The sequence below is a fragment of the Exiguobacterium indicum HHS 31 genome, assembly GCF_001939065.1.
GTDB lineage: Bacteria > Bacillota > Bacilli > Exiguobacteriales > Exiguobacteriaceae > Exiguobacterium_A > Exiguobacterium_A indicum.
Genome location: NZ_MPSZ01000002.1, coordinates 1 through 57671, shown reverse-complemented (window position 1 = coordinate 57671; position 57671 = coordinate 1). Strand labels below are relative to the sequence as shown.

Annotated in this window: 61 protein-coding genes, 1 pseudogene and 5 riboswitches (1 of these 67 running past the window's edge); of the genes and pseudogenes, 34 read left to right on the top strand and 28 right to left on the bottom strand. The window is 49.0% G+C overall.

Features of this window, described 5'->3' with window-relative positions:
• The 5 genes in view from N179_RS08660 to N179_RS08640 are tightly spaced (at most 37 nt apart) and all read right to left on the bottom strand, a layout consistent with a single transcriptional unit that may run on beyond the window.
• Positions 1–185, bottom strand: partial view of a dihydrolipoamide acetyltransferase family protein gene (locus N179_RS08660; protein ID WP_208610327.1) — the beginning only. It extends 1033 nt beyond the left edge of the window; 185 of the gene's 1218 nt are visible here — the first part of the coding sequence; its start codon is at positions 183–185; its stop codon lies beyond the left edge, outside the window.
• Positions 186–198: 13 nt separating this feature from the next.
• The gene (locus N179_RS08655; RefSeq protein ID WP_075642681.1) at positions 199–1197 is read right to left on the bottom strand and encodes an alpha-ketoacid dehydrogenase subunit beta; all 999 of its coding nucleotides are present in this window, start codon (positions 1195–1197) and stop codon (positions 199–201) included.
• A gap of 1 nt (position 1198) precedes the next feature.
• The gene (gene pdhA, locus N179_RS08650; protein WP_075642680.1) at positions 1199–2248 is read right to left on the bottom strand and encodes a pyruvate dehydrogenase (acetyl-transferring) E1 component subunit alpha; all 1050 of its coding nucleotides are present in this window, start codon (positions 2246–2248) and stop codon (positions 1199–1201) included.
• A gap of 13 nt (positions 2249–2261) precedes the next feature.
• Positions 2262–3404 carry a Glu/Leu/Phe/Val family dehydrogenase gene (locus tag N179_RS08645; protein WP_075642679.1) on the bottom strand — a complete coding sequence of 381 codons (1143 nt, stop codon included), beginning with the start codon at positions 3402–3404 and terminating at the stop codon, positions 2262–2264.
• A 37-nt stretch (positions 3405–3441) separates the two neighbouring features.
• Positions 3442–3843, bottom strand: a complete 402-nt coding sequence (locus N179_RS08640) for a thioesterase family protein (RefSeq protein ID WP_075642678.1) — start codon at positions 3841–3843, stop codon at positions 3442–3444.
• 331 nt (positions 3844–4174) lie between these two features.
• Here N179_RS08640 and N179_RS08635 point away from each other — a divergent pair, with 331 nt between their 5' ends.
• The 12 genes and pseudogenes from N179_RS08635 (at position 4175) to paaX (ending at position 14570) form a co-directional block, all read left to right on the top strand.
• Positions 4175–5452: a phenylacetate--CoA ligase family protein gene (locus N179_RS08635; protein ID WP_055970158.1), complete on the top strand. Its 1278-nt coding sequence runs from the start codon at positions 4175–4177 to the stop codon at positions 5450–5452.
• 18 nt (positions 5453–5470) lie between these two features.
• Positions 5471–6442, top strand: coding sequence for a 1,2-phenylacetyl-CoA epoxidase subunit PaaA (gene paaA, locus N179_RS08630; protein WP_023466990.1), 972 nt, complete (start codon positions 5471–5473; stop codon positions 6440–6442).
• Between the two features lie 14 nt (positions 6443–6456).
• Positions 6457–6801: a 1,2-phenylacetyl-CoA epoxidase subunit PaaB gene (gene paaB / locus N179_RS08625; protein ID WP_023466991.1), complete on the top strand. Its 345-nt coding sequence runs from the start codon at positions 6457–6459 to the stop codon at positions 6799–6801.
• Positions 6798–7583, top strand: coding sequence for a 1,2-phenylacetyl-CoA epoxidase subunit PaaC (gene paaC, locus N179_RS08620; protein WP_075642677.1), 786 nt, complete (start codon positions 6798–6800; stop codon positions 7581–7583). The genes paaB and paaC overlap by 4 nt, the downstream gene beginning before the upstream one ends.
• A 14-nt stretch (positions 7584–7597) precedes the next feature.
• Positions 7598–8091 (top strand): annotated as a pseudogene (gene paaD, locus N179_RS08615) (1,2-phenylacetyl-CoA epoxidase subunit PaaD).
• 15 nt (positions 8092–8106) lie between these two features.
• The gene (locus tag N179_RS08610; protein WP_023466996.1) at positions 8107–8430 is read left to right on the top strand and encodes an EthD family reductase; all 324 of its coding nucleotides are present in this window, start codon (positions 8107–8109) and stop codon (positions 8428–8430) included.
• Positions 8408–9187, top strand: coding sequence for an enoyl-CoA hydratase/isomerase family protein (locus tag N179_RS08605; RefSeq protein WP_075642676.1), 780 nt, complete (start codon positions 8408–8410; stop codon positions 9185–9187). The genes N179_RS08610 and N179_RS08605 overlap by 23 nt, the downstream gene beginning before the upstream one ends.
• Positions 9188–9192: 5 nt before the next feature.
• On the top strand, positions 9193–10701 hold the full coding sequence (locus tag N179_RS08600; RefSeq protein ID WP_023466998.1) for an aldehyde dehydrogenase family protein: 1509 nt from the start codon (positions 9193–9195) through the stop codon (positions 10699–10701).
• 75 nt (positions 10702–10776) lie between these two features.
• Positions 10777–11643 carry a 3-hydroxyacyl-CoA dehydrogenase gene (locus N179_RS08595; protein ID WP_058265571.1) on the top strand — a complete coding sequence of 289 codons (867 nt, stop codon included), beginning with the start codon at positions 10777–10779 and terminating at the stop codon, positions 11641–11643.
• Positions 11640–12848, top strand: a complete 1209-nt coding sequence (locus N179_RS08590) for an acetyl-CoA C-acyltransferase (protein ID WP_075642675.1) — start codon at positions 11640–11642, stop codon at positions 12846–12848. Before N179_RS08595 ends, N179_RS08590 begins: the two co-directional genes overlap by 4 nt.
• Positions 12845–13612 carry an enoyl-CoA hydratase-related protein gene (locus N179_RS08585; protein ID WP_075642674.1) on the top strand — a complete coding sequence of 256 codons (768 nt, stop codon included), beginning with the start codon at positions 12845–12847 and terminating at the stop codon, positions 13610–13612. The genes N179_RS08590 and N179_RS08585 overlap by 4 nt, the downstream gene beginning before the upstream one ends.
• A gap of 73 nt (positions 13613–13685) precedes the next feature.
• The gene (paaX, locus tag N179_RS08580) at positions 13686–14570 is read left to right on the top strand and encodes a phenylacetic acid degradation operon negative regulatory protein PaaX (protein WP_023467002.1); all 885 of its coding nucleotides are present in this window, start codon (positions 13686–13688) and stop codon (positions 14568–14570) included.
• Positions 14571–14626: 56 nt separating this feature from the next.
• On the opposite strand, the gene N179_RS08575 is transcribed toward paaX, so the two are convergent.
• Complete coding sequence (locus N179_RS08575) at positions 14627–15166, bottom strand: gamma carbonic anhydrase family protein (protein WP_075642673.1); 540 nt, start codon at positions 15164–15166, stop codon at positions 14627–14629.
• Between the two features lie 91 nt (positions 15167–15257).
• Between N179_RS08575 and N179_RS08570 the strand changes: the two genes are divergently transcribed.
• The 4 genes from N179_RS08570 to N179_RS08555 all read left to right on the top strand — a co-directional run bounded on the left by N179_RS08570 (position 15258) and on the right by N179_RS08555 (position 17941).
• The gene (locus N179_RS08570; protein WP_075642672.1) at positions 15258–16196 is read left to right on the top strand and encodes an NAD(P)H-dependent flavin oxidoreductase; all 939 of its coding nucleotides are present in this window, start codon (positions 15258–15260) and stop codon (positions 16194–16196) included.
• A gap of 137 nt (positions 16197–16333) precedes the next feature.
• Positions 16334–16762 carry a DMT family transporter gene (locus tag N179_RS08565; RefSeq protein ID WP_058265576.1) on the top strand — a complete coding sequence of 143 codons (429 nt, stop codon included), beginning with the start codon at positions 16334–16336 and terminating at the stop codon, positions 16760–16762.
• A gap of 15 nt (positions 16763–16777) precedes the next feature.
• Positions 16778–17446, top strand: a complete 669-nt coding sequence (locus N179_RS08560; RefSeq protein ID WP_023467006.1) for a Crp/Fnr family transcriptional regulator — start codon at positions 16778–16780, stop codon at positions 17444–17446.
• Between the two features lie 12 nt (positions 17447–17458).
• On the top strand, positions 17459–17941 hold the full coding sequence (locus tag N179_RS08555) for a DMT family transporter (protein ID WP_023467007.1): 483 nt from the start codon (positions 17459–17461) through the stop codon (positions 17939–17941).
• 53 nt (positions 17942–17994) lie between these two features.
• Here the strand turns inward: N179_RS08555 and N179_RS08550 are convergent, their stop codons facing one another.
• From N179_RS08550 to N179_RS08535, 4 genes are all read right to left on the bottom strand, one after another.
• A complete protein-coding gene (locus N179_RS08550; protein ID WP_075642671.1) occupies positions 17995–19215 on the bottom strand; it encodes an MFS transporter in 1221 nt (406 codons plus the stop codon).
• A 14-nt stretch (positions 19216–19229) separates the two neighbouring features.
• Positions 19230–19829: a winged helix-turn-helix domain-containing protein gene (locus N179_RS08545; RefSeq protein ID WP_075642670.1), complete on the bottom strand. Its 600-nt coding sequence runs from the start codon at positions 19827–19829 to the stop codon at positions 19230–19232.
• A 231-nt stretch (positions 19830–20060) separates the two neighbouring features.
• Complete coding sequence (gene msrA / locus N179_RS08540; RefSeq protein ID WP_023467010.1) at positions 20061–20591, bottom strand: peptide-methionine (S)-S-oxide reductase MsrA; 531 nt, start codon at positions 20589–20591, stop codon at positions 20061–20063.
• A 94-nt stretch (positions 20592–20685) separates the two neighbouring features.
• Positions 20686–20789: riboswitch (SAM riboswitch) on the bottom strand.
• A gap of 62 nt (positions 20790–20851) precedes the next feature.
• Positions 20852–22030: a M20 metallopeptidase family protein gene (locus N179_RS08535; protein WP_075642669.1), complete on the bottom strand. Its 1179-nt coding sequence runs from the start codon at positions 22028–22030 to the stop codon at positions 20852–20854.
• A gap of 77 nt (positions 22031–22107) precedes the next feature.
• On the opposite strand from N179_RS08535, the gene N179_RS08530 reads away from it, so the two are divergent.
• A complete protein-coding gene (locus N179_RS08530) occupies positions 22108–22401 on the top strand; it encodes a putative quinol monooxygenase (protein ID WP_055970186.1) in 294 nt (97 codons plus the stop codon).
• Between the two features lie 58 nt (positions 22402–22459).
• Here the strand turns inward: N179_RS08530 and N179_RS08525 are convergent, their stop codons facing one another.
• On the bottom strand, positions 22460–24814 hold the full coding sequence (locus N179_RS08525; protein WP_244150223.1) for an SH3 domain-containing C40 family peptidase: 2355 nt from the start codon (positions 24812–24814) through the stop codon (positions 22460–22462).
• A gap of 141 nt (positions 24815–24955) precedes the next feature.
• Positions 24956–25510, bottom strand: a complete 555-nt coding sequence (locus tag N179_RS08520; protein ID WP_023467014.1) for a GNAT family N-acetyltransferase — start codon at positions 25508–25510, stop codon at positions 24956–24958.
• A gap of 269 nt (positions 25511–25779) precedes the next feature.
• Here N179_RS08520 and N179_RS08515 point away from each other — a divergent pair, with 269 nt between their 5' ends.
• The 3 genes from N179_RS08515 (at position 25780) to N179_RS08505 (ending at position 27295) form a co-directional block, all read left to right on the top strand.
• Positions 25780–26109, top strand: coding sequence for a DMT family transporter (locus N179_RS08515; RefSeq protein ID WP_029340708.1), 330 nt, complete (start codon positions 25780–25782; stop codon positions 26107–26109).
• The gene (locus N179_RS08510; RefSeq protein ID WP_023467016.1) at positions 26106–26423 is read left to right on the top strand and encodes a DMT family transporter; all 318 of its coding nucleotides are present in this window, start codon (positions 26106–26108) and stop codon (positions 26421–26423) included. The genes N179_RS08515 and N179_RS08510 overlap by 4 nt, the downstream gene beginning before the upstream one ends.
• Positions 26424–26551: 128 nt before the next feature.
• Positions 26552–27295, top strand: coding sequence for a general stress protein (locus tag N179_RS08505; RefSeq protein WP_058714032.1), 744 nt, complete (start codon positions 26552–26554; stop codon positions 27293–27295).
• Positions 27296–27406: 111 nt separating this feature from the next.
• On the opposite strand, the gene N179_RS08500 is transcribed toward N179_RS08505, so the two are convergent.
• The gene (locus N179_RS08500) at positions 27407–28222 is read right to left on the bottom strand and encodes an aldo/keto reductase (RefSeq protein WP_023467018.1); all 816 of its coding nucleotides are present in this window, start codon (positions 28220–28222) and stop codon (positions 27407–27409) included.
• A gap of 132 nt (positions 28223–28354) precedes the next feature.
• Between N179_RS08500 and N179_RS08495 the strand changes: the two genes are divergently transcribed.
• Entirely contained in the window at positions 28355–29380 is a 1026-nt protein-coding gene (locus tag N179_RS08495; RefSeq protein WP_035399001.1) for an iron-containing alcohol dehydrogenase family protein, read from the top strand.
• A gap of 51 nt (positions 29381–29431) precedes the next feature.
• On the opposite strand, the gene N179_RS08490 is transcribed toward N179_RS08495, so the two are convergent.
• The 8 genes from N179_RS08490 to N179_RS08455 all read right to left on the bottom strand — a co-directional run bounded on the left by N179_RS08490 (position 29432) and on the right by N179_RS08455 (position 35985).
• The gene (locus N179_RS08490) at positions 29432–30394 is read right to left on the bottom strand and encodes an EAL domain-containing protein (protein WP_023467020.1); all 963 of its coding nucleotides are present in this window, start codon (positions 30392–30394) and stop codon (positions 29432–29434) included.
• Between the two features lie 178 nt (positions 30395–30572).
• Complete coding sequence (locus N179_RS08485; protein WP_023467021.1) at positions 30573–30836, bottom strand: DUF1294 domain-containing protein; 264 nt, start codon at positions 30834–30836, stop codon at positions 30573–30575.
• A gap of 18 nt (positions 30837–30854) precedes the next feature.
• A complete protein-coding gene (locus N179_RS08480) occupies positions 30855–31592 on the bottom strand; it encodes a TPM domain-containing protein (protein WP_058265583.1) in 738 nt (245 codons plus the stop codon).
• Entirely contained in the window at positions 31589–32182 is a 594-nt protein-coding gene (locus N179_RS08475; protein WP_023467023.1) for a LemA family protein, read from the bottom strand. Before N179_RS08475 ends, N179_RS08480 begins: the two co-directional genes overlap by 4 nt.
• A 107-nt stretch (positions 32183–32289) precedes the next feature.
• Positions 32290–33126: an undecaprenyl-diphosphate phosphatase gene (locus N179_RS08470; RefSeq protein WP_023467024.1), complete on the bottom strand. Its 837-nt coding sequence runs from the start codon at positions 33124–33126 to the stop codon at positions 32290–32292.
• 359 nt (positions 33127–33485) lie between these two features.
• A complete protein-coding gene (locus tag N179_RS08465; protein WP_023467025.1) occupies positions 33486–34298 on the bottom strand; it encodes a ZIP family metal transporter in 813 nt (270 codons plus the stop codon).
• A gap of 51 nt (positions 34299–34349) precedes the next feature.
• Positions 34350–34679 carry a YolD-like family protein gene (locus N179_RS08460; protein WP_023467027.1) on the bottom strand — a complete coding sequence of 110 codons (330 nt, stop codon included), beginning with the start codon at positions 34677–34679 and terminating at the stop codon, positions 34350–34352.
• Entirely contained in the window at positions 34663–35985 is a 1323-nt protein-coding gene (locus N179_RS08455; protein WP_055970209.1) for a Y-family DNA polymerase, read from the bottom strand. Before N179_RS08455 ends, N179_RS08460 begins: the two co-directional genes overlap by 17 nt.
• A 176-nt stretch (positions 35986–36161) precedes the next feature.
• Here N179_RS08455 and N179_RS08450 point away from each other — a divergent pair, with 176 nt between their 5' ends.
• On the top strand, positions 36162–36800 hold the full coding sequence (locus tag N179_RS08450; protein WP_023467029.1) for a pentapeptide repeat-containing protein: 639 nt from the start codon (positions 36162–36164) through the stop codon (positions 36798–36800).
• Between the two features lie 68 nt (positions 36801–36868).
• On the opposite strand, the gene N179_RS08445 is transcribed toward N179_RS08450, so the two are convergent.
• From N179_RS08445 to N179_RS08420, 6 genes are all read right to left on the bottom strand, one after another.
• Entirely contained in the window at positions 36869–37624 is a 756-nt protein-coding gene (locus N179_RS08445) for an MBL fold metallo-hydrolase (protein ID WP_023467030.1), read from the bottom strand.
• 60 nt (positions 37625–37684) lie between these two features.
• The gene (locus N179_RS08440; protein ID WP_023467031.1) at positions 37685–38173 is read right to left on the bottom strand and encodes an arsinothricin resistance N-acetyltransferase ArsN1 family A; all 489 of its coding nucleotides are present in this window, start codon (positions 38171–38173) and stop codon (positions 37685–37687) included.
• A gap of 124 nt (positions 38174–38297) precedes the next feature.
• On the bottom strand, positions 38298–38834 hold the full coding sequence (locus tag N179_RS08435) for a 1,2-dihydroxy-3-keto-5-methylthiopentene dioxygenase (RefSeq protein WP_023467032.1): 537 nt from the start codon (positions 38832–38834) through the stop codon (positions 38298–38300).
• Positions 38835–38850: 16 nt separating this feature from the next.
• Complete coding sequence (locus N179_RS08430) at positions 38851–39471, bottom strand: methylthioribulose 1-phosphate dehydratase (RefSeq protein ID WP_075642668.1); 621 nt, start codon at positions 39469–39471, stop codon at positions 38851–38853.
• Positions 39468–40127, bottom strand: a complete 660-nt coding sequence (locus tag N179_RS08425; RefSeq protein WP_055970212.1) for a 2-hydroxy-3-keto-5-methylthiopentenyl-1-phosphate phosphatase — start codon at positions 40125–40127, stop codon at positions 39468–39470. The genes N179_RS08430 and N179_RS08425 overlap by 4 nt, the downstream gene beginning before the upstream one ends.
• The gene (locus N179_RS08420) at positions 40124–41314 is read right to left on the bottom strand and encodes a 2,3-diketo-5-methylthiopentyl-1-phosphate enolase (RefSeq protein WP_023467037.1); all 1191 of its coding nucleotides are present in this window, start codon (positions 41312–41314) and stop codon (positions 40124–40126) included. The genes N179_RS08425 and N179_RS08420 overlap by 4 nt, the downstream gene beginning before the upstream one ends.
• 70 nt (positions 41315–41384) lie before the next feature.
• A riboswitch (SAM riboswitch) is annotated at positions 41385–41486 on the bottom strand.
• A 205-nt stretch (positions 41487–41691) separates the two neighbouring features.
• A riboswitch (SAM riboswitch) is annotated at positions 41692–41795 on the top strand.
• A gap of 78 nt (positions 41796–41873) precedes the next feature.
• Between N179_RS08420 and mtnK the strand changes: the two genes are divergently transcribed.
• From mtnK to N179_RS08360, 12 genes are all read left to right on the top strand, one after another.
• Complete coding sequence (mtnK, locus tag N179_RS08415) at positions 41874–43040, top strand: S-methyl-5-thioribose kinase (RefSeq protein WP_023467039.1); 1167 nt, start codon at positions 41874–41876, stop codon at positions 43038–43040.
• A complete protein-coding gene (gene mtnA / locus N179_RS08410) occupies positions 43037–44086 on the top strand; it encodes an S-methyl-5-thioribose-1-phosphate isomerase (RefSeq protein ID WP_023467041.1) in 1050 nt (349 codons plus the stop codon). The genes mtnK and mtnA overlap by 4 nt, the downstream gene beginning before the upstream one ends.
• Positions 44087–44097: 11 nt before the next feature.
• Positions 44098–45180 carry a sugar ABC transporter substrate-binding protein gene (locus tag N179_RS08405; protein ID WP_023467042.1) on the top strand — a complete coding sequence of 361 codons (1083 nt, stop codon included), beginning with the start codon at positions 44098–44100 and terminating at the stop codon, positions 45178–45180.
• Entirely contained in the window at positions 45177–46685 is a 1509-nt protein-coding gene (locus tag N179_RS08400; protein WP_075642667.1) for a sugar ABC transporter ATP-binding protein, read from the top strand. Before N179_RS08405 ends, N179_RS08400 begins: the two co-directional genes overlap by 4 nt.
• A complete protein-coding gene (locus N179_RS08395) occupies positions 46682–47686 on the top strand; it encodes an ABC transporter permease (protein ID WP_023467044.1) in 1005 nt (334 codons plus the stop codon). Before N179_RS08400 ends, N179_RS08395 begins: the two co-directional genes overlap by 4 nt.
• A gap of 365 nt (positions 47687–48051) precedes the next feature.
• Entirely contained in the window at positions 48052–49008 is a 957-nt protein-coding gene (locus N179_RS08390; protein WP_023467045.1) for an AAA family ATPase, read from the top strand.
• Positions 49005–50087: a DUF58 domain-containing protein gene (locus tag N179_RS08385; protein WP_055970223.1), complete on the top strand. Its 1083-nt coding sequence runs from the start codon at positions 49005–49007 to the stop codon at positions 50085–50087. Before N179_RS08390 ends, N179_RS08385 begins: the two co-directional genes overlap by 4 nt.
• The gene (locus tag N179_RS08380) at positions 50084–52156 is read left to right on the top strand and encodes a transglutaminase TgpA family protein (RefSeq protein ID WP_075642666.1); all 2073 of its coding nucleotides are present in this window, start codon (positions 50084–50086) and stop codon (positions 52154–52156) included. Before N179_RS08385 ends, N179_RS08380 begins: the two co-directional genes overlap by 4 nt.
• Positions 52157–52196: 40 nt before the next feature.
• Positions 52197–52298, top strand: a riboswitch (purine riboswitch).
• 129 nt (positions 52299–52427) lie between these two features.
• The gene (gene guaA, locus N179_RS08375) at positions 52428–53948 is read left to right on the top strand and encodes a glutamine-hydrolyzing GMP synthase (protein ID WP_051353615.1); all 1521 of its coding nucleotides are present in this window, start codon (positions 52428–52430) and stop codon (positions 53946–53948) included.
• A 296-nt stretch (positions 53949–54244) separates the two neighbouring features.
• Positions 54245–54778, top strand: coding sequence for a hypothetical protein (locus N179_RS08370; protein ID WP_075642665.1), 534 nt, complete (start codon positions 54245–54247; stop codon positions 54776–54778).
• A gap of 151 nt (positions 54779–54929) precedes the next feature.
• A riboswitch (purine riboswitch) is annotated at positions 54930–55031 on the top strand.
• 135 nt (positions 55032–55166) lie between these two features.
• The gene (locus N179_RS08365) at positions 55167–56471 is read left to right on the top strand and encodes an NCS2 family permease (RefSeq protein WP_035398981.1); all 1305 of its coding nucleotides are present in this window, start codon (positions 55167–55169) and stop codon (positions 56469–56471) included.
• A gap of 83 nt (positions 56472–56554) precedes the next feature.
• Positions 56555–57466 carry a proline dehydrogenase family protein gene (locus N179_RS08360; protein WP_075642664.1) on the top strand — a complete coding sequence of 304 codons (912 nt, stop codon included), beginning with the start codon at positions 56555–56557 and terminating at the stop codon, positions 57464–57466.
• 18 nt (positions 57467–57484) lie between these two features.
• On the opposite strand, the gene N179_RS17085 is transcribed toward N179_RS08360, so the two are convergent.
• A partial coding sequence (locus N179_RS17085; RefSeq protein ID WP_208610326.1) for a hypothetical protein occupies positions 57485–57671 on the bottom strand: 187 nt, incomplete at its 5' end.

The window sequence follows — 57671 nt, the reverse complement described above, 5'->3', positions numbered from 1 at the left end:
ACCGGGATGATGATTTCCTTGACGATTCCGGAGACGGGAGCCGGTAGTTCGGCGACCATCTTATCGGTCGCGACCTCGACGACCGGTTGATCCGTCGTGACATGGTCTCCGACTTGAACGAGGTAATGGGCGATTTCACCTTCTGTCATTCCTTCACCGACATCATGTAATTTAACTTCGATCATGGCATTCAGCTCCTTAAAACTCGACCGTACGCTGAATCGTCGCAAGGACACGTTCTGGCGTCGGAATGTAATGGTCTTCGAGGGCGAACAGCGGGACCGGAACATCAAAACCGGTCACGCGGGCAATCGGTGCCCGTAAATAAAGAAACGCCGTATCATTAATCAAAGTCACGAGATCATTACCGAGACCACCCATTGCTGCGGCTTCATGGACGATGACGGCACGACCCGTCTTTTGAACGGAAGCAGCAATCGTTTCCCGGTCAAATGGATAAAGCGTCCGTAAGTCGAGGACTTCGCAAGAAATCCCGCGTTCCTGTGCAACCGTTGCTGCCTTTTGGGCTACTTGAACCATTGCTCCCCAGGCGATCAACGTTACGTCCGTCCCTTCGCTGACGCAGCGCGCTTTTCCGATTTCAACGGTATACGATTCGCTCGGTACGACTTCTTTGAATGAGCGGTAACTGCGCATCGACTCAAGGAACAACACGGGATCTGGATCTTCAATCGCAGCAATCAATAACCCTTTTGCATCGTATGGCGTCGCCGGACAGACGACCTTGAGACCAGGCATCGATGTAAAGAGTGCTTCCGTGCTGTCGGAATGGATTTCCGGTGCCCGGATGCCGGCACCATAAGGCGCACGAATGACCATCGGTACACTGTACCGTCCCATCGTCCGCATCCGGATCCGGGAGACGTGCGTCATGATTTGTTCATAGGCAGGGTAGATGAAGCCAAGAAATTGAATCTCGACGATTGGTTTAAAGCCATTGATGGCAAGACCGATCGACGTACCGACGATGCCGGCTTCACTGAGCGGTGTATCAACGATCCGGTCTTCCCCAAACTCTTCCTGTAAGCCGTCCGTCGCTCGGAAGACACCACCGTTTTTTCCGACGTCTTCTCCAAGGACGAGTGTCGTCTCATCCTCCGACAATTTTGTCCGCAGGGCATCCGTGACAGCTTGAACGAGTGTCATCTCTGTTTGACGATTGATTGGTGTTGCCATCTCATTTCCCCCTTGCTAGCAGATACGCTTCTTTTTGTTGCTGGACATCAACCGGTAAGGTCGCGTACGTATGGTCGAACAGATCATTGACGTCTGGTGCCTTGAATTGCTCCATCGCAGTTACTGCCGCTTCGACTTCTGCCTGGTGCCGTTCCTGTAGCTGTTGCATCCAGGTTTCGTCAAAGTCGCCTTGATGTTTTAGGAATTGTTCGAGTCGATCGAGCGGATCGACCCGGTCACGCGAGCGGGCTTGATCCCGGTATTTCGTTGGATCATCTGCTGTCGTATGGGCACCAAACCGCCACGTGACAGCTTCGATCAATGTTGGTCCACCACCAGAGCGGGCACGTTCAACGGCTGCTTGCATCGTAAAATAGACGGCAAAGGCATCATTTCCATCAATCCGAACACTCGGCATCCCGTAGGCAATCGCTTTTTGCGCAATCGTCTCAGAATGCATCTGTTTTTCGATCGGAACAGAGATCGCGAACTGATTATTTTGGTTAAAGAGGATGACTGGTGCTTGGAAGACGCTTGCGAAATTCATTCCTTCATGGAAATCACCTTCAGACGTCGCCCCGTCACCAAAGTAGGCGACAGCGACATTCTTCGTACCTTTTCGTTTTTCAGCCCACGCGGCACCGACGGCATGCGGAATTTGCGTTGCAATTGGAACGGCAGGAGGGAAGATGTGTTTCTCAGACGGAACACAACCTTCGACACGACCGTTCCAGTAGAGCAGCGTCCGAACCATGTCAGCGCCAAACGTCAATGTCGCACCATGATCCCGGTACGTCGGAAATAACCAGTCTTGATCGGACAACGCGAGTGCACTACCGACTTGAGCGGCTTCTTGTCCTTCGAACGGTGCATAAGTGCCGAGGCGCCCTTGACGTTGTAGGTTAATCGCTTTCCGGTCGAACGTCCGAATTCGGTGCATCTGTTCATACAGGGTGAGGGCGAGCTCTTTTGTCAGATCGTGTTCTTTTGATGCGTCGATGAGACGACCTTCTTCATCGATGATGCGTTGAATCGGAAAATGTTGCTCCATGTCAGTCCCTCCTTCAGTGGTTACGGATATCCCATTTTGGTTTTGTCGTGTTCGTGAAAATGTTGTTATGCTTCGCTCGGATCTGCATCCGTTTTTCACACATCCGGTTCGCCGCTTCGACCGTTGTGATGTTTTCTGCTTGCGACTCCTTGAAGACTTCGAGCACTGCGTCGTAGATGTGGCGTGTCTTTAAGAGAACCCGTTCATGATTCGCTCCATAGAGTTCGTCTGCTACTTGGATCAGACCACCACCATTGACGATATAGTCTGGGGCATATAAGATGCCGCGATCCATCAAGACGTGAGCAAGTTGTTCTTCCGCGAGTTGGTTGTTCGCCGAACCACAGATGGCTTTGCACGGTAAGAGAGCAATATTTTGGGCGTGAATGACACCACCGTATGCACACGGAACAAAAATATCAGCATCCGTCAGATGGATTTCGTGAGGCGAGACGACGCGAACCGTGCCAGGAGCCATTTCAGCTTGGGTTACGATTGCTGCGAGTGCGGCTTCATTGACGTCAGAGACATAAATCGTCGCCCCTGCGAGCAACAGTTGTTCTGCGACCTTAAAGCCGACTTTTCCGAGTCCTTGGATCGCATAGGTTGCCCGACTTAAGTCGTCTGAACCGAAGAGCGTCTCGATCGTCGTTCGAAGCCCGTAAACGACACCTTCAGCCGTCGGAATCGATGAATCACCACTACCACCAAATGCTTCCGGAATGCCGACGATCCGTGATGTTTCTCGGCTAGCATGGACGAAATCATCCATCGTCGTGCCCATGTCTGTTCCTGTGTAGAACCGACCACCAAGCGAATCGACGAAGCGACCGAAAGCACGGAAAAGCTCCGGTGATTTATCCGTCGCTGGATTACCGATGATGACAGCTTTACCACCACCGAAATCAACGTCAGCGGCAGCGCATTTATACGTCATACCGCGTGACAAACGCAGCACATCGTCGAGTGCTTCATCAACAGAAGCGTAAGGCGCCATTCGACATCCGCCGAGAGCAGGACCGAGCGTCGTATCGTGAATCGCGATGATGGCTTGTAACCCCGAGACAGGATCGTTGCAAAAGACGACTTGTTCGTGACCAGCGATTTTTTCCATGATCGAGAGCGTTGGATTTGTAGATGGATTTAACATGTTCATAGTAGAGTCCTCCTCTATCAAATATAAGTAAGCGCTTTCATTTTGTTGGAGCATTCACTTGCAATTTTTCTTGAATCCGGCTTTTTTCTAAAATGAATTGTGTCACTTCTCCTGTACCGATGATCGATTGTCCATCTCGGACTTCGATGTCAGCGTCAACGCGACGTGCTGTGACGCGTGTTACTGTAGCGGTCACGATCAATCGTGCGCCTTCTGCTGCCATGCCAAGATGCTTCAACGAAACCGCGCCCCCGACACCTTCTTCGCCTGCCTCTAGGTAAGGCAGGATGAGTTGACGTGCTGCCCATTCCATATGGTAGACCATCGAAACGGTGGAGTATGCTGGATGAACCAATTGACCTTCGAACCGTGCAAACATATCTTGCGAGACGACCGCTTGAATCTCTGCTGTATCCCCGACAGCTAAACCTGGTTTCATCGTGATCCCCCTTCACTACAACGAATCCTCATTCAATCAAGTGGTCTTACCAAAAATAGTATAACACTTGTCACACGATATTTTATCAACCCGTTACAAAATGAGCAAATCATTTCAGAAATATTTTCCAAAAAAAGACTCTCGATCATGAAAAATAGCTTTATAAGCCAATTGATTTACTGATAAAGTGCGTTGAAGTGATAAAGTAAGAATCGTTTGGGAGCATTTAACAAAACAAGATTGACAACATTGTGAACGTATCGTACGTTAAACATATAACTAAAAATAAACGACCGTTTAATTATTGTATACATGTTGAGGAGGTGCAGGTATGTACGATCAACATCACGAAACGATGAATGCGCAAACGCGGGAGCAGCTACAGATGGAGCAATTACGTCAAACGATGGAACATGTCACGCGCGTCCCGTTCTATCAAGAACGTCTGCAGACATTGCAGATGACGGCACATGATTTTCAAACGATCGAAGATCTACGGAAGTTTCCATTCACATGCAAGCAAGATTTACGCGATCATTATCCGTTCGGGCTATTTGCCGTCGAACGAGAACAGGTCACCCGAATTCACGCCTCGTCTGGTACGAGTGGTAAACCGACCGTCGTCGGGTATACGCAAGAAGATTTAGACGACTGGGCAGGTGCCGTGGCACGTAGCTTAGTCTTAGCCGGTGGATCATCAGCCGACTTGTTGCACAATGCATACGGCTACGGACTGTTCACAGGTGGACTCGGTCTTCATGCAGGTGCTGAAAAACTAGGTATGACAATCTTGCCGATTTCCGGCGGCAATACGGATCGCCAAATCACATTGATCGAGGATTTCCGACCGGATGGCATCTGTGGGACACCTTCGTATATCTTGCGATTAGCAGAACGCATGATCGAACGGGGCATCGATCCACGAAAGACAAGCATGCGTTACGGCATCTTCGGAGCTGAACCCTGGTCGGAAGAGATGCGGCAGACACTCGAACAGACCTTTGATCTACAGGCATTCGATATTTATGGACTCAGTGAAATCATGGGACCAGGTGTCGCGATGGAGTGTCAGGAGCAGGCAGGTCTGCATATCATGGATGACTTATTCATTACGGAAGTCGTCGATCCCGTTACGGGGGAACCGGTACCAGATGGCATGGTCGGGGAACTCGTTTTTACAAGCTTGAAAAAGAAAGCGCTTCCAATCATTCGTTACCGGACAGGTGACTTAGCATCGATCACGCATGAGGCATGTGCTTGTGGTCGGACGACGACACGGATGTCACGTGTCAAAGGGCGAACGGACGACATGCTGATCATCCGAGGGGTCAACGTCTTCCCGTCAGAAATCGAGCGGGTCTTGCTCCAACAACCGGACGTGACGCCGCATTATCAAATCCATCTCGTGCGCAAAGCGGGACTCGATGCTGTTGAGCTACATATCGAATTCGAAAATATCTCGGAGCGACAAATGCGTTCGATATGTGACGCCATCAAGTCGGAATGCCTCATTTCCATTGATCTCGTCTGTCACCCGCACCAAGGGTTACCACGATCGGAAGGAAAAGCCGTTCGGATCGTTGATCGACGCTCGACATCACTCGTCTGATTCAAAGGAGGAACTAGCATGTATGATGCAACACAACTGTTCGAACCCGTCCAACTGACGGAAGAAGAAAAATTAGCTCGCTTCAAGGAGCGGATCGAGCAAGGTGAAAAGATCGAAGCCGATGACTGGATGCCTGATTTTTACCGGGACACGCTGATTAAATTGATTTCGATGCACGGTATCAGTGAAATCATGGGTGCGCTTCCGGAAAAAGAATGGGTTCCAAAAGCACCATCACTTCGCCGGAAGCTCGGCATCATGGCGAAGGTCCAGGATGAGATGGGGCATGGACAACTGTTACTTCGTGTCGTCGAGGATTTGATGAAGCCGTATGGCAAGACACGCGGGGATTTGATGGATGATTTGTTCACGGGACGATTGAAGTTCCACAACGTCTTCCACATGCCGACGCGGTCATGGGCTGATGCCGGGATGATCGGTTGGCTCGTCGATGGGGCGGCAATCATCACGCAGACGAACATGCTCGGTGCTTCGTACGGACCGTACGCACGTGCCTTGCAACGCATCTGTGCAGAGGAAGTCTTCCATGCGCAACACGGAGAGTCAATCATCATGGCACTCGCGGAAGGAACACCGGAACAGCGGGCGATGATTCAGGAATCACTGGATGAGTGGTGGGAATCCTTGTTGATGTTCTTTGGACCAGCCTCGAAAGAGACGACCGGGACATCAAAACAGGACGTGACGATCGCTTATAAGATTCGGACGAAAACGAATGAAGAGCTCCGACAAAACTTCTTTACGAAGTACGTACCACGGATTCGTTCACTCGGACTCGTCATTCCAGACCCGACGTTACGTTTTGATGAAGAGACCGGGCAATGGGAATATGCACAGCCAGACTGGACAAAATTCAAGACGATCATCCAAGGGGGAGGACCACGTTCGAAAGAGCGACTGGACCTGCGCCGGACATCTTACGAAAATAACGCCTGGGTACGGGATGCACTCGCTGAAACGAAGGCATGAGAGGGGAAAGCACGATGAACGAGACGTTCTATCACGAATTCGAAGTCTTTAGCAAACGGACGCCGAACGCGGCGTTCACCCATCAATTCAGCTTGCTCGCTCCGAACAAGGAGATGGCACTGTTGATGGCGCAAGAAAACTTCATGCGCCGGGAACCGGTCGTCGACATCTGGGTCGTCAAACGGGAGGATATCCGTGGTTTATCACCCGATGAGAAGCAGATGCTCCAACGCCTCGATAATAAGGACTACCGGACAACGAAAGGGTACGGCTACTTGAAGAAAAAATGGCGCCATTACGAGCAACAGATGCTCGATGAAAAAGAGATCATGTCTTGGCAAGGAGGCGATTCCAAATGACGGAACAAGAACGGACGGCACTCGCTTCCTTACTCTATCAACTCGCGGATGATGATTTCCTTTACGCGTATCGTGGTTCGGAATGGCTCGGACTCGCACCGCATATCGAAGAGGACGTCGCTTCGTCGTCGATTGCGCAAGATTCGATGGGACACGCGGCGATGTATTACCAACTTCTCGAAGAACTTGGCGAAGGAAATGCTGATGCATTAGCTCATGTCCGACTGGCGCATGAACGAAAGAATTCGATTCTCGTCGAACGTGTCAACGGACCTGGCTACTACATGGAGAAGCCTGAATATGACTGGGCATTCGCCGTCGTACGGAACTATTGCTACACGGTCGCGAAAAAGATCCGGATTGATGCTTTGAAGTCGAGCAGTTATGAGCCACTCGCTACGGCTGCCGTCAAGATCAACATGGAGTTGTACTATCATTTGCTGCACTGGCAAACATGGTTCACCCAGCTTTATCAATCGACGGAGACGGCGCGGCAGAAGATGGATGCAGCCCTAGAAAAAGTCCTCTATGACTTCGGTGACATGTTCGATTATGGCGAACACGGTCAATTGATCGAAGAGATGCGGTTGATCGAAGGGCAAGGCATTTTACTCGATCGTTGGTATCAGACGATCACACCGTTACTCGTCGAATTGAACGTGACACTTCCGGAAATGCAGATGACGCGTAACGGGCGGGACGGCGATCACATGGAAGATTTGAATGACGCGCTTGCGACACTCGGAGAAGTCTACTTGATTGATCAGACCGCGACGTGGTGAAAGGAGAGGGAAGCATGACGACGACACTCCAATATGCAATCCGGGAAGCCCTGAACGGAGTGAAGGATCCGGAAATTGATAGCGTCAGTATTTTAGATCTTGGCATGGTCGAGACGATGGACGCGGAAGCGACGGAGCATGGTTACCTGGTGCGCGTCACGCTTCTCCCGACGTTCCTCGGTTGCCCGGCGCTTGAAATCATTAAAAAAACACCGAATCTGCCTTGCAGGTGATTCCAAATGTCGAACAGGTCGACGTCCAGTTCCGGTTTGATCCACCGTGGACATCAGACCGGATCACGGAACAAGGCATGCAAGGATTGAAGAAATTCGGTATCGCTCCTCCTCGGTTTGAGCAAGGAAAGTGGGAGATTGACTGTCCGTATTGTGGATCGACGTATGTGACGATGGAAAACTTATTCGGACCGACAGCATGTCGAAGTATTCTCTACTGTAAATCGTGTAAAAATCCATTCGAGGCGATGAAACCCGTCTCTACTCTCATGTGAAGGAAGGTAATCAAGATGGCAAAATTAATCGCACTTTACAAACACCCAGAAAACAAGGAAGCATTCGATCAGCACTACTTTGAGGTCCATGGTCCATTGACAGCAAAAATTCCAGGACTACAAGAAATGAATGTCACGAAAATCGTCGGCTCACCGATGGGCGGAGACGGAAAGTACTACTTGATGTGCGAGATGGTCTATGAAAGTCAGGAAGCGATGCAAGCAGGTATGCGTTCGCTCGAAGGAAAAGCATCCGGGAAAGACTTGATGAGCTTTGCGGGGGATCTCGTCACATTGATGATTGGTGAAGATGTCCATGCCGACACAACAGTACGTTAAGACGGAAATGCTTGATCGGATCGGTCGGATTCGACTCGACCGAACGGCACGATACAATGCGCTGAACCGAACGATGGTCCGGGAAATCGTCGAGGCGATGGAGACGTTCGACCGAGACGAACGGGTGACGGTCATCGTCTTGACCGGAAACGGAAAATCGTTCTCAGCGGGCGCCGATATCGAGGAGATGCTCGAGGCGACACCGATCTCGATGGAACTCCTCGATCCGTTCGCGGACTGGGACCGGATCAGCCGAATCAAAAAGCCGATCATCGCAGGTGTCCACGGTTTTGTCCTTGGCGGCGGTTTTGAACTGGCACTCGCTTGTGATTTAATCTACGCCGATCCCGAGACACAGTTCGGATTCCCGGAAGTTGGACTCGGCGTCATGCCAGGAGCAGGCGGGACGCAGCGCTTGACGAAATGCATCGGTCGAACGCGGGCGCTCGAGTGGCTTTTCACCGGCGACCGGATGAAGGCAGAGGAAGCGGAACGACTTGGTATCATCAACCGGGTGACGGCTGATGTCGAAGCGACGGTGCTGGCAATGGCAGAGCGGTTATCAAATCAACCGAGTATGGCGTTACGACTGATCAAGGACGCGGCAAACAAAGCCGTCGATTTATCGTTACAGGATGGGATGGAGCACGAACGCCGTAACTTCTATCTCTTGTTCGCGACAGCCGATCAAACAGAAGGCATGCAAGCGTTTCTCGAAAAACGATCACCGATTTTCAATCAACAGGAACAGGAGTGAATACAATGTCGACAGTACATGAAAAAACACTTGAAATGAAACGGTCCGTCTATCACTTGCTCATCAACGGCGAACAGGTCGAGGGCGCAACAGGCGAGACGTTCAAAACATACAATCCGGCAACGGGCGAAGTAATCGCAGAAGTCGCAAAAGCGTCGAAGGAAGACGCCGATCGTGCTGTTCAAGCGGCACGTGATGCGTTTGATCACGGAAAGTGGAAGATGTGGCCGGTCGGGCGTCGGGCACAAATCTTGAATAAGATTGCGAGCATCATGCGTTCCCGCTTCAACGAAATCGTCGAACTAGAGATTCTTGATACAGGGAAATCACTGGCAGCGGCGCAAGGACAAGTCACGCAAGCGATTGAAGACTTTGAATTCTATGCGGGTGCGATCGTCGGTCACCGTGGTGTCGTCAATAACGTACCGGGGCAATTCCATAACTACACGGAAAAAGAAGCAGTCGGTGTCTGTGCACAAATCATTCCGTGGAACTATCCGTTGATGATGGCAGCTTGGAAAGTCGCACCAGCAATCGCAGTCGGTTGCTCGGTCGTCGTCAAACCAGCGACATTGACACCATTGACAGCAATCATTCTCGGAGAGATTTGTCTAGAGGCTGGCGTACCAGCAGGTGTCGTTAACGTCATCCCGGGATCCGGACGCGAGATCGGCAACCATCTCGTCGAGCATCCTCACGTCGATAAAGTCGCCTTCACGGGCTCAACGCCAGTCGGTAAAGACATCATGGGACGTGCGTCCGAGACGCTAAAACGAGTCACACTCGAACTCGGTGGGAAATCACCGAACATCGTCTTTGAAGATGCGGACGTGACAGCAGCCGTTGATGGTTCGTTGTTCGGCATCTTCTATAACAGCGGTCAATCGTGTGAAGCGCGCTCGCGCCTGTATGTCCACGAAGAGATCTACGAAGCATTCATGGAACAGTTCGTCGCGAAGACAAAACAACTCGTCCTTGGTAATCCATTCGATAAAGGAACACACGTTGGAGCGATCATCGACCAACAACAAGTCGATGTCATCGATGGATACGTCCAGTCAGCGAAAGCGGACGGGGCAACAATCGTCACAGGAGGTCATGCTTCAGCACCAGAAGGATACGAAAAAGGCTTCTGGTACGCACCGACGATTATCACAGACGTCACACATGAGATGAAAGCGGTCAATGAAGAAATCTTCGGACCGGTCGTCGTCGTCATGCCGTTCAAAGATGAAAAAGAAGCAGTTCGTCTAGCAAACGATACATCGTTTGGACTCGGATCAGCCGTTTGGACGAAAGACGGCGCGAAAGCGACACGTGTCGCGAATCAAATCAAAGCCGGCATCGTCATGGTCAACTGTCCGTTCTCTGCATTCCCGGGTACACCGTTTGGTGGCTATAAACAATCGGGCTTCGGTCGAGAACTCTGTATCGAGACGCTTGATCTGTACACGGAAACAAAAAGTATCTTGTCGTACTACGGCAGTCGTCCACTCAATCCGTTCGGACTATAAGCAAGAGGGAAGGCTGGAGTTCCGTCGGGAAGTCCAGCCTTTTTTTAACAGCACAGGGGATAAGGGGGAATTCAGATGGTAGAACAAATCGTCGTCGTCGGATCCGGTGTCATGGGACGTGGCATTGCGTACGTTGCAGCACACCGCGGATTTCAGGTGACACTCGTTGATATTAAAGAAGAATATGTCGAAAGTGCCTATCGAGAACTCGAGCGCATCGCAGAGAAAGGAATCACGCGAGGGAAGATGTCCGCGAATGAGGTCGAGGGATTGTTCGATCGACTGCATCTGTCGACCGACCTAGCTGAGGCGGCACAACAAGCGGATCTGGTCATTGAAGCAGTACCGGAACAACTTAGCATCAAACAGCAAGTCTTTGAAACGCTAGAAGCGAATGCACGTCCGGACTGTTATTTCGCGACGAACACGTCGACGATGAGTCCAACGGAAATTGCGTCCTTTACGAACCGGGCGGACCGGGTCATGGCGATGCATTTCTTCAATCCGGTCCATCTGATGCCACTGATCGAGCTCGTTCGTGGTCTTGAGACATCGGATGAGACGGTTGCAGCTCTTGAACAGGTAGCGCGTCAGATGCAGAAGGAAACGGTCGTCATCCGTGAGTTTCCTGGGTTCGTAACTTCGCGGATCAGTGCGCTCGTCGGAAACGAAGCGTTCTACATGTTACAAGAAGGACTCGGGACACCAGAAGAGATCGATAAAGCGATCAAACTCGGCTTAAACTACCCGATGGGACCATTCGAACTCGGCGACTTGGTCGGACTCGATACTCGGCTCCATAACTTAAAGTATCTGCATGAGAAGCTCGGCGAAAAATACCGTCCGGCACCACTGCTCGAACAGTATGTCAAAGCGGGCCGACTCGGACGTAAAACCGGTCGTGGCGTCTATGACTATACGAATCGCGAGGTGACATCATGAAACGGGTCGCCATCATCGATGCCGTTCGGACACCGATCGGTCGCTATAACGGCGCCTTGCGTCAGGTTCGTCCGGATGATTTAGGAGCACGCGTCATCGAAGCGTTGCTTGAGCGTAATCCACAAGTCGATCCGAAGACGATCGAGGAAGTCATTTTCGGTAATGCGAATCAGGCGGGAGAAGACAATCGCAACGTCGCCCGGATGTCGGGACTACTAGCTGGTCTACCGGTCGAAGTCGCTGGTACGACGATTAATCGCTTATGTGGGTCAGGGCTCGACGCTGTCATCGCGGCGGCACGAGGGATTGCCTTAGGTGAAGGCGATATCTATATCGCTGGTGGGACGGAAAGTATGACGCGTGCACCGTTCGTTCTCGCGAAGCCGGATCAGGCCAACCCACGTGGCAATCAGACGATGTACGATACGACGATCGGTTGGCGCTTCGTCAATGATCGTTTAGCAGATCAATACGGAACGGATTCGATGCCGGAGACAGCCGAGAACGTCGCCCGTCAGTATGGGATCTCACGCGAAGCGCAGGACGACTTTGCGTTCGAAAGCCAACAACGCGCAAAACGAGCGATCGAGACAGAGCGCTTCACGGACGAACTGGTTGCGGTCACACAAACGGACCGGAAAGGCAACGTCAGCGTCTTCGATCGTGATGAACATCCTCGTCCCGAGACGACACGTGAGAAACTGGCGACACTTCGTCCGTTATTCCCAAGTGGTACCGTGACGGCGGGGAATGCATCTGGTGTCAACGACGGTGCGTCGGCACTGTTATTGATGAGTGAAGAAAAAGCGAACGAACTCGGTTTGACGCCACTCGGGTATTACCGGGCGAGTGCGACAGCAGGCGTTGAACCTGCCATCATGGGAATCGGACCAATTGACGCGACGGAAAAAGTTCTCCGGCGGGCAGGGTTGACGGTCGAACAGCTCGATCAAATCGAGTTGAACGAAGCCTTTGCGGCTCAAAGTCTCGCCTGCATCGAAGCACTTGGTTTACCAAGCGAAAAGGTCAACGTCAACGGTGGTGCGATCGCTTTTGGTCATCCACTTGGTGCGAGTGGAGCTCGGATTTTGACGACATTATTGCATGAGATGCGCCGGACGAACCGGACGTATGGTCTCGCAACGATGTGTGTCGGAGTCGGACAAGGGATCGCACTCGTCGTCGATCGGGAGGGACTCGTATGATTCACTTAGAACGAGAAGGTTATATCGCGATCGTCCGGATTGATCGTCCGGAACGCTTGAACTGTCTCGATTATCCGACGCTTGTCGCCTTGCAAGAACAGGTCGATGCGTTATCGGTCGACCCGGAAGCGCGGGTCGTCCTGTTCACAGGCACGGGAAAAGCATTCAGTGCGGGTGCCGATTTAAAAGAACGCGTGCATCTAAACGAAGAAGAAGTCCGGCGTAATGTCCTTGCGATCCGGAATGTCTTCACGTCGATCGCGCAATTGCCACAACCAACGATCGCAGGCGTCAACGGTCACGCGCTCGGCGGTGGGTTCGAGTGGATCCTTGCTTGTGATTTCCGGTTTCTCGTCGAGGATGCGCTCGTCGGCTTGACGGAGACCAGCTTCGGGATCATTCCGGGAGCTGGTGGAACACAACGCTTGCCACGACTGATTGGGGAGACGCGGGCAAAGGAATTGATCTTCACGGCGAAAAAAATCGATGCGATGACAGCAGAACGGTACGGACTCGCGACAGCCGTTGTTGCCCGGGAAGCGTTGATGACGACGTGCCTTGAGTTTGCTAATCAGATGTTACAGAATGGTCCGATTGCCTTGCGCCAAGCGAAGCGAGCGATTGATCAAGGGCGGGATGTCTCACTCGAAGAAGGACTACAGCTCGAAACAGAAGCTTATGAAGTCGTCATTCCGACGGCTGATCGTCAGGAAGCGCTACAAGCCTTCGCTGAAAAACGACCACCACGCTTTGAAGGAAGATGAGGATGGTCGACGTTTGAAATAACCCGTATACTAACGATACACACTATGAACGACTGAAGAGAGAGTGAATACCATGAGTGCGAACACCCAATCGATGATCTTTACGATTTACGGCGATTACATTCGCCATTACGGCAATCAAATCTGGGTCGGGAGTTTAATTCGACTCGTCAAAGAGTTCGGACATAACGAGCAGGCCGTTCGGGTCGCGGTATCCCGAATGGTTAAACAAGGCTGGCTCGTCTCCGAGAAACAAGGAAATAAAAGCTTCTATTCATTGACACCACGTGGGGTGGAACGGATGGAGGAGGCCGCACGCCGGATCTACAGATCAACACCGCACGACTGGGACGGGAAGTGGCGGACGCTGATGTACACGATTCCGGAGGATAAACGCCAGATTCGCGATGAGCTCCGCAAAGAACTAACGTGGAGTGGGTTTGGCAACTTATCGAACGGCGTTTGGATCTCACCGAACCCACTTGAAAAAGAGGCGGAACGATTGATCGCGTCGTACGAGATCGAAGAGTATGTCGATTTCTTCGTCGGTGAATACCACGGTCCGAAGCAGGATCAATCCCTTGTCGAGCGTGCGTTTCCGCTGGAAGAATTGCAGGAGCGTTACGAGACGTTCATTACGGATTACAGCCGGCAATACATCGTCCATCAGAGTCAGCTCCAACTCGGAGAAATGACGGATGAACAGTGTTTCGTCGAACGGACGATGCTCGTACATGAATACCGGAAGTTTCTATTCACGGATCCTGGATTACCGCAAGAACTGTTACCAGATGCTTGGAGCGGACATCACGCGGCGCTCTTGTTCGAACAATATTACCGATTGCTCGCACAACCAGCGAGTCGGTTCTTCGAATCAATCTTTGAAGAGACGCACGATGTGTCGCAACGCAGTGCCTCGTACGACGCGGCGGAACATCCGCTGTTTGCAGAGCGGTGAGCATTTATTCGAATGAAAAGAGCGGGACGGATCAGTTGATCCGCCCCGCATTCGTGTCATTCAGATGTGTTCTGTTCAGCTGATTCTGCGAGAATGTTTCGGAAAGCATATCCTTTATCGACGTAAGAATCAATCGACTCCTGAATCATCGCGAGATCCGCTTCTGTTAGTTCACGCACGACTTTACCGGGAGAGCCGATGATCAGCGAACGGGGTGGGAAAACTTTTCCCGATGGAATTAACGTATTCGCCCCGATGATGCATTCTTCACCGATCTCTGCATGATCAAGAATGGTCGCACCCATTCCGACGATCGAACGACGTCCGATTTTGCAACCATGTAAAATCGCGTTATGTCCGACCGTTACTTCATCTTCAATGACGACGGGTGCCCCTTCATAGAGATGAATCGTCGCGTTGTCCTGGATACTGCATCGTTTCCCAATTGTAATCGGTCCTTCGTCACCGCGTAAGACAGCGTTGAACCAGACGGTAGACTCGGAACCGATCGTGACGTCTCCGATCAGATAAGCGCCAGGAGCGATGAACACATCGGAGGCGACGTTCGGATGAATCGATTGATACGGAATCTTCATAACAGAATGACCTCGTTTCTATAATAAGATGAACTACTATTCATTCCATGTCAGTATAGCATGTGAGTGAAGGCGAGAACGGAGGAAAGACATGTTTCCGATTTGTGAGCTCTTTAAAATTCGATATCCTTTGATCCAAGGAGGAATGGGTAACATTAGTCATGCGGCGCTGACGGCAGCGGTTTCGAATGCCGGGGGACTCGGAACGCTCGGGTGCGGGACATTGTCGGTCGACGAAGTGGCGTCGCGGATTCGCGAGACACGAATGCTGACGGATCAACCATTTGCCTTGAACATTGCGATTCGTGTGTCTCCCTATACAGAAGCACTGATTGATCTCGCGATCGCAGAAAAGATTCCGGTCGTCTCCTTGTCGGCAGGAAATCCAGCACCTTACATAGCGCGACTTCAAGCTGCTGGCATCAAAACGATCGCGGTTGTCGCTTCAGTCAAACAGGCGTTAAAGGCAGAACAGGCAGGCGCTGATGTACTCGTAGCGGAGGGAGTTGAAGCGGCAGGTATCAATTCACCGCTCGAGTTGACGACGCTGACCTTGATTCCGCAACTCGTCGATCGGATCAACATTCCGATCCTGGCAGCGGGTGGGATTGGTGACGGGCGTGGACTAGCAGCTGTTCTGTTGCTTGGTGCGGCTGGTGCCCAGCTTGGAACACGATTGATCGCGACGGAAGAGGCGAAGGTTCATTCGGCATACAAGGCGCACTTAATGGATGCGACCGATACCGATACACGCATCATCGGACGTTCCGTCGGATTCGTCCGACGTGTCCTTGATGGTCCTTACGTCGAACGACTCACAGCAGAGACACCTGCTGCTTTTCTCGATCAGACGAATGAGTCGTATCATATTACGGGCGCTCTTGAGGGCGATGAGGAGAAAGGGTATGTCAACGCTGGACTGGTTGCGGGATTGATTCATGATGTGCCGACTGTTGCGGAGTTGTTTACGCGCATGATGGCGGAAGCAGAGGAACAGCTGAAACAGACGACGACTCGTTTTACGACATGAGTATATAGTGAGGGACCCGTGATGCCACTTGTGGACAGCGGGTTTTTTCATGTTTTTTTGAAAATGGGACATTTGTCCTTTTCAAGTAGGGCATGAGTAAGGTCTACTCTAGTGTAGAGATTAAAGGAGGAGATGACGTGCAAGGAGTCGTGTTTGCTTTGATGAGCGGTCTGTTCATCGCCCTGCAAGGCATATTCAATGCGCGCCTTGCGACAGGCGTCGGACCGTGGTTGTCCGTATTGATCGTCCACTTTGTGGGTCTGATGGGTTGTTTAGTCATTTACAGTTTCGTACGAGATCGGAAAATCGGTGGCTTCCGTCAGTTACCATGGATTTATGCGAGTGGCGGTTTGATTGGCGTGCTAGTCGTCGTAACGGAACTGACAGCAATCCAAAAACTCGGGATGACATGGGCGATGTGTTTATTACTCGTCGCACAGATTTTATGTGCGTTTGTGATTGATTTAAAGGGATGGTTCGGTGTCTTAAAAAAACAAGGAAATCGTGGTCAGTGGGTTGGTGTGGGTCTCATGCTTGCAGGAGTTGCGATTTTCTCACTTGCCTAAAGGGAGGGAACGAACATGGAAACCGTCATTCAACAGTACGGACTGGATACGATTTTGACGGAAGAGACGCGCGCTTGGTTGCGTCAAGAAACCTTCCAAAAAGGGGAACTCCTCTGTACGACAGGGGCAGCGATCGACCGGATGTACTTCATCGTCGCAGGCAAGGTCAAGATATCTGCTGCCTCGTCAGAAGGAAAGCAACGGATTCTACGATTCAAGACACCACTGACAGTGATTGGTGACGCTGAGTTCATCAACGAACGGGAAGTATTGAATACGGTCGAAGCGGTGACCGATGTCGAGGTGTTGAGCGTACCGTATGCGATTTTACGCGAGCACAATACGACGAACGTCTTTCTGCAATTTTTATTACGCACGATCACAGCGAAGTGGTATGCCGACTCGAAATCAGCGTCGCACCATGTGTTGTATACCGTTGAAGAGCGATTTGCAGGGTATTTGTTGTCGATTGCTTCTGAAGCCAGTGACAGTTTATTTTATCAGGAGATGCGGACGTCGAACCTGCATGACGTCGCCGACTGGCTTGGAACGAGTTATCGCCATCTCAATCGGATCATCACGAAATTATGTGAAGAAGAGATTCTCGTTCGACGACGCGGGAAAATCATCATTGTCGATCTGGAGCGGATTCGCGAGAAGGCGAACGGCAACAGCTATGAGTAAGGAGGAACGAACATGGTAATAGGCATCGTGTGTGCCGTATTGGCAGGGATGTTGATCAGTTTACAGACGGTATTGAATGCTAGGATGAGTGACGCGTTTGGCGCTTGGGCGACGACGACGCTAGTCTTCTTCGTCGGTTTCGTCGGAGCAAGTGTCACGTATGTTCTGTTTCGTGGTGGAACAATCGGACAGATTCAAAACGTATCGCCACTCTATTGGTTTGGTGGACTTGTCGGTGTTGGCGTCGTTTTTTGTGTCATGCGTGGAATTCAATTGCTTGGTCCGTCCGTCGCGATCTCTGTCGTTCTGATTTCGCAGTTAAGCTTTGCTCTCGCTGTCGATACGTTCGGTTGGTTCGGTTTGCCGCAAATCGACTTATCATTCGGTCAGCTCGTCGGTCTCGCTGTCATGGTATGTGGGATCTTCGTTTTGAAGCGGTATCAAGTCGTGGCGCCGGAACAACAGGCAAAGGATCAGATAGAACGTGTTTCGTAATAACCGAATACAGAACGAGGACGGTGGTATTCCAATCCACTGTCTTTTTTTGACTAGTTTTTGACCTGGATCATGCGTTTTCTAAAGTAAAGCGAGAGAACAATAATGAGAAGACCACAGTACAACATGATTGTCGTGATCGAAACGTGAAACGACAGTAGAAACGAAAGGAGCGCGTAAGATAATGGAACGAGACCATTTGACGCGGCATTCACGACACTCATGACACGTCCCATCGTCTGTTCCGCACACTGAGACTGGATGAACGTAATGAAGTGAATATTGATGATGGAAGAAAGGACACCAAGTGATAACAGGACGATCAAGTACAACGAAATCTGTTGGACTTGACTAAGCAGGAAGAGAAGCAGACCTAATGCGCCAATCAATCGGACTGATGAAGTAAGCCCGTTTTCTTTCTTCTGCGTAAAACCACTCCAGAGCGCCCCTCCAAGCATTCCCATTTGATAAGCCCCTTGCATATAACTTAAATCCATCGCATTTCCTTGGAGCACATCATGAACGAGTAAGGGGATTCCGAGTAAGAGTGGTCCAAAGAAAAAGAAATTGACACAGATGACAAGAAAAAGTATCTGCTTGAGTTGCTGAAAGTGAAAGACGTAATGTAGCCCTTCTTTTAGTTCAAAGAGAGCTGAATGCTGACGTGCTCGCTTGATCTTAGATTCACGAATACCATACGTGAAGAGAAGCGTCAGACAGAGTGTTCCGAAAATTACGAGAAAAACGTGCGAGTAAGAAGAATGGCTGAGGATGACTCCACCAAGAATCGGACCTGAAAAGAGGGCGATTTGATTAGATGTTTGAATCAGTGAATTGGCTTTAGTGAGTTGTTCTTTCGGAACGAGTGTAGGCAGTAAGGAAGCATTCGCCGGCGAAAAGAATGCATCCACACTACCGAATAGCAAGGCGAATACTAAAATCGTCAGCAATGTAAGCTGATCGGTATGAAGTAATGCGAGAAGACAGAGAATGAAACTGATCCGTAAAGCGCTCGAGATGCGCATGATCGTCGAACGTTTATAGCGATCGGATAGGACGCCACCGAATAACATGAGAAAAATACGGGGTAACAAGGTGGCCATGAGGACGAATCCAAGATATGACGCCTGGTTTAGTGTATGGATGACATACCATTGTTCAACAAACAGATAGGTTGATAGGGAGAGGGCAGAGCACATACCGGACCCCCATAAAAATAAAAAAGATGGATTTTTAAACAGCGATTGTTGCGTATCCATTTCAACAGGCAGCATATGGCACCTCCGGTTTAGACGTCGTCATTCTCAAATAGTGGTTCATCAATTGCAAAGGCAGTCGTCATGATATAGAAGTGTTTTTTATCTTCTTCGTCTAGTGAAGGGGACTGTGTGAACTCGTCCAATAGAGCACGATATTTGGTAGAAAATTGCCGAAAATTGGCTTCAGACATCGTCAGTTCCTTTTGAAGCGATAAGCTCATCCAGTCTTCAACGTTTGAAGACACAGGAGAAAAAGCAGTAGTTGGAGCGGTGAGGACGCGTGTCTTTGCTCGGTCCAATACCTCAAGATACGACTGCCGGGTCGCTTCATTCGTCTCGACGAAGTTCAGTAGATGATCGGCAGGAATGTAGCCTCGAGCAATCGCTTGATAGTATTTCAATAGATTGCCGCCCTGTTCTTCCGTCCGGACGAGGCGAATCAAGTCATGCTTTTCAAGTTCTCGTACATGATAGAGGATCTTTGCGCGGGATAACGTCAGCAAGTGGGCTAACTGATGTACCGTATGTGGTTTTTCGACGAGAAACATGAGGATTTTTGTTCGTAACGGATCACTGATCACTTTTAACTGTTCATAGCTCTCTAATATGTGAATCGCTTTTTGTTCCATGCAATCATCTCCTTTTTAACCGGTTAATTTTTATTAACCGTAAAACAAAAGACTTCATTTGTAAACGATTACAAATTTATGTGAGGGTGTTGGTAAAGAAGACATCATTTGTTTACATACAAAAAGACTGACTCCAGTGACATCTCGGTCATCCTCCACTTTCTACTGGAAAGTAGGGGAAGAACGAAATGTTTGAAATCAGTCTCAGCTACTGTATGTGGTTCGAGGTGATTAGACCGTCGTCGTATCTTTCCATTCCTGCTCGATGAAAGCATCGCGACCAGAGGCAGCACGATCTTTTTTATAGTGTTCTGGATTTTTCTTATGGAAGTCTTGATGGTACTCTTCCGCCGGATAAAATTCAGAAGCGGCATCGATCCGCGTCACGATGGGTTGTTTGAAACGATTGCTTGCAGCAAGGGCGTCACGGGAAGCGATTGCTGCTTCATGCTGCGCATCCGTATGGTAGAAGATCGCTGGTGCGTACTGCGTGCCACGATCTTGGAATTGACCTTCTGCATCCGTCGGATCCGTTTGTGGCCAGTAGAGTTCGAGCAGACGCTCGTACGGGAATAGGCTCGGATCAAACGTGATTTGGACGACTTCGAGATGTCCCGTCGTTCCTGTTTTGACTTGCTCATACGTCGGATTGTCGACGTGACCGCCCATGTAACCTGATACGATTCCCTCGATTCCTGGTAATTCTTCAAATGGTGTCACCATGCACCAAAAACATCCACCTGCAAATGTTGCTTTTTCCATCCGTCTCTTCCTCTCCGTGGGAAATTCCCATTGTATGTCTGACAGCGAGAAAACGAAAACGACTCCTTCGCTTGGTTGCAAAAGGAGTCGCCGCTTTTTATCAACCAAAGCTTTCGCTTTGCTGGTCGTAGCACCTTGCTATGCGCAGGTTGCTGGGACGTCATCGATCCAGATCTCTCGGTCCACTCTTGATAAGGGTATATGAAGTTGATGTCATTCGTTATCATTGTTGTGATGATACCATTCACACAGAAATAAAGTCAATCCTTAGGTTTCAAGGCACGTAAAACGGTCGCTCCGAGTGTTTTCGCACCAACCAATAACGCCTGTTCGTTGATTTCGTACTGCGGATGATGCTGTGGGTAGTTGACGCGACCGTCCGTATATCCGGAGCCGGTAAAGAAGTAACTTCCCGGGACGTGTGTTAGATAATGCGCGAAGTCATCCGCAGCCATCATTGGTGTGAGTGCCCGAACGGATGCTTCCGGTAAGAAAGAAGCGGCTACCTGAACGAGTTTTGTCTCGTCCGGATGATTCCAGAGTGCCGGGTAACCCGTCGTGAAGTCGATCGAATAGGTGGCACCAATGCCGGCACACGTCGTTTTGGCGACAAGATCGACTTCTTGCCGGAGCTGATGCCGCAATGTCTCATTGAACGTCCGAATTTCACCGACGATGCGTGCTTCACCCGTGACGATGTTCGGCGCCGTTCCTGCATGGAAGGATCCGATTGCGAGAACTGCTGGCTCAAATGGGTCGACCCGTCGACTGACGAGATGCTGTAAGTTACAGACGAGCTGCGCTCCAGCGACGAGCGCATCTTTTGTTTTGTGCGGTGCTTGCGCATGTCCACCTTGACCATGAACGATGATTTCGAATTCGTCGATCGCGCATAATGTATGTCCTTCCCGAAACCCAATCGTACCAACCGGTAAATCATTTTCGAGATGTGTCGCGAAAATCGCATCGACGCCTTCGAGGACGCCGGCTTCGATCATTTGGATGGCTCCGCCAGGAAAGACCTCTTCTCCATGCTGATGAATGATTCGAATCGTTCCTTGCAATTGATCACGTAGCGGATAGAGCGTAGCAGCAAGGGCCATCACCATCGCCGTATGTCCATCGTGTCCACAGGCATGCATGACACCGGGATGGATCGACCGGAAGGAAAGCGTCGTCTCTTCTTGAAGTGGTAAAGCATCAAAATCTGCACGGACCGCAATCGTCGAACCAGGTTGTTTGCCTTCGATCGTTGCGACGACACCACGACCTCCGACGGCTGTTTGATAAGGAATGCCCTGTTTCGCGTAAAAGGTAGCAATTCGTTCTGGTGTGCGGACTTCCTGAAAAGAGAGTTCCGGATGTCGATGGAAATCACGCCGTAACGCGATCATCGTCGGTTCGAATTGTTCGAGTGCTTCAAAAAGTTGAGTTTGCATCTTCAAGCTCCTTTGACGTGTGTTTTTTCGTGAAAATGGGTACAGATACAGGTAATCACGAAAGGGGATAATGAAACATGGGAGAAATCGTCGTCAACGCTGTACTTACAATCAAAGCAGGACTCGCGGATCAAGTCTTTCCGATTTTAGAAACGGTCTATCATGCCGCACAAAAAGAGGAAGGATGCTTACGCTATTCCTTGCACCAATCGATCGAAGACGAGCATCAATTCATGCTGTATGAAGTGTATCGGGACGAAGAGGCACTTGAAGCGCATATCGCATCCGATCACTATAAAGCCTACCGTGAACAGATTGAGTTGTACTTGATGGATCGACAAGTGACGAAATACGTCGAGATGACATTCTGACGTGTTGCGATAAGAAGAGACGAAGCCGTCGAATTCGACGGCTTCGTCTTTTTTTGTCTTACATCGATTTAAATCCGAGGAAATGCTCTTGCCAACGCGGTTCATAAATCGAATTGATTTGGAGCTGTGAACCGCCCGCATGGATGAAGTGTTCGCTATCGAGCATGATTCCGATATGCGATGGACCATCCGTGTAGGTGTTCTGGAAGAAGACGATATCTGAGCGTTTACCACTCGAGATACTCGTCCGGCGATTCGTAAAGAAAGCACCGTACCAGTAGCCGCGAACGTTCGTCCGACCACCGTATTTTCCAGCCTTATTTGTCGCGTAGTGAATCAAACCGGAACAATCGAAGCCACCGTTCACGGCATTTTGCGATCCCCATGTGTAAGGTGTACCGATATGTTGGACGGCTGCTTGAATCAGCTTTTCACCGCGCGTGTTATTCTTTTTAATGACCCGTTTATCGGACGTAATCGTCACAGCTGAGACCGGAAGATAGACGGGTGTCCAGCCTGACTGGATGACATAGAAGTTTCCGACCCGGTGACGCGGATAAACACGTTTGCCTTGCTCAACGAGTCCGCTGCCTTTTGGACTGGTTGGACTCGAAAAGAAGGATGTCGTCTGTTTGACGGTATAGATTTTCGTTCGATTGATTGCTTTTTGTGTCAGTTTCATATCGGGTTTGCTCGTGCTGATATAAGGGTTGAGGACGTAACCCGTTTGACCGCTGGCTAAGCGAACTTGCCAAAAATCATCATCAATTGATTTCAGACCAATCAATTTTGTCCCTTTTTTCAAATAGGCAGCTGGCCGACTGTAAGCGACGTCAGCAGAGAAGAGTGGCGTTTGGTCCAGATGGACATAAAACGTTGTCCCTTTTTTCGCTTTTGCTGTTGGTTTATTTAGTCCGATCCGACTCGAATCGACGAAACCAAAGATATTGTTATATTTGACACGTGTAAAATAACCGCTTTTTCCATAGATGGTGATTGATTTTCCTTTTTTCAACGTGCCGATTTTTTTACCCGACAGTTTTGCCTGTGACCGAATGACGACGTCGTCCTCTGTCACGTAACGTTGACCGGTAACGTCACACAGATCCGGCTTTTTCGTGACGAGATCACTCGTCTTGACGTAACCATAGACCGTCCCTTTTTTTAATCGTGTGTAACTACCGCTCGTGCCGTAAATCGTTAGTTTATCAGCTCGTTTGACAGAATACATCATTTTACTTTTCGTTGAAGCAGACGTATAGACGGACAAGTTGCGTTTGGCGTACCGTGTTCCGGTTGCGGCGTATACTTTTTCACTACCAAGATCAGCTGTTTTAACGTAGGCATGGACTCCGCGGAAAATAATTCGACTGTAGACGCCACTTTTACCATAGATCGTTAATAAAGTATTTGTTTTTTGTTGATCGATTATGGAGCCGGAAGCATTCGGTGCACTATAGATCGGTGTAGCGCGCTGAACATAGAGGCGTGCGGTCTTTGGATAGTATTTCAACGTACCGAGATGTGCCGTCAATACATAGGCATACTCGTCGTTTCGTTTGATTCGTGTAAATGAACCCTCGACGCCGTACGTCTGAAGAGAAGTATTCACAGGAAGCGATTGTACGACTTCTCCTTTCGTAGTCGCAGTGGCATAGACCGTCGTCTGCTGTTGGACGTAACGCACTCCTGTTTCTGGATGGCTCACGACCTGCGTATCAGCTAAATCAGTCGTCAATACGAAGGCGTAACCGGTCTTAGTCGCCACACGTGTAAAAGTACCCGTCGTTCCGAACGTTTCGAATGATTGATTTTGAGTGACGGCAGTCTTCGCGCTCGTCGTCTTCGGCTCAACGAAAAGAGAAGTCGCTCGTTTGGCATAACGCGTCCCAACCAATTTCGGAAGTTGCTCGAGTTGTGTCGTCGATACATAGACGTATTGCTCGTTCCATTTCAGACGCGTGAACGTGTCGAAGGTGCCGTATGTATCGATTCGCTGATAAGCGGGAAGTGTCGTCACGACGGTGGGATCAAATGGTGAAGCAACTAATGAGAGTGAACTTTTCGACATCAGCGTTGCTTGTTTTTGAAAAACAGGTGCTGTTTGCGTTAACGCGTTTGTTGCGACATAAGCAGTACCTTCTTGCCAACTGACACGAGTGAAGTCACCGTCCGTACCGAGTGTCTTGAATGTCGTTCCTGCTGGTAGTTGTTGGATGACCGTTGTGGAATCAGCCGTTTGTAGCAACGCAGCATCCTCTTTCAAATAAGCCGTCCCGGTTGTCTCGGTGACTGTTTGTGTTTCTGCTGTCGGTTGAACAGGTGGCGATTCAGCAAAAGCGGGTGCGGGTAAAACCGAGCTCAACATTAACGTTGCGGCAAGTCCAGCAACATGAGCAGTCCATTTTTTCATCAAGAGGTTCACTCCAATTCTTAAAATTTGTCATTATGAATAGTGTAGCATGCGCTTGTTTAAAAATTGATAAAAATCAAAAAAATAGGAGGTTGTTCATGAAAAAACGGTATGCCTCGGCACACCGTTTGAAGTCATATGTTAGTTATCTTCTTCGTGATCCACTTGCCATTCCCAGTCGAGCATGCCGTAAATCAAGGAATCGCGCCAGTGGTCTTCGAGATAGACCGTCTCGCGAAGCTGTCCTTCCTTCGTCATGCCGACCTTTTGCAAGACACGTTCGGAAGCGACGTTTCGTGGGTCACACGTTGCCGTGATTCGGTGTAGTTCTAGTTTTTCGAAACCGAATTGGAGAAGGAAAGAGGCGATTGACGTCGCGTATCCGTTCCCCCATTCATCAGGCGAGAGGACGTATCCGATTTCGGCGATTTTATTCTCAACGTCTGTGATGACGAGTTCACCGGCACCGATGACGACGTCACTTGGAAACGTCACGGCAAAGACATAACGACGTCTTGGTGTCTCGAGTTCACTTTCAAGCGCATCGTGTAGGAATTGTTTCGTATCCGTTTCGGTATTCGGTCCCCATGACTGGAATTGACTGACGATGGGTTGTGAGGCATAGGCGTGAACCGCTTCTACATCTTCTGGTGTAAAACGACGAATCCGAAGTTGATCATTGATTTTATAACGCATGCAGCATCCTCCTCATTCAGATGAAGTCACTTTGATTCTATTTGACAGATGGGGAACAGATTCCTGTTTGACATAGGAAAAAGGGCGTGCTAGGGTGGTTGTATCGAATGGAATAGGGAGTATCCTCTAGGGTTCCGTACGGCTGGACCGAGGGAGGAACATGGACGTTTGTCCATGCAACGGAGGGATAAAAGCCCGGGAGTAAAGCGAATCGTCTCGCTTGCTCCCGGGCTTTTTCATTTGAATTTACCTATTAGGAGGCAATTATTATGGCAAAGTATTGGATTGGCATCATCGTCGCAGCGTGTTTTGAAGTGGGCTGGGTCATCGGATTAAAACATGCGGCAACACCACTTGAGTGGGCTGCAACGATCGTCTGTATCATCGTTAGCTTTACCGTGCTAATTAAAGCGAGTAACCATTTACCAGTCGGAACGGTCTATGCTGTCTTCGTCGGTCTCGGAACAGCAGGAACGGTCGTGACGGACATCGTGTTATTCGATCAAGCCGCTTCCGTGATGAAATTAGCATTGATCGCTGTCTTACTCGTCGGCGTCATCGGTCTGAAGTTAGTCAGTGGAGAGGAGAAATCAGCATGAGTTGGATTTATTTAATCATTGCCGGAATCTTTGAGATGTTTGGTGTCGTCTTGATCAATACGTTCAATCAAAATAAGAATGCGAAGAATTTACTGTTGATGGGAACAGGATTCGGACTCAGTTTCCTATTCTTAACGCTTGCAATGAATGGTTTACCGATGGGAACGGCGTACGCGGTCTGGACGGGAATCGGAGCAGCGGGCGGTGCGATCCTCAGCATGGTGCTCTATAACGAATCAAAAGACTGGAAGCGACTGGTTTGTATCGGTCTTGTCTTAAGTGCGACGATTGGTCTGAAACTTGTCGGCGAATGATCGTTTACATGTCAAACAGATGACGTTTTAATGGAACGCATGTTTTTTGGCATATTTTAACGCAAAAGAGGAAATACTCCTTATAGAAGTCACGCATGACAAATCGTGTCGATAAGGGGAGAACATCCATGAAAACGAAACAATATATCGGAACATTCTATTCAGAAGAAGAATTGATCTCAAAAATGGACGAATTGCACATTCAAGGGCATCGGGAGGAAGACTTCTACGTCATCGTCAAAGAGAAGTCGAACATCGCACTCGTTCGTAGCCAAATGGATGCAGAAATCGCGACGACGAAACCGTCTTGGATTGATCGAATTCGCGGGAACAAAGGACGCGATCAAGAAGTCGATGATTTGTTTGGGTCACTTGATCTATCAGACAATGAAATCGAACAACGCAAAACGGAAGTCGAAGGTGGGGGCTTCGTTCTGTTACTTGAAGTCCAAGACATCCAGTTCGATCCACATTTAAATACAGATAATACGCATCCTGATGTTAAAGTTCGCTATGGTAGTGGCGAAGAGACGCATACGTCATCAGATGCGAATTCCAATGCACAGCTCGGCTCCGGTAATCCGCTTGATGTTGATAAAGATTCGAAGGAAGAGCATGCGGAAATTGATTTGCACCGTGCCGGTACGGACAAGATGCCGCAAGACGAGCAGGCAATCGATCACGCGAAAAAACTCGACGGGAACCGAGAACCGGATATTGCAATGCGTCGGGATGACGATTTCCGACGTCCGGAAACAGAACGCGAGGAAAAAGAACATGATGCAACGCAAGACGGCGAAGAAAGTCGTCAATCGAAACATCAATCGGATGACATCGCCAAGCAAGATCATGGAAATAATTTAGACCGCTAAAATAATAGATTAGAATCACGCATCAGGGTCATCATCAAAGAAGGTACTTTCCGGATCAATTCCGAAAGGTACCTTCTTTTTGTATGGAGATTAAACGAGAATCGTCTCGTCTTATTTATGATCCGGATTTGATCCTGTACGCACGTTGGCGTTCAATTGATCGATGGCTTGCATATCAGCGTCTGACAAGCTGAAGTCGAAGACATCAAGATTTTCGCGAATGCGGCTTGGCGTGACGGATTTCGGAATCGCGACGATATCGTGTTGCAAGTGCCAACGGAGGACGACTTGAGCCGGCGTTTTCTGATGACGATTCGCGATATCGACGATGACCGGATGCGTCAACGCGTCGCGTCCTTTCATCAACGGACTCCAAGCTTCAACGACGATACCGTGCTTGCGGCAAAAGTCTCGGATCGCTTCTTGGCTAAGGAACGGATGGAGTTCAATCTGATTGACGGCAGGAACGATCGATCCTTCGGCTAAAATTCGTTCCAAGTGCGGAATATGGAAGTTCGAAACACCGATAGCACGCGTCTTCCCTTCGGCATAGAGATGTTCGAGCGCCCGCCATGTCTCGACATAACGATCCTCTTTTGGCATCGGCCAATGAATCAGATACAAGTCAACATAATCGACACCAAGCTTTTGTAGACTCGTCTCGAAAGCGGCAAGTGTCTCTTCGTAGCCGTGATCGGAATTCCAGACTTTCGTCGTCAGAAAGATCTCTTCTCGGGGAATGCCGGAGTCACGCAGTGCGCGACCGACACCTTCTTCATTCTCGTAAATCATCGCCGTATCGATCGAACGATACCCGGCGCGGAGTGCTTCGCTGACCGCTTCATATACTTCTTCTTCCGGTACTTTAAAGACACCATATCCGAGTTGGGGCATGCTGATACCGTTGTTTAACGTAATCTGTTGCATCGATTCATCGACTCCTTTTTAGTAAATTCTTCTCTTTTCTAGTGTACGCGCTCCTCTTATAAAAATCGAATGATTGCCGAAGCAGGTTCTTTTGCGTATACTGAGCGATAACAAATATTAGGAGGCGATTCTGTGATTCGACAAGCTGTTTTGCAATACATACATGAGGAAAACGCGCTCGATCAACTCAAAGAAGTGATAGGTAATCGTTCAGCAGTCCTGATTCATGGACGTCAAGCCTATGAAGCAGCCGCTTTTGCTTTACCAGCATTACCACGTCTTTCATTTGAAGGGCATTGTACGGATCAACAAGTGGAAGCTTTCAAACAGGTATGTGCTCCATACGATGTGATTCTCGCGCTCGGAGGTGGGAGTGTCATCGATACGGCAAAACAGGTCGCGTTTCAATTACAACGCCCGGTCATCGTCATTCCGACGATCGTCTCGAACTGTGCTCCGTGGACTCCGCTCAGTGTCATGTATAACGAAGAGGGACAGTACATCCGATTTGATACGTTCCCCGTCGTGATTGAAGCCCTTTTACTCGATCATCGGATCATCGCAGCAAGTCCGTATGCTTATTTTGTAGCGGGACTCGTCGATACGCTAGCGAAGTGGTATGAAGCACGTGCCTTAAGCGGATCATCGGCTGAAGATCCCATCATTGAGATGGCGCTTCGGACAGCTGAACGTTGTAAGGATCTTATCTTGTCGACGAATATAACGGAAACGCGTTTTCGTGAGTATCCCGTTGAAATCCAACATCTCGTCGAAACCGTCATTCCGTTAGCCGGAAGCATTGGTGGTTTTGGTGACGCGGCGACGCGTGGTGCAATCGGACACGCAGTGCATAACGCGTTATCGCCTCATCCAGAAACGCATGCGTTTTTACACGGGAGTAAGGTCGGTTACGGACTACTCGTTCAGGAGAAGTTACTCGGACATGATGACGATTATGCAGAGTTGCGTGACTATCTTCTTGTACAAGAACAGCCGACGACACTCGCAGACTTCGCATTATCGCTCGATGTCGTCGAAGCACTTGCTTTACGGACATCAAAAGAGGAACTGTGTCGTCTGTTGCGTCCGATTGTATCAACAGAACAATTAGTCGATGCTATCACACGGAACGAGACGGTTTCCGTTTCGACGACTTAACATAAAGATACGCACATGGACTGAATCATCAGACGGTCCATGTGCGTATTTTTATTGTGCTTTCGCAAAACGAGCGTAAGGAGCAGGGCGACCGAGTAGGTATCCTTGACCAAGATCAAAGCCGAGTTCGCGGCAAAGATCGAGTTCTTCTTGCCGTTCGATACCTTCCGCTAAGATTTGAATCCCCATTTCTCGTGTCAGATGGCGGGCTTTTCGTAAAAAGGCTTCGTTTTCTGAGTTTGTATCGCAGTGATCGATGAAGGAACGATCGATTTTAATATAATCCGGTTGAAGCAAGGACAACATATCGAGTGTCGAGAAACCAGCGCCAACATCGTCCAGTGCTACTTGAATGCCTTGCTTTTTATACTGTTCGAAGACGTGTTTCAAATGGTTGACGTCTTCAATTTTTTCCGTTTCGACGACTTCGAAGACGAGCCGACTCGGATCGACTTGATAACGTTCGACGATCTCAAACGTATGGCGCAGGCAATACTCCGGATTATAGATCGTCGAAGGAAGGAAGTTGATGAACGTTTTTGCTGTGCCACCAATATGGTGCGTCGCACGGATGGCTTCTTCACGCGCTCGTTGATCGAGACGGGAATGAAGTCCCATCTTCGAGGCCGTTGAAAACAGGACACCTGGTGAAATCGGCGTATTGTCATCAGCTGCTCGTAGCAAGGCTTCGTTCGCGACGAGCACGTTACGCTGGATATCATAAATCGGTTGTAGGTGGCTCGTCATGACCCCATGCTGGATGAAATCAATCGCAGATCGATGCTTCAGTTGTTCTAGAAGCGCTGAAGCTAGGATAGGTGCTGTCACGTAACGCGATTGTGTGGCGCGACACGACACTGGATAATCCGCTACACGTAAGAGCGATGTCAATAACTGTTCGAGCTGTTCGAACGATTGATAGGAATAGATTTCTGGCGTTGGTGATTGAATATGGAGTGCTCCCGCTTCAACGAAACGGATTGATGTCGTACATTCGGCGCAAGGATGCCACATAAAGGGATGTCCACCTCTCAGTACATCAAAAAAAGATGTATTTATTAAATTGGTTAAATTCTTTACCCTGAACAAAAAAGAAATTAAACCTGTTATTCATAATCATTGACCTCATACAAAAAAAGAAGGAACGACGGACACATTTCCGTACGTTCTCTTCTCTATCGGTCACATTCTTTCATTGTGAAGTGTAAACAAACCAGAAAGCGAGATGCAAGATAGCGGCTATTGGAACGAGCCATTGGAACTTCGCTTTCCGTGTCTTGTGCCGGACTGTGTACATACCAATCCAAGAACCGAGCGCACCACCGAGGAAAGCAATCGTCAATAGTGTTGCTTCGGGTGTCCGGTAAGCATGTTGTTGCGCTCGACGTTTATCCTGCCACATCGAGACAAATCCGATGAGTGTCAGGAGGAGGTAATACCCTAAGATGATCCTCATGAAAAAACGACTCCTTTTCTACCGTTCGGCACCACCACCGCCAGAACTTCCGCCACCACCACGACTGCCACCATTTCCACCGCCACCACGCATGATCGCGGAGAAGATGTTCAAAATCGCGAAGAAGAACATACCACCGGTGAACTTCATATCGAGGAACAATAAGATCAGTAATCCAGCACCGATCAGAATCTTCGTCCAAAGCGGAAGTCCGTCGTTATTTTGTGTTTTCGGAGGATCCTGTGACTCAAGCGACTGATCCTTTGAAATGACACTGACGACCGCTTTATATGTTTCAGACGCTGCTTTCCCATACTCACCGTTCTCTTTATAAGGAACAGCATATTGATCGAGAATACGTCCGGCTGTGATGTCTGTCAAAATCCCTTCGAGTTTATACCCAACCTCGATCCGAAATTGGCGATCCTTTTCGTTTGGAGCGACGACGACAAGAACACCATTGTCTTTTCCTTCTTGACCAATGCCTTGGCGCCGGAACGTTTCATTGGCGTAAGAGCTTAAATCCTGTCCCTTTAGATCGGGAACCGTCTTGAGGACGACTTGTGCCGTCGTATATTGTTCGAGTTCCTGACCGAGTTGCGCGAGTTCGGCTTCTTCCGAAGGGTTGAGCAGCTGAGCATCATCCTGAATGAAGAAGGCTGCTCCCGTCCGTTCTGAAACGGCACTAGCTGTTGGAACGAAGAGGAAGAAGACGAGGAACGCGCTCAATAGAAGTCGCGTCCACCGCCGAATCATTTCGAATCACTGTTAAAGTCGACGGTCGGATTTTCCCGGTCGCTGTCTGAAATCTCGTAATATGGTTTTTTCTCGAATCCGAAGGCGGATGCGTAGAGTGTCGTTGGGAAGCTCCGACGTTTTTTGTTATAGAGGGTTACAGCATCGTTGTAATCTTTGCGGGCGATCCCGAGACGATTTTCTGTTCCTTCCAGCGTATCCATCAAAGATTGGAACCGTTCGCTTGATTTTAGTTCAGGATAAGTCGTCTGCAAGGCAATCAATCCGCGAAGCGAAGACGTGACTTGTTGGTCGGCTTCGATCCGTTGTTCGGTTGACGCAGCACGCGCAAGACCAGCTTGGGCTTCTGCGACTTTTCCATATACTTTTTCTTCTTGACCCGCGACACCTTTGACAGTTTCAACGAGATTCGGAATCAAATCCGCACGACGCTTGATTTGGTTGTCGACTTGCGACCATTTATTCGATACATCTTCTTCTACATTGACGAGGCTATTGTATTGTCCGATTGCTAAAAAGGCAATCACGGCAACAATAACGACTCCGATGATGATTGGGAGTTTTGATGTACTCCGACTTCTGCGTGCCATGTGGCATTCACTCCTTTAATTATGTCTCATCCCTATATACCCTTAAGCGACTGAATTAGTTTCAAAAAAATGAAAAACCGTCAGCTAAAATAGCTAACGGTTTGAACTTACATGTAGACGATGACAGCTAAGACAGCCGCTAAGACAAGACGGTAGATGGCGAACGGAACGAGTTTGATCTTGTTGATCAGCTTCAAGAAGAAGCGAATCGATAAGAGGGCAAACACGAACGACGCAACGAAACCGACAGCATAGAATGCGAAGTGGTTCGGTTGAATGTTCTCCCAGTTCTTAACGAGCGAAAGGAAACTAGCACCGAACATGATCGGTACAGCCATGATGAACGTAAAGTCAGCTGCCGTCCGGTGATTCATCCCAAGGAAGACCCCTCCGGAAATCGTTGAACCAGAACGAGAGAAGCCAGGCCAAAGGGAAATACATTGGAACAGACCGACGAGTGCTGCTTGGCGATATGTAATCTGATCAAGCGATGTCGTTTTTGGTTCCTTTGGTCCGAATTTATCGGCTGCAATCATCAAGAGGGCACCGACTGCAAGACCGATGATGACCGTCTCAATCGAGAAGAGGTTCTCATCGATGAAATCTTCGAATAACAATCCGAGAACAGCTGCTGGTAGAAGACCGATCAAGACGTGCCGTAGTTTTAACTTGTGTGTCCCTGCTGCGTCATGTTCGCCTTCAATCTTATACAAACCGATCAAGCTGAAGAGGCGTTTCCAAAAGACGACGACGACCGCAAGAATCGATCCGAGCTGAATGACGATTTTAAAGGTGTTCGCCGAATATTTACCGAGAAAATCGGTAGTTTGCAACCACATGTCATCGACGATGATCATGTGACCCGTGGAAGAGACCGGTGCAAATTCCGTCATCCCTTCGACGAAACCGAGTAAGAGCGCTTTTAAAAGTTCAATGATTGTCATGGTAATCTCCTTCTATACGATGTGCTAGTTAAAAACATATCATGTTTTATTCTTGTGAGATAGAACTAATCGGAATATCGGGCGCAGGTCTGAGAAAGTATGATGCGCTTCAGACGAAACCCGATGCCTAGATTCGTTTGAATAAGAGTGAGCAGTTATCTAGATTCCATAGGATATGACTAAGACACTCCGTCGTGTCCATTCACATTGAGATAGTTATGAGAGATAGGGAAATTTTTCTGTTAGGACACAAGGTCAGAAAAACTTCAAATCGATTGGTTTTGCTAGAATGCGCCTGAATCTACAAACAGAAAAACGAGCAGAAGACGGTATCATCCACTGCTCGTTTTGCAACGGCTTCATCCTAAAGCGACGTCAAGAATCATCATGACCGTAAAACCGACCATCAAACCAAGCGTTGCTAAATCGGATCCGTTTTCTGCTTGTGATTCCGGAATCAATTCTTCGACGACGACGAAAATCATCGCTCCGGCAGCAAACGATAACGCATACGGAAGAAGCGGTTGAACAAAGAAGACCGCAGCTGCTCCGACCATCGCGGCAATCGGTTCAACGATTGCTGACAATTGACCGTAATGGAAGGCGCGCCGACGCGACATGCCTTCGCCACGTAATGGAATCGACAGGGCAGCCCCCTCCGGCATGTTTTGAATCCCAATACCGAGTGCAAGCGTCAAGGCACCGGCGACGGTCGCCCCGTCCATGTTCAAGGCGGCGGCACCAAAAGCGACACCAATCGCAAGACCTTCGGGAATGTTGTGCAACGTGATCGCAAGAAATAATAACGTCGTTTTCTTGAGTCCTGTCGAAGGACCTTCCGCTGTTTCGAGTGGTGCAGATAAGTGCAAATGCGGTGTGACGAAGTCGAGGAGACGAACGAAAAATCCACCAGCGAGAAAACCGATGGCGGCAGGAATCCAAGCGATTCCACCATCTTGCTCTGTGAACTCGATCGCAGGAGCAAGCAACGACCAAAATGACGCAGCAATCATGACGCCGGCAGCAAAACCGAGCATCATGTTCATGACGCGTTTTTCAATCGTCGTAAAGACAAAGACGAGTGCCGCACCAAGTGCGGTTAACCCCCACGTCATCATTCCGGCAAGCAGTGCTTGCACGACGACGGGGAGAGAAGTAAACCAATCCAACATGACTATTCCTTCTTTCCGGGCACGATTTAAAGCATCCATCTGTATGAGAGCTTACCCGTTTTCGATCCGGACGATTCGTGTGAAGGGAATTTCAATGACTTCACGTCCGCGCAGAAAGAGAACGGAACGTTCGGGTTCTAATCGTTCGACGAAACCGACGACCGTCACGTAGCTACTTTCCTTATAATACGTGATTTCAAGTTCGTTTCCTTCTATTAAAGCTTCTTGAAGCAGAAAGTGCCATGATTCTTGCAACTGTTCATCAATTTCAGGCAAGTCGAGCTGATGCATCTGGACATAGTATTCCCGCAGTAATTGCAAATGTTCCGGCATGAGAAAAGGAATCCATTTTAAATTTCCCCGATCACGATACGCTGTCATGAAGATCACCTCCCGGATGACCGCCGACAAAACGAAGGCGACGTTTGGCGACACTCGTATCAAGAAACGAGACAGCGAGGCGAATCGTTCCTTTTCCGTAGCGGAGGTTAACGACATCCATTGCTTTTAATAACCGTCGCCGTTTCCAGAGCCGCGCATTATCCTCGAACAAAGACAACTGTAAGGTGCCTTGATCGGCAGTCAAATGCCCCACTGCAACGGATAAAAATCGAACAGGTTCCCCATCGAGCCAATTCGGTTCGAACAATTGTAAGACGTGACGCAGAATGATGCGTTCATCGGATGTCGGGTAAGGCAACCGCACTTGACGGGAGAAGCCACTTCGGACGACGTTTCGAGAATAACGGACACCGATGTGAACGGTCCAGCCGACTTGATTCGAAAAGCGGCAACGTGCGGCGACATCCTGCACCAGTTCATTGAGCACATTCCGGATGCGTTCGAACTGATAATAGTCCTGCATTAAGGTCACACCGTGTCCAATCGTCCGTTGAGGAGCTTTCTCGAACAGATGACGCGGGGGGAGCAGTGTCGGTGACGCGTCGAGTCCCCAAGCGTGATGCCACAGTTCGGCACCGATGACACCGAAGCGTTCGTGTAACTCTTCGACAGGGCGCATGGCAAGGTCACCGATTGTTTCAATCCCCATCATCTGCAGATGTTGTTCCATGCGGTGTCCGACTCCCCACATCTTCCGAATCGGAAAGTCATGAAGACGTCGTGCGACATCAGCATATCCACATCGCGCGATGCCTTCTTTTTTCCCGATTAAATCAAGCGTCAGTTTCGCGATGACGTTATTTGGACCAATCCCGATCCGGACGTGGATGCCGGTCTGTTTCAGGATTGCTTCTTTAATTTTGAGGGCAGCTTGCAGGTCGGAACCAAATAGGCGATCGGTTCCGGTCATGTCAATGAAACTTTCATCAATCGAATAGACGCGGATGGCTTCAGGTGGGGCGAATTGGTGCAGGACATCCAGGACACGAATCGACGTCTTCATATAAGCGAGCATACGTGGTTCGACGAGTTGAATCGTACGACGAACAGCGTATGGCAATTGCTCGATTTCGTACAGTCGACCGGCTGTCTTGATTCCTAGTGCTTTTAAGGCAGGGGTGGCAGCGAGAATGACGGATCCGCTTCGTTTTAAATCGGAGACGACCGCCAGGCGTGTCGTCAAGGGAGGAAGATTGCGATACTGGCATTCACAGCTGGCGTAGAAGGACACACTGTCGACGCAAAAAATACGTTTATCTTGTGGTAAAACGACGGAAGGAAACATCTGAATCACTCCTTTACATAAAAGAACGTATGTTCTTATTTTGATTTTCCTTGACTATAGCATGGTCTCAAAGTGTCTCAAAATAAAAACTGTTGAAAAAAGGGGAATTCGAACGATTTCTCCTCATATAAAAGGAGTTTGGTACACTAAGGGAGAGAAAAAAGGGGGAACCTTCATTGAAAGAGACCGTTATCCGATTACCAGAATTACCGAAGACGCTTCAGCCAGAGACGTTCGATCAAGTCGAAATCGATGACCCGTATCTAAAAGGAGCGCGTTATGAGAAAGAGTCGATGCCGAGTGAACTGACAGAACGCATCGATGCCTATCAAGTGTGTTTTCAAAATGTCTCGTTCGCGAATCTGACCTTTGACCGTGGTTCGTTCGAAGATATTCGTTTTGAGCAATGCGACTTAACGGGATGTCACTTCCAAGAAACTCGTTTTCACCGTGTGTCCTTCGTCGGATGCCGGATGACGGGCATCCAGTTTGAAGATTGTACGCTTGACCATTTAACGATTCAGGAAGGGCTTGCGGATTACGCACAGTTCATTCGCAGTACGGTCCGTCATCAACACTGGAGCGAAACGACGATGAAAGAAGCACAGTTCTTCGAAGTGAAGCCGACCCATTGGAAACTCGAAGCGGTCCGGCTTACAGATAGCCAATGGATTGAAACACCGTTAAAAGGTCTCGACCTCCGGCAGACGGAACTCTCTGGTATTACGATCGATCCGCGATTTTTACCAGGCGCTGTCATTACGGAAGAGCAAGCAGTCGCCTTTGCTCGCTTGTTAGGTCTTGTCATCCCATAACAAAAAGAAGTCCTGCTTTCGATTGTTACTCGAAAAGCAGGACTTCTTTTTAATGAAGGTTACTGTTCTTAAAATGACATCGTTTCGCCATCCTCTGGAATCAGGAAATGGGCAGAAAGGTGGAAGGCGGCTAAAAAGTCAGCAATCATATCACGTCGCAAGAGACAGTGGTTGACGGACTCGAGGTGCGAGACGATGATCGTCGCTTCCGCCGCCGCTTCGTGTACGGCAAGGAGATCACGCTGTGACATCGTGATCGGCTCTCCGGTCAAGAACTGGGCGGCGCCACTGTTGACGACGATGATATCGGGCGTATGTTGTTCGATTGCATGCGCGACCTCGTCACACCAGATCGTATCACCTGCGATATAAAGTGTCGGTTCGTCCGGATGGGTGAGGACGAGCCCAGACACACGTCCCATCCGTTCGCCGATTTCACCGACACCATGCTGTCCACCTGTTCGATGGACCTGGATATCACCGATCGTTACACCGGAATCGAAGGAAGAGACGTTCGTGAAGCCGGCTTCTCGGATTTGCTGCGCGTCTTCTTCTTGCTGCGCATAGAGTGGCAAATGCTTGGGTAGAAGTTGTTTTGCAGCATCGTCGAAATGATCGGCATGCAGATGCGTGACGAAGATCGCGTCAGGATCGAGCAGTGTCTTGACATCGACCGGTAAGTCGACGAGTGGATTGGCGACGGCATTCGGTGTTTGACCGAAGGGAGGCAAGCTGCCTTTTTCGCCGAGGAACGGATCAATTAGTAAGACTTGATTGGCATACGTGACAACGAGTGTTGCATTGCGAATTTGTTGAATATCCATTAGGTTCATCCTCTCTCAATGACTCGGATTGACTATTCCCCGTCTGGCATTCAATGAATCCTATCGCAAGCGTTTCTCCATCGCCATGACGTCGACATATTCGCCGTTCAACTGTCCTTGCTCCTTAAACGTTCCGACGATCCGGAACCCGGAGCGGATATAGAGTTTTTGTCCGATTTTATTGAATGGGAAGGTGAAGAGAATGAGTTTATGCATCTGATGATCACGGGCGTGTTGCTCAGCCGTTTCAAGCAAACGTGTGCCAATCCCTTGTCCACGATGAGTCCGGGTGATATAAACCGAAATCTCACCGACGGATGCGTAGACAGGACGCGGATTATACGGATCGAGGGAAATGAAGCCGAGGACACCTGTGTCATCTTCAGCGACATATCCGGCATATCGATCGGTGCGTTCTACATACCACTGGGTCATGAAGGATAAGTCCTTTTGGTCGGTCTCAAGCGTTGCGATTCGATCTTCGATGCCTTCGTTATAGATGGCGAGAATCGCTGGTAAGTCGTGTTCCGTTACGGGACGAATATGCATGACGCTCACTTCCTCATCGCTTTTCCTTCATTATATCGGTTACGTATCAATGTAGTGATATGTTTGTGCGATAAGAAAAGCGCTGATTTCCTTCACATAAAGGAAATCAGCGCTTATATCGTTCTTAAGAGACCGTTGACGTCTCGTTTTCGTAAATCGGAACCCAGCCGTCTGTCGTGACGAAGATCCGAACAGCAACGACTTTACGATCGTCTTGAAGCGTAAAGTAGTGGCGTGTGTTAACAGGAACGGAAATCAAATCACCAGGATTGAGTTCGATGTTATAGTAGCCGACCTCTTCGTCTTTGATCGCGAAGACGCCATGACCGCTGACGATGAAACGAACTTCATCATCCGTATGGTGATGTTCTTTCTGGAAGTTGACGAGCAACTCATCCAGGTTCGGTGTCGTATCCGAAAGTGAGATGATATCAGCTGTCTGATACCCACGACGTTCTGATACGTCTTTGATTTCTGGAGCGAACGTATCGAGAATCGTTTGTTTGTCTGCATCCGTCAGTGTGAAGTTCTCAACGAGAGGCGCTGGAAGTTTCGAAACGTCCCATTGTTCGTAAAGAACGCCGCGTGACGCAAGGAAGTCAGCGACTTCCGTTTGATCCGTATACCGTGTGTTTGTTTCTTGGAATAAGACTGTTGCCATGAGATGATTCCTCCTTTTAATGAATGGATTGACGGCATGATTGCAACGTCAACGTGTAATTGAATAAAAACTCGAAGGCTTCGAGGTGTTTCTTTGCTTCAAAGGCGGTCGGTGCCCAGACCGTGATTCCGTGATTGCGGATCAGGACGGCACCACTGTCTGCTGTGACATGAGGTGCAAAAGCAGCGGCAAGCGTCGAAATGTCCGCATGATTCGGAATGATCGGTACCGTGACCGTCGCATCCTCTTCCCAGTGTCCGAGTGCCTTGATGATTTCTTGACCGGAAAAGGTGATGCTGCCTTGATCGCCATAGAGTTCCGAAATCACATTGTTCGCAATCGTATGGACATGCAGGGAACAACCGGCGTCCGTTCGATTGAACACTTCGACATGGAGCAATGTCTCAGCAGAAGGACGCCCGGATTGCTCACCGATCAATTGACCGGTCGCATCGACATGAACGAAGTCGTCAGGAGTCGTCTGCCGTTTATCTTTTCCGCTTGCCGTCACAAGGAATTCAACCGGGACACCGGATGTCCGAATGGCGAGATTGCCACTCGTACCAGGGAACCAATCGCGAGCCGCAAGCTCTTGTTTGATGGCGCGTAGCTCTTCATAGCGTCGCATGAATGTCATGTTGTCACCTCCGCTCGTGTTAAATCATGAACGATATCATGGAACGTCTCAAACGGTGTATAGGCGATATCGTTCTCTTCACACAACGTGATCAGATAATCACGGGCATAGACACGATCCGCTTGTTTTGCGAGTTCGAAGTCCGTCACCGAGTCGCCGATGACGATGATGACGTCACCGTCTTTACGTAGTGTCCGAGCAACGGACGTTTTACAACAGCCGCACCCGTTCGTGCAATGGGTATCGCAGGCGTGTGGCCAATCGATATGAACGAATGGACCGTCAAAATTTGCGACATTGCAATAGATGCGCTCCTGCTCAAGGAATGGCGCTAAGATCGGTTCGACGAAAAAGTCCATTCCGCCGCTGACGATCGAGAAATCGATGTCTTGACGACGACTGTACTGAAGCAACTCCGAAAATCCGTCGCGAATGACGGCGCGCTCCAGTAAAAAGTCAAGATAGGACGCTTTCCCATCAGATGGCAGAAGTGCGAACATTTGCCCGACACCACTTTGAATCGATAACGTCCGGTCGAGTACACCGTGTTTCAACGGTTCGAAGTCGCTCGCTGGCGCAAATGCCTGCATGAGTGCGATGATATTATCCTGTGTCGTCACTGTCCCGTCGAAGTCACAAAGAATCCGTACGGTCATGACTTGATCCCCCAAGCGTCGAGGGCGATCCGTAATTCTTCATGACGCGATGCTGCCGTCGATAGGGATTCATTTGCGAGTGCCGCATCGAGTGCCTGACGGAAAGCGGTGACACCAGCCGCAGCACCTTGCGGATGACCATGTACGCCGCCACCGGCGTTGATGACGGAATCGATACCGAAGTCCCGTACGAGTTGAGCGACGAGTCCAGGATGAATACCAGCTGAAGGAACCGGGAAGATCGATTTCGTCTGACCGAGACGGGTCGCTTCGACCGCGATACCACGGGCGACATCCTTTGGCAAAGCGACATTGCCGTAAGGCGACGGGAATAGCGTCAAGTCTGCTCCAGCAGCACGCGGTAATGTGCCAAGTAAGACAGGAGCTGCGACTCCGTGATTCGGGCTAGCGATCAACGCACCGCTATAGGCCGGATGATTGAAGATTGGAACGTTGATTTCCGGATCACTTGCCAGTTCGCGTAAGACGTCGAGTCCGTATGTGAAGGTATTCAGCAAGAAAGCGGTCGCTCCAGCGTCAATCAATCGCTTGGCTTTATCCTTGAGCGTAAAGACGGGACCGCTGAGTGTGATTGCATATAACGCGCGTTTACCGGTCCGGTGGAAGTGAGCGTCGATGACCTCACGTCCAATTCGTGCCCGGTCAATCGTTGGCGTCAATGGATTGTCGTATAGGATCTCATCGTCCTTGACGAGATCAATCCCACCAGCGAGTTGTCCTTCGAGTTGATCACGAAGAAACGATAAATCGCGTCCGATGACTCCTTTGAAGATGCTCATTAACAATGGGCGATCTTCGACACCGATCAAGGAACGGACCCCTTCAATCCCGAATTTCGCACCTGGAAAGTCCGACGTAAATGTATCGGGTAGTAGCAATTCCGTTAATTTGATTTCACCGTCGAGTGAGAGTTTCCCGAAGACGGTCGTCAGAATCGCAGAAAAGTCGCGCGACACGTTATGTTCCGGATAACGAATCGTGATATATCCTTTGCCATCGCGCTCTTCGGTATGTACGACTTCCCCTTTGAACGAGGCGAGTTGTTGTTGTTCGAGATGATTCAGTTCCGTCCAAGAACCGACTGTCAGACCAAGCGCGAGTTGTTCAGCGCGCTGCTCGAGTCGATCACGGGCAGTCAATTGATAAGTAGCAGTGATATAAGCCATGTCTTTCCTCCTTCAACAAAAAAATGGTCTCTCGTCAGCGACAAGAGACCATGAATGATTCGAACGTGGACTCTTATCTGTCAGCTTAGTAGCTGCAAGAATTAGCACCGTGCCAAAAGGTCGGTTGCTGCGACATCGTAGGGCTTGTCCCTCCGTCTGCTCTTGATAAGAATTGGATGAAATTGTGAAATCTAATTGCAATTTTTACATGAGAATCGTGACTTGTCAAACTATTTTTAGAAAATTTATTTTTTTGGAAATACTCTTTCTATAGATGACTTAAAAATGATGTCCGTTTCTGCTTGATTTCGATTTGACAGCGAGGAAGTCGATTGCGTAAGATTCAAATCAATATCACACACGACAACTACATACGACTCTTATCGCGAGTTGGCAGAGGGAATTGGCCCGATGACGCCGCAGCAACCGACCACTAGGCACGGTGCTACATCCAACAGACGTTTCGTCTGAGAGATAAGAGGACGCAGTGACTTTTCTGCGCCTCTTTTCGATGACGAAAAGAGGCGCTTTTTCGTGTATCACATAGGGGGAAACTGAGATGACATATAAAGCATTCACAGAACAGGACGCGATTGATCGTGTTCGGACATTAGGACTGATCGGCGATGGAGCCGTCGAAGCAGAAGAGATTGGCGACGGGAACCTCAACCTCGTCTTTCGGATTCGAGAAGGCGAACATCGCTTGATTTTAAAACAAGCATTACCATATGCGAAGGTCGTCGGGGAGAGCTGGCCGTTATCGCTCGAACGAGCGTGGATCGAGCAATCCGCACTCCGTGAATTCGCGCGACATGCCGTACCGTTCGTACCACGTGTTTTTCATGCTAGTCACGAAGAGGCGTATACGGTCATGGAAGATCTTTCACATTTGACGATCGTTCGAAGCGGTTTACTCGCAGGTGAACAGTATCCGTTGCTTGCGGAACATATCGGTTCTTATCTCGCTCGGACGTTATTCCATACATCGGACTTTGCGCTTGGTCCGGTTGAAAAGAAACGTGTCGCCCGAACGTACTACAATCCAGACTTGTGCGACATCACGGAAAAATTAATCTTCACGGATCCGTTTCATGACGCGGAGACGAACGAGATTGAAGCCGGACTCGAAGAAGAGGTGGCACGTCTATGGGCAGACGATGAGTTAAAACGCGAAGTCGCAAAACTCGAAGCGCTCTTCATCACGAAAGGAGATGCATTGCTGCACGGCGATCTACATACAGGAAGCATCTTCGCCTCGGCGACGGAAACGAAAGTCATCGATCCTGAATTCGCCTTTTATGGTCCATTTGGATTCGATGTCGGACAGTTCATCGCCCACTTATTCTTCGCGGCATATCCGGATTACCCTACACGACGTGACGCCCGAATCAAGGATATCGATACGTTCTGGCTGACGTTCGCTTCAACGTTCCGTGCCTTATGGGAACGGGAAGCCGTCGAACCGTTCCAGGCACCAGGACTCGTCGATGATGTATTGAGCACGATCTTGCAGGATGCCCTTGGCTTCGCCGGTTGCGAATTGATTCGGCGGACGATCGGTCTAGCACCGGTCGCTGATTTAGAATCAATCAATTCAACGACGGAACGCTTAGAGCGGAAACGCCACGCTCTCCGTCTAGGAACAGCGTTAATCAAACGCCGTACAGAATGCCGGACATTCGATGATTTACGAAACTTTGACGTAACGGAGGAACTTAGCCGATGACTACATTCGTTCAAAGTATCCGTTACGAAGACCGTGTCTTGACGATTCTCGATCAGACACGTCTACCGCAGGAAGAGCACTATGAAGTCATTGCTGATCTCGCGCAAGCCGTTGAGGCGATTAAACAACTGCGCGTTCGGGGCGCACCTGCGATCAGTTTATTTGGGGGATTCGTGCTCGTTCAAGAAGCATACCGGTTTGAAGCGGCGCTTCCGGTCTACAAGCAAGCCTTGCTTGAGACATCGGCGACGTTACTCGCGACACGACCGACGGCCGTCAACTTGCGAAATGTCCTCGATCAATTGAATCCAATCATTCAAGACGGGACGTCGGTAGAAGAGATTCGCGAACGGTTGGAAAAACGGACGGTCGCCTTATACGACCAGGATGCGCAGACGTCACGTCAAATCGGGATTCATGCACTGGAATTATTCCAGTCAGGCGACCGGATTCTAACAATTTGTAATGCTGGATCGATTGCGACCGCTGCTTATGGAACAGCACTTGCGCCGTTCTACATCGCAAAAGAACGCGGCATTGAATTATCCGTTTTTGCGAGTGAGACGCGACCGTTACTGCAGGGAGCACGATTGACGACATGGGAGCTTCAACGTGCCGGGATCGATGTCACGTTAATTACGGACAACATGGTCGCCCATACGCTGAAAGAAAAACAGATCGATGCGATCATCGTCGGTGCCGACCGCATTACACGAAACGGAGATACCGCGAATAAAATCGGGACGTTCCAATTAGCATTGCTCGCGCAAGCTTTTGGTATTCCGTTTTACGTCGCAGCACCGCTCTCGACGTTCGACTTCTCGCTCGTTTCCGGAGACGCGATCGAAATCGAAGAACGTGATCCGCAAGAAGTGACGACTGTCCAAGGTGTCGCGACAGCACCGGAAGGCGTCGCTGTCTTCAATCCGGCGTTTGATGTCACACCACACACATTCATCACGGGCATCATCACCGAACTTGGTGTCATCACGCAACCGAATGAAGAAACGATTGAACAATTAACAGGGCTTCAACCCCTCGGATAAGGAGATATGTCATGAAAAAACTAGCTTACGCCGTCCTAGCACCGGCACTGTTACTAGCGGCTTGTGCGAATGGAGAAGCCACGACGACGAAGGTCGTTAAGGATGTACCAAAAGGGGTTCAATCAGACGTCAAGATCGCCGTGATCCGCAACCTAGCATCGGACGACCATACGAAACAATTCCTTGATGGCGCACGAAGTGAAGGCGAAGCGCTCGGCTTTAAAGTCAGCACGTTCATTTCGGAAGGCAACGACGTCAAGTTCAAGGAACTGGTCGCACAAGCGATTCAACAAGATTATGACGGGCTCATCATCTCGCACGGTAAGGAAGACTACGCCTATGACATGATCAAACCAGCGGTCGATAAAGGACTGAAGGTCGTAACGTTCGATACGATCACGAAGAAAAAAGGAATGACGTTAAAAGGTGTGACGGAAACATTCCAAAACGATCATCAACTCGCGAAGCTATCGCTCGATGAAGTGACGAAGGTGACGGACAAAAAGCCGGTCCGTGTCATCAAACTCTGGTTCGGACCAGGTTTTGCCCCACTCGATCGTCGTCAGGAAATCTACAAGACGTACGAAGCAGACGGTAAAATCAAAACGCTTGAGACGGTTGGACCGACAAACTTCCAAGATGTCCAAGGGGATATCGCAACGAAGATGAATGCGATTCTCGCGAAATATCCGAAAGGAAGCATTGATGCGGTTTGGGGGGCATGGGACGAAGTTGCAAAAGGGGCTTACAAATCGCTCAAGGATAATAAACGTCAAGAAATCCCGCTAATCTCGATCGATGTCTCGAATCAGGATATCAACCTGATGCGTGAAAAAGGCAGTAACTGGGTCTCGACGAGTGCGGTGGATCCATTCTTGATTGGACAAACGGACATGCGATTACTGGCTAAGAAAATCGCTGGTGAGAAGACACCGGATAGCTTTGATCTCGACGCGAAACTCGTGGAGCAGAAGGCGTTGAAGCAGGACACGACGATGTACAATCTCGATACGATAATCAAAGGATGGAGTACATCGGACAAATTCAATGAACCGTGGATGGACCGGTTGCGTGACGTCCATAAGAAACAATGACGTCTACCAATCATCACTTGAAGATGACCGGGATTTCACTGGCGTTTCCGGGAGTGCAAGCCTTAAAACAAGTCTCGTTTGAAGTGAAATCCGGTGAAATCCACGCGCTTGTCGGTGCGAATGGTGCCGGTAAGTCGACGTTGATGAAAGTCTTATCCGGAGCGGAAACAGCGGACGAAGGAACGATCCGTCTCGACGGGAAGGAGTTGACCATCACGTCACCGCGTGATGCGAAACAGATTGGAATCGACCTCGTCCAACAAGAGGTCGATGTGGCGCTTGTCCCGTATTTGACGGTCGCTGAGAATATCTGTCTCGATCTGTTGACGGACGGAACGATGACTGGCTTCGTATCCCAACGCCGTTACATACAGCGTGCCAAAGAAGCGTTAGCAACATTACAGGCGGATATTTCCGTCAAGACACGTGTCGAGGAGTTGCGGCTTGCTGAAAAGCAACTCGTACTGATTGCTCGCGCCCTCGTCCAAGAACGCCGTTTTTTGATTTTAGATGAACCAACGGCACCTCTCAGTCAGGCGGAAACAAGCCATCTCTTTTCAGTCGTGCGTCGTTTAGCCGAACGAGGGCTTGGGATCATCTTCATCTCGCATCGTTTACAGGAACTATATGAGATTTGCGACTCCATCTCGGTCATGCGCGACGGTCAACTCATCTCACGACATCTTTTGACAGACATCACGAAGGAAGCTGTCGTTGAGCAAATGCTCGGGCGTCAGCTTACGTCTGTTGCGAAAACGTCACGGGTAAATGCAACGAACGTATTGACGGTCGAGAGTGCTACGAATGCGGACGTCCACGATATCTCCTTGATGGTTCAAGCAGGTGAAGTCGTTGGTATCGCGGGTCTTGTCGGTGCCGGTAAAACGGAATTATGCAAAGCATTGTTCGGTGATCGCCCGTTTCAGGAAGGGGAGGTTCGGATAGGTGGAAAAGCCCATCGCCTTTGCAATCCACAAGCTGCGATTCAAGCGGGAATCGGTCTCGTTCCAGAAGAACGACGAAAAGAAGGAATTCTTGTTGCCGATTCTGTCGCAGAAAATCTAACAGCAGCGGCAGCTCATGATTTCGTCAACCGCTGGGGGCTGATGGATCGTCGCAAAGAAGCAAATCAGGCATCGCAATGGGTCAAGGAGCTGGGCATTAAAGTGGCAGACGTGAAACAGGAAGTAGGTCAACTATCCGGTGGGAATCAACAAAAAGTCGCCATCGGAAAATGGTTACTGACCGATGTTTCTGTACTCGTCTTGGACGAACCGACAAAAGGTGTTGACGTCGGAGCCAAACAAGATATCTATCGTCTGATTGACGGACTCGCGCAACAACAAAAAGGGATCCTTTACGCGACGAGTGAATGGGATGAACTTTTGACCGTCACGGACCGAATCTACGTCATGTTCGATGGACGGATCGTCCATGAAACGAAGACGGCGGACACATCAGAAGAAACCTTGTTGTGGTATGCGACAGGAGGAGGGCAACGATGAATGAGGTAGTATCAAAACAAACGAACCGAGGGAAGGGTTTACGTCCTGTCCTCGGATTCTTGAACGACTGGGGGATCGTCCTCGCGATCCTTGCCCTCGTCCTGTTTTTTGCGACGACGGCTCCAACATTCCTACAAGGGACGAATTTAATTAATATTTTACGAAGTATTTCCATCGTGACGATTATCGCGATCGGCTTGACCGTTTCTTTGACGGTCAATGGATTTGATTTATCGGTCGGGTCGACCGCGACGCTTGCGAGTTCTTTCGTCGTCTCGTTCTTCGTCTGGTACAGTCTACCGATCGGTGTCTCGATTGGTTTAGCACTTCTCTTATCTCTTAGCGTTGCTCTGGTGAACATCTTACTCATCGTCTGGTTTAAGATTCCGGATTTGTTTGCGACGCTTGCGACGATGTTCATCGTCGAAGGTGTCGCGATGACGTATACCGGTGGTGGTTCAATCAGTGCCGGAATGCCGCGCCTGGACGGTACACCAACAGTCGGCACGATTCCGGAGGCATTCGCGAAAATCAGCCAGGCGCCTTGGATCATCGTCATCATGCTCGTCGTCGTCGCTGTGACACACGTCTTCTTAAGCCATACGCGACACGGTCGTTTTCTCTATATCATCGGTGGGAATCCGGAAGCCGCACGACTGACAGGAATTCGTGTCAACCGCTACCGGGCACTCGCGTATCTGATTGCTGGGTTACTTGCGGCAATCGGTGGGATTTTACTTGCGTCACAAGTCGGATCGTCACAAATCAATGCCGGTTCCGGTTATCTGATGCCAGCGGTCGCAGCCGCATTCATCGGCTCGTCGTTCGCAGGACAAGGGAAGCCGAATGCGCTTGGCACACTCGTTGGCGCTTGTCTTGTCGGGATTCTTGAAAATGGTCTCGTCATGCTGTCTGTTCCATACTATTCGTTGAATATCATCAAAGGGCTGGTCCTTGCGGTCGCACTCGCGACGACCTATGCGCGGTATCGAAAAAAATAATTAAAATTCGACGTTTCGTTTATAACATATTCGGTAATATTCAATATATGAAAGGATGGTGATGCACATGAATGATTACCAATGTAGAGGGAACGATCGCATGTCGCTTCTGAAAGAAGAGGATCACCGGACTTGACGAACGTTGTCCATTGACACGGATGTATTCGTGTTTTACGTGCAACTGCACGGTTCAAGAACGGATCACGGCATGTGTTCGTTCCTGAAACAAATAAGGGGGAAACGCTACGGCGTTCCCCCTTTTTCATGTGCTAGAAACTGCTCGTATTTCTTTAAAAGCGTAGCGGAATATGAGATGATATAAAAAGTCAGAAAATTCAACTACTACGAGAGCAAGGGGCCTGACAATGCGAACATACACTAAGGAGATTCAAGCGATTATCGACAACGTAGAGAAAGTCATCATTGGTAAGGAAGATGTCATCACACAATCATTGGCAGCATTACTAGCGGGCGGTCACGTCCTATTAGAAGACGTACCGGGAGTCGGGAAGACGATGCTCGTTCGTGCGTTCAGCCGATCGATCGGGTTGACCTTCAAACGTGTTCAGTTCACGCCAGACCTACTTCCGTCAGATTTGACGGGTGTATCGATGTATAATCAGAAAACTAGCCAATTCGAATATAGACCGGGTCCTTTAATGGGAAACATCGTCTTAGCCGATGAGATTAACCGAACATCACCAAAAACTCAATCTGCCTTACTCGAGGGAATGGCGGAAGCGAACGTCACCGTCGATGGTGAGATTCATACGCTTCCGAATCCCTTTTTCGTCATGGCGACACAAAACCCGATCGAACACGAAGGAACGTATCCGTTACCAGAAGCACAACTCGACCGTTTTCTCGTCAAAGTCAAAATGGGTTATCCTGATTTCCACCAGGAAATGAAGCTACTGACACGTTTCGAACGGGATGAACCAATTGAAACGCTCGAAGCGGTGATTGGTCGCGAGCAATTGCTCCAGATGAAAGAAGAAGTCAAGAACGTCCATGTCTCACAGCCCGTCAAAAAATATATCGTCCATCTCGTCCAAGCGACCCGGACGAACGGTTCACTTTATCTCGGCGCGAGTCCCCGTTCTTCGATTGCTTTGATGAAAGTCGCGCAAGCGTGGGCATACATGGAAGGACGCAGTTTCGTCTTACCGGATGATGTCAAACATCTCTTGATTCCGGTCCTGTCACACCGCTTGATTTTGACAGCGGACGCGCGTTATCACGGTCAATCGTCTGAACGGATTTTAGAACAAATCAAAAAAGAGGTTGCTGTACCTATCCAACAAGACGTGGAGTCCCTATGACGAAGTGGCAAATTGGTTGGCGTTACGCTGTACTCCTTTTGACGACGGTTGCCTTATGGACATATGCGCGCGTCGATGGCGGAAATGTCGCTTCCTTGCTGTTTTATGTCATGGCCGGTCTGACTGTCTACTGGACGCTCTTCCTCGTTTGGCCCGTCACGCAGGCACTGGCGACGCGCGAAGTCTCGAATAAGATGCTCGTTGCCGGAACAGATATCCCGGTTTCCTTACGGGTTCGCCGGCGTTTTCCGTTTTTGGTCGGAGCCGTCGAGGTGACGGAGGCGATTCCAAACGAACTCAGCGAAGAAAAACTCGATATCAGCCGTCCGCTCCGTGCCCACTACCGGAAGACAGAGCAAATCGACTACACGATTCCATCGATTCGTCGAGGAGTCTACCAGATTCCTGGCTGTATCGTTGAAATTACGGATCCGTTTGGTCTGTTCAAGCGGAAACGGATGTTTCCGGTCGAGACGTATCTTGCGATTGAACCGGCACGCCTTGCCGTTCAACTTCCGCATGAGGAGGATCGCGGCGATGGAGGAATCTCCCCTGTGTCGCTTGATCTTCGTCAGTCGTCCTTTACTGTCGTCGGGGTCCGGGAATACGTCAGTGGTGACCGGATGAATCAGATCGATTGGAAAGCGACAGCAAAACGCCAAGGTTTAATGACGAAAACGTTTGAACGAGAGCAGGAACGGGAGACGACGATCGTCTTTGATGAGGGGACGGAAGCGGGTGAAGCTTTCGAACGCGTCATCTCGATGCTGGCAGAAGCGACGGATCAGCTAAATAAAAGACGGCTGAGCTACCGCATTCACCTCGTCGGACATGCTGTTCAATCGTTATCGTTACCACTCGAGGGTGCGAAACTGACGCATTACTTGATGACGGCGCAACCGAGTCGGACGCGGACGTTCATCGAGTCATGGGAGTACTCGTCAAAAGCGCTTCGATTGAGTGGCAACGTCCTCTTCATCACGCCGGATCTTGAATCGAACAATGAACTATGGATCTCGAAGATTAATCAAGAAGCCACCGTTCATGTCTATACACCAGAACGGAGGGGAGTGCGATGATGCGACGCTTACTTTGGAACGCTATCGCGGCAGCCGTCCTGACTTGTTTCATGCCACCACTTCTTGAACTGACGACGTTCGAACATCTTTGGTCCTTCTTACCGATGCTGTTTCTGCCGTTGCTGTTGTCGCATCTATCGCGGCGTTACTTTTTACTCGGAAGTCTCGGTGGACTACTCCTATCGTTTTATTTGATTTTGACGCCGGGAGCAGCACCATGGGGCATCTTTACGGAAATCAGCTCAGATGTTCAAAGTGTCATCAATGGTGAGTTACCGGGACGACCAGCCTTTGCACTCTCGATCGGACTGATCAGTTTCTTGATCGCTTATTTAGCACGGCGGACATTCCCGAATCGCGGATTTGTGTTTGGTCTTGCCTTCGGTGTCATCGGATTTATCGCCTATTGCGATACGTGGACGGATTATTCGGGAGAGACGTTCATTCTCTATCCGATCATTCTATCTTTATTATTACTCTATGCGACGGAAGTTAACGAACGACCGCGCGCTTCTTACGTTCGTCCGCTGAGTGCTTTATTCATCATGGGTGCTGTCATCGTCGCTGCTGTCCAAAGTCCTGTCATCAATGCGACATGGCAAGACAGTTGGTACGATTTGACGTCCGGTCTTGAAGGTGAAGGAGAGCCGTCAAATGCGATTCAAAAGGTCGGCTACGGTAACAATGATGAGCAACTCGGTGGACCGTTTCAGATGGACGATCGAGAAGTTTTCCAAGTCGAAAGTGAAGGGAACCGCTACTGGCGAGTCGAGACGAAAGATATCTATACCGGCAAGGGGTGGGTGCTGTCGGAATCGAATCCGGAAATCGATGCGCGTGGTTTCTTCTCGCATTTCGGAAAAGAGGTCAAGACAAGAAATGAGACGGCAACGTTTGAGATGGCACGTGAACTGCCGTTCGTTCCGTACAATGGTGATAATGTTCGGTTGACGGTCGACCAGCAACGACAAAATGTACTGGTTGATCCTGAGAATCAAAAAATCTCGTATCTCGACGATACGAATCAGCAGCGCAACTATCAAATCGAATATGCCTATCCACTCTTCACAGAAGAGCAGTTACAGACAGATGAGCCGCTCGATTTATCAGCGGATGACACACGTCGGTACCTGCAGCTACCAGATGGATTACCACAACGTGTCCGTGATTTAGCGAATCAAATCGTTGAGGGTGAAGAAACACCGTGGGACAAGGCGCGAGCGATTGAAAACTATTTCGAAGAAGAAAACTTCGAATATAATACGGAGGAAGTCGCCGTACCAGGAGAAAATCAAGATTACGTCGATCAATTCCTGTTCGAAACGAAGCTCGGATACTGTGATAACTTCTCGACGTCCGCCGCTGTGTTGCTTCGGGCAGCTGGATTACCCGCACGCTGGGTAAAAGGGTTCACGGGAGGCGAGTCCGATGTCATCGGCTCCGCCGTGACCAGTTATACGGTACGAAATAAAAATGCCCACTCGTGGGTCGAAGTCTACATTGAAGGACCAGGCTGGGTACCGCTTGAGCCGACTGTTAGCTTCGACGGAGCAGGTCAATATACGATTGACCGAGAAACGAACAACGAGACGGAGCAAACAAATCCACAACGCGAAACAGAAAATAATACAGAGACGACGACACCAAATCGTCCGCAGGAAAATCTTCTCGACGAAGAACAGACGACTAGCGCCGGACAGGCGGAGCAGAAGTCAATTCCGTTTTGGCCAATCCTTATGACGGCACTCGCTCTCTTGTTCCTTTACCTGTTCCGAAAACCAATCATTCGAACACTCGCGATTCTCTTCTTCCGGAGACAAATCGAGCGACCAGAAGGATTCCGACGGATGTACCGGTACCTCTTGCGACGTCTTGATAAAAAAGGATTCCATTATCAAGATGGTCGGACGCTTGCGGAACTCGCTCACGAAGTCGATGGGTACTACGAGACGTACGCGATGCGACCGTTGACGGATGCTTACGAACGGATGGTCTATGGTGGAGAATCATTATCTGCCGATAAAAAACGTGAATATTTCGAAAATATCATTCGTCATGTAGAGGGTTGATATTTACGAAACGATACAGTTACAATGGGAACAACGTAAATCACACACATGCAATCTCCTTTGTATATACTCGCGAATATGGCGCGAGAGTCTCTACCGGGTCACCTTAAACGACCTGACTATGAAGGAGCAGACCCTTCGTATACATTTTTTTGTGAAGCGGCCTGCTCTTTTTCCATTTTATCCATGGGCGAAGAGTGGGCTTTTTTCATAGGGTGCGCATGAAATCAGAAAGGCGGGAACAGATTTGGAAGCACATTTGGACCAGGAAATGATTCTCGTCCTCGATTTTGGAGGACAGTACAATCAATTGATCACACGTCGTATTCGGGACCTTGGTGTCTATAGTGAATTGCATTCGCATAAAATCACTGCAGCAGAAGTAAAGGAAATCGCACCTGCTGGTATCATCTTCTCAGGTGGTCCACGTAGCGTCTACGCAGAGGATGCGTACCGGTGTGACCCAGAAATCTTCGACCTCGGTATTCCAATCTTCGGGATCTGTTACGGCATGCAGCTCATGTCACAACATTTCGGCGGAACAGTAGAACGTGCGGGACATCGTGAATATGGAAAAGCCACATTGACGTTACAAGACCCGTCACCGATGTATGCGAACCTACCGCTTGAACAAACGGTCTGGATGAGCCACAGCGACCTCGTCACATCTGTGCCAAACGGATTCGTCGTCGATGGAACGAACGTGTCATGTCCGATCGCTTCGATCAAGAACGAAGAATTGAAAATGTACGGTGTGCAGTATCACCCGGAAGTGAACCATACGGTCTTCGGAAAAGAATTGCTCAAGAACTTCCTCTTTGAAGTCTGTAAATGTGCAGGCGATTGGTCGATGGAGAACTTCATCGAAATCGAAGTAGCGAAGATTCAAGAACAAGTCGGCGACAAAAAAGTCCTCTGTGCACTTTCTGGTGGTGTCGACTCGTCTGTCGTCGCAGCCTTGATTCACAAAGCAATCGGTGATCAATTGACATGTATGTTCGTCGATCACGGTTTACTGCGTAAGGGTGAAGCGGAGAGCGTCATGAAGACATTCGCGGATCACTTCCACATGAACGTCATCAAGATTGATGCCCAGGACCGTTTCCTCGACAAACTCCGTGGTATCTCAGATCCAGAGCAGAAACGTAAAATCATCGGCAACGAGTTCGTCTACGTCTTTGATGAAGAAGCTTCAAAACTAACGGACATGGACTTCCTTGCCCAAGGTACGCTCTACACGGATATCATCGAGAGTGGTACGGATACGGCACAAACGATCAAGTCACACCACAACGTCGGTGGATTGCCGGAAGACATGCAGTTTGAATTGATCGAGCCGATCAACACGTTGTTCAAGGATGAAGTCCGTGAACTCGGGAAAGAACTCGGTCTTTCCGATGAAATCGTGTGGCGTCAGCCGTTCCCAGGACCAGGTCTCGGAATTCGTGTCCTCGGTGAAATCACAGATGAGAAACTCGAAATCGTCCGCGAATCTGATTTCATTCTTCGTGATGAAATTAAAAAAGCTGGACTCGAGCGCGAAATCTGGCAATACTTCACAGTCCTTCCTCCAATCCGTTCGGTTGGTGTCATGGGCGATGAGCGGACATACGACTATGCCGTCGGAATCCGCGCTGTCACGTCTATTGACGGAATGACATCAGACTGGGCACGTATCCCATGGGACGTGCTCGAGAAGATCTCGGTTCGAATCGTCAATGAAGTTCAGAACGTTAACCGCGTCCTGTACGATGTGACGTCGAAACCACCTTCAACGATTGAGTGGGAATAAGTACTGGGCTTACTGAGACGATTCGTCTCATGAATCCTGTCGTAACACCCTTTTAAAGGAGAAAGGTGAAGATGAATCTGTTTCACCTTCAACCACTTTATTTCAAAATAAAGCTCTCTTTTGTTCGCATGATTTGTGAATGGAAGGGGGCTTTTTGTGAACGAAATTATGAAACCGTTGGACGTTTTTAAACTAAACCGACGAATTTAGGTACTTTAGTTCTAGTTTGCTGAGATGTGTGGACTCTTCCTGTATTATGGAATACATCATCTAATGGAAAAAAGGGATACTGCCTCATGATAGACTGGACATGGACTGAAGTTGATCAATTAGAAAAACAAGAAAAATGGAATGAAGCTAAACGATATCTTTTGAATTCTTGGAGACAACATCCCGAAGATCTCAAAACAGTCATTCGACTGGGCTTTTTTTGTTGGTACGTCTCCTTTGAACATGGACCATTGGGAATTACAGAGAACAATATAGATATTGAGGAATTAGAATCTTTACTAAAGGAAGTTAAACATGATGGTTTACGTCATTTTATGAACCATGAGGACTTTCTATGGTGTTTTGGTTATATGGTTTCGATGACCCCTTATTATTTTGGAGAGTACAACGAGTGGGAAGAAAAAGGCGCATCCATGTTACGACGTGCTCATGAATTATGTCCGAATGAAGCAATTTATGCTTATTCTTATCTTGGATCGTTCTCAAATGCTTACGGAACACGTGAAAATGAATTGCAACAGGTACAGAATGTTTTAGAGGATCGTTTTAAAGGAGAGGGACTATTATCCGACTACTTTAAGAGTATATACGCTCAGTGATAGGGCTGATTTCTAACAATCATGAAATAGCCTTCAAAAAACCGTTTTCAAAACCGAACGTTCGGATAAAATAAGTAGTTAAATTTCGCTTTTATGGTTGACCCATGAATTTGACCGTGCTACGATGTGTCTGTTCTTATTTTTCATACCACTAAAAAAACATAAATAATGCCGTATAATTCTGGGGATAGGGCCCGGAAGTCTCTACAGGAACACCGTAAAGGTTCCTACTACGGCGCACACGCAGCATCGTGCGCTTATTGAAACGGCTTTTACCGCTTAGGTAAGGGCCGTTTTTTGTTTTCAAGGAGACGGCTTATTTGGAAGGAAGGCAATCATGAGCACACAATTGAAACAGCCACACCAACCGAAAGCAAAAGAAAATGCGATTGCGCGTTTCTTTGATTTCAATGGGCTTGGTACGAACATGCGTACAGAGTTCATCGCCGGCATGACAACATTCTTCGCGATGGCGTATATCTTATTCGTTAATCCGAATACATTAGCCGAAGCAGGAATGGACGCAGGAGCAGTCTTCGGTGCCACAGCACTCGTTGCGATCATCGGTTCCGTTACGATGGGATTACTGGCGAACTATCCAATCGCGCTCGCACCAGGAATGGGACTAAATGCTTTCTTCGCCTACAGCGTCGTCATCGGAATGGGTATTCCATGGCAAACCGCACTTTCAGGCGTTCTCGTCTCAGGTCTCGTCTTCATGGTATTAACAGCTTCAGGTATTCGTGAGATGATCATCAATGCGATTCCAGAACCATTGAAAATGGCAGTTGCAGCAGGTATCGGATTGTTCATCGCGTTCATCGGATTAAAAACAGGTGGTCTCGTCGTGGCGAATGAAGCAACACTCGTCTCGCTTGGTGATTTAAGTAAAGGAACAACGCTTCTCGCGGTATTTGGTCTTGTCGTATCTGCGGTCCTAATGACGCGTGGTGTCAAAGGGGCGATCTTCTTCGGAATGATCCTAACGGCAGTCGCTGGAATGATCTTCGGTTTGATTCCGATTCCAACAAGTCTTGGTGAAGTCATTTCAGCACCACCAAGCATCGCACCTACATTTGGACAAGCATTCCTTCACTTCGATGAAATCTTCACGGTTCAAATGATGATCGTCATCTTAACTTTCTTCTTCGTTGATTTCTTTGATACAGCAGGTACACTGGTTGCGGTAGCAAACCAAGCCGGTCTGATCAAAGAAAATAAAGTACCACGCGCTGGTCGCGCATTGATCGCTGATTCAACAGCAACAGTAGCAGGTTCGATCCTTGGAACGTCGACGACGGTTTCTTACATCGAATCAAGTGCAGGGGTTGCAGCAGGTGGTCGTTCAGGAATGACGGCGATCGTCACAGCTTTATTCTTCGGTCTCGCTTTATTCTTCTCACCATTGCTCGCAATCATCACCGCACCGGTCACAGCACCCGCATTGATCATCGTTGGTGTGTTGATGGCAGCTTCACTGCTCCAAATCGATTGGAAAAAATTCGAGTATGCGGTTCCCGCTTTCTTGACCGTCATCATGATGCCGTTGACGTATTCAATCGCAACAGGGATTGCATTCGGTTTCCTCTTCTATCCGGTCACGATGATCGCGAAAGGACGAGCAAAAGAAGTGCACCCAATCATGTACGTGTTGTCACTCGGATTCCTCGGTTACTTTATCTGGTTGCATTAATCCAAACTGCGTCTTTCTTCTATATAGAAGAAAGACGTTTTTTTATTGGGAGAGGGTAAGGGAGAAGAGAGAGGGTGATTTAGATGTTACAGCAGATTACTGGAGCTGTATTCGAATACTTGGCTGAGAATAGACTGTTGATTCAATTAGCGAAAAAAGTCGGATTGCCGCTTGGTGGAACATTATTCGTCGGAGGACAGGGCGCAGAAGAGACACTCGATACCGTGAAACAATTTAATCAAGATGGACGAGCCGCTACAGTGGATTGTCTAGGAGAGTTCATTGAGACAGAGCAGGACGCGGTAGACATCGCAAATGAATGTATTAAAGTCATCGGGCAAATCAAAGAACATGGTCTAGACGCACAAGTATCTCTAAAGCTAACATCAATCGGATTAAGAATCGATCCGGATATCGCCTATCAACAGTTGAGTCGTATTGCAGAGATTGCCTATCAGAGAAACATGCGCGTGACAGTCAACATGGAAGAAGCGATGATGGTCGAGTCGATCGTTCGAGTATTCGAACGCGTACATGAACATTATCCAAACGTCGGAATTGCGCTACAGGCAAATGTATTCCGTAGTCGTTTTGATCTAGAACGTCTTCAGGCAACAGTACGTATCGTCAAAGGGGCATACGATGGAGACGATGAACTCTATATTCAACCGAAAAAGACAGTCGATGAGACATACCTTCAATTAGTAAAAGTCAATTTGTTAAATGGGAACTACACGCAAATCGCGACACATGATGAACAGATCATTCAGCAAATCATTGACTTTACTCAAATGAAACAGATTGATCCATCACGGTTTGAATTTCAAATGCTTCAAGGCATGCGACCGAAACGACAACAAGAGTTAGTTCGACAAGGTTATCGTGTCGTTATCTACGTTCCGCATGGTGTGGACTGGTATACGTATTTGATGAGACGGTTAGCAGAACGCCCAGCGAATATCGCGTTTACAGTAGGAGCCATGTTAAGAAGGTAAAGACTTTGCGAAGAGGATTTAAACTCTTTGCAAAGTTTTTTTAAAATAATGCTTGTGTTTGTCGAATTTTGTTGTTATATTAATAAATGTTCCAGCGAGACGCCTTTTATAAACGGTTCGTTGGGGCTGAAAAGTTTTTTTAAAAGCATGGTTGACATAATCAAAACAACCTGTTAATCTATTAAAGTCGCTAAGGCGGCAGACG

Bases quoted from the DNA above. Each gene is read 5' to 3' on its own strand.
- N179_RS08655 (WP_075642681.1), bottom strand. From the start codon at position 1,197: ATGGCAACACCAATCAATCGTCAAACAGAGATGACACTCGTTCAAGCT.
- pdhA (WP_075642680.1), bottom strand. From the start codon at position 2,248: ATGGAGCAACATTTTCCGATTCAACGCATCATCGATGAAGAAGGTCGT.
- N179_RS08645 (WP_075642679.1), bottom strand. From the start codon at position 3,404: ATGAACATGTTAAATCCATCTACAAATCCAACGCTCTCGATCATGGAA.
- N179_RS08640 (WP_075642678.1), bottom strand. From the start codon at position 3,843: ATGAAACCAGGTTTAGCTGTCGGGGATACAGCAGAGATTCAAGCGGTC.
- N179_RS08635 (WP_055970158.1), top strand. From the start codon at position 4,175: ATGTACGATCAACATCACGAAACGATGAATGCGCAAACGCGGGAGCAG.
- paaA (WP_023466990.1), top strand. From the start codon at position 5,471: ATGTATGATGCAACACAACTGTTCGAACCCGTCCAACTGACGGAAGAA.
- paaB (WP_023466991.1), top strand. From the start codon at position 6,457: ATGAACGAGACGTTCTATCACGAATTCGAAGTCTTTAGCAAACGGACG.
- paaC (WP_075642677.1), top strand. From the start codon at position 6,798: ATGACGGAACAAGAACGGACGGCACTCGCTTCCTTACTCTATCAACTC.
- N179_RS08610 (WP_023466996.1), top strand. From the start codon at position 8,107: ATGGCAAAATTAATCGCACTTTACAAACACCCAGAAAACAAGGAAGCA.
- N179_RS08605 (WP_075642676.1), top strand. From the start codon at position 8,408: ATGCCGACACAACAGTACGTTAAGACGGAAATGCTTGATCGGATCGGT.
- N179_RS08600 (WP_023466998.1), top strand. From the start codon at position 9,193: ATGTCGACAGTACATGAAAAAACACTTGAAATGAAACGGTCCGTCTAT.
- N179_RS08595 (WP_058265571.1), top strand. From the start codon at position 10,777: ATGGTAGAACAAATCGTCGTCGTCGGATCCGGTGTCATGGGACGTGGC.
- N179_RS08590 (WP_075642675.1), top strand. From the start codon at position 11,640: ATGAAACGGGTCGCCATCATCGATGCCGTTCGGACACCGATCGGTCGC.
- N179_RS08585 (WP_075642674.1), top strand. From the start codon at position 12,845: ATGATTCACTTAGAACGAGAAGGTTATATCGCGATCGTCCGGATTGAT.
- paaX (WP_023467002.1), top strand. From the start codon at position 13,686: ATGAGTGCGAACACCCAATCGATGATCTTTACGATTTACGGCGATTAC.
- N179_RS08575 (WP_075642673.1), bottom strand. From the start codon at position 15,166: ATGAAGATTCCGTATCAATCGATTCATCCGAACGTCGCCTCCGATGTG.
- N179_RS08570 (WP_075642672.1), top strand. From the start codon at position 15,258: ATGTTTCCGATTTGTGAGCTCTTTAAAATTCGATATCCTTTGATCCAA.
- N179_RS08560 (WP_023467006.1), top strand. From the start codon at position 16,778: ATGGAAACCGTCATTCAACAGTACGGACTGGATACGATTTTGACGGAA.
- N179_RS08555 (WP_023467007.1), top strand. From the start codon at position 17,459: ATGGTAATAGGCATCGTGTGTGCCGTATTGGCAGGGATGTTGATCAGT.
- N179_RS08550 (WP_075642671.1), bottom strand. From the start codon at position 19,215: ATGCTGCCTGTTGAAATGGATACGCAACAATCGCTGTTTAAAAATCCA.
- N179_RS08545 (WP_075642670.1), bottom strand. From the start codon at position 19,829: ATGGAACAAAAAGCGATTCACATATTAGAGAGCTATGAACAGTTAAAA.
- msrA (WP_023467010.1), bottom strand. From the start codon at position 20,591: ATGGAAAAAGCAACATTTGCAGGTGGATGTTTTTGGTGCATGGTGACA.
- N179_RS08535 (WP_075642669.1), bottom strand. From the start codon at position 22,030: ATGCAAACTCAACTTTTTGAAGCACTCGAACAATTCGAACCGACGATG.
- N179_RS08530 (WP_055970186.1), top strand. From the start codon at position 22,108: ATGGGAGAAATCGTCGTCAACGCTGTACTTACAATCAAAGCAGGACTC.
- N179_RS08525 (WP_244150223.1), bottom strand. From the start codon at position 24,814: ATGAAAAAATGGACTGCTCATGTTGCTGGACTTGCCGCAACGTTAATG.
- N179_RS08520 (WP_023467014.1), bottom strand. From the start codon at position 25,510: ATGCGTTATAAAATCAATGATCAACTTCGGATTCGTCGTTTTACACCA.
- N179_RS08515 (WP_029340708.1), top strand. From the start codon at position 25,780: ATGGCAAAGTATTGGATTGGCATCATCGTCGCAGCGTGTTTTGAAGTG.
- N179_RS08510 (WP_023467016.1), top strand. From the start codon at position 26,106: ATGAGTTGGATTTATTTAATCATTGCCGGAATCTTTGAGATGTTTGGT.
- N179_RS08505 (WP_058714032.1), top strand. From the start codon at position 26,552: ATGAAAACGAAACAATATATCGGAACATTCTATTCAGAAGAAGAATTG.
- N179_RS08500 (WP_023467018.1), bottom strand. From the start codon at position 28,222: ATGCAACAGATTACGTTAAACAACGGTATCAGCATGCCCCAACTCGGA.
- N179_RS08490 (WP_023467020.1), bottom strand. From the start codon at position 30,394: ATGTGGCATCCTTGCGCCGAATGTACGACATCAATCCGTTTCGTTGAA.
- N179_RS08485 (WP_023467021.1), bottom strand. From the start codon at position 30,836: ATGAGGATCATCTTAGGGTATTACCTCCTCCTGACACTCATCGGATTT.
- N179_RS08480 (WP_058265583.1), bottom strand. From the start codon at position 31,592: ATGATTCGGCGGTGGACGCGACTTCTATTGAGCGCGTTCCTCGTCTTC.
- N179_RS08475 (WP_023467023.1), bottom strand. From the start codon at position 32,182: ATGGCACGCAGAAGTCGGAGTACATCAAAACTCCCAATCATCATCGGA.
- N179_RS08470 (WP_023467024.1), bottom strand. From the start codon at position 33,126: ATGACAATCATTGAACTTTTAAAAGCGCTCTTACTCGGTTTCGTCGAA.
- N179_RS08465 (WP_023467025.1), bottom strand. From the start codon at position 34,298: ATGTTGGATTGGTTTACTTCTCTCCCCGTCGTCGTGCAAGCACTGCTT.
- N179_RS08460 (WP_023467027.1), bottom strand. From the start codon at position 34,679: ATGACAGCGTATCGTGATCGGGGAAATTTAAAATGGATTCCTTTTCTC.
- N179_RS08455 (WP_055970209.1), bottom strand. From the start codon at position 35,985: ATGTTTCCTTCCGTCGTTTTACCACAAGATAAACGTATTTTTTGCGTC.
- N179_RS08445 (WP_023467030.1), bottom strand. From the start codon at position 37,624: ATGGATATTCAACAAATTCGCAATGCAACACTCGTTGTCACGTATGCC.
- N179_RS08440 (WP_023467031.1), bottom strand. From the start codon at position 38,173: ATGCATATTCGTCCCGTAACGGAACACGACTTACCAGCGATTCTCGCC.
- N179_RS08435 (WP_023467032.1), bottom strand. From the start codon at position 38,834: ATGGCAACAGTCTTATTCCAAGAAACAAACACACGGTATACGGATCAA.
- N179_RS08430 (WP_075642668.1), bottom strand. From the start codon at position 39,471: ATGACATTCATGCGACGCTATGAAGAGCTACGCGCCATCAAACAAGAG.
- N179_RS08425 (WP_055970212.1), bottom strand. From the start codon at position 40,127: ATGACCGTACGGATTCTTTGTGACTTCGACGGGACAGTGACGACACAG.
- N179_RS08420 (WP_023467037.1), bottom strand. From the start codon at position 41,314: ATGGCTTATATCACTGCTACTTATCAATTGACTGCCCGTGATCGACTC.
- mtnK (WP_023467039.1), top strand. From the start codon at position 41,874: ATGACATATAAAGCATTCACAGAACAGGACGCGATTGATCGTGTTCGG.
- mtnA (WP_023467041.1), top strand. From the start codon at position 43,037: ATGACTACATTCGTTCAAAGTATCCGTTACGAAGACCGTGTCTTGACG.
- N179_RS08405 (WP_023467042.1), top strand. From the start codon at position 44,098: ATGAAAAAACTAGCTTACGCCGTCCTAGCACCGGCACTGTTACTAGCG.
- N179_RS08400 (WP_075642667.1), top strand. From the start codon at position 45,177: ATGACGTCTACCAATCATCACTTGAAGATGACCGGGATTTCACTGGCG.
- N179_RS08395 (WP_023467044.1), top strand. From the start codon at position 46,682: ATGAATGAGGTAGTATCAAAACAAACGAACCGAGGGAAGGGTTTACGT.
- N179_RS08390 (WP_023467045.1), top strand. From the start codon at position 48,052: ATGCGAACATACACTAAGGAGATTCAAGCGATTATCGACAACGTAGAG.
- N179_RS08385 (WP_055970223.1), top strand. From the start codon at position 49,005: ATGACGAAGTGGCAAATTGGTTGGCGTTACGCTGTACTCCTTTTGACG.
- N179_RS08380 (WP_075642666.1), top strand. From the start codon at position 50,084: ATGATGCGACGCTTACTTTGGAACGCTATCGCGGCAGCCGTCCTGACT.
- guaA (WP_051353615.1), top strand. From the start codon at position 52,428: ATGATTCTCGTCCTCGATTTTGGAGGACAGTACAATCAATTGATCACA.
- N179_RS08370 (WP_075642665.1), top strand. From the start codon at position 54,245: ATGATAGACTGGACATGGACTGAAGTTGATCAATTAGAAAAACAAGAA.
- N179_RS08360 (WP_075642664.1), top strand. From the start codon at position 56,555: ATGTTACAGCAGATTACTGGAGCTGTATTCGAATACTTGGCTGAGAAT.